Origin of the sequence: Pseudomonas sp. MPB03, from assembly GCF_046605385.1 — a bacterium.
GTDB classification, from domain to species: domain Bacteria; phylum Pseudomonadota; class Gammaproteobacteria; order Pseudomonadales; family Pseudomonadaceae; genus Aquipseudomonas; species Aquipseudomonas zanjanensis.
Genome location: NZ_CP176770.1, coordinates 5,088,528 through 5,145,747, shown reverse-complemented (window position 1 = coordinate 5,145,747; position 57,220 = coordinate 5,088,528). Strand labels below are relative to the sequence as shown.

47 protein-coding genes, 1 pseudogene and 1 riboswitch (2 of these 49 only partly in view) are annotated in these 57,220 nt (G+C 61.1%); of the genes and pseudogenes, 29 read left to right on the top strand and 19 right to left on the bottom strand.

Features of this window, described 5'->3' with window-relative positions:
• Positions 1-843 carry the 5' portion of an AraC family transcriptional regulator gene (locus ACLH0I_RS22210; RefSeq protein WP_250964202.1) on the bottom strand. 156 nt of this gene lie to the left of the window's left edge, so the window shows 843 of its 999 coding nt (coding positions 1-843); its start codon is at positions 841-843; its stop codon lies off the left edge, out of view.
• A 332-nt stretch (positions 844-1,175) separates the two neighbouring features.
• Here ACLH0I_RS22210 and ACLH0I_RS22205 point away from each other — a divergent pair, with 332 nt between their 5' ends.
• Together ACLH0I_RS22205 and ACLH0I_RS22200 are read left to right on the top strand one after the other, a co-directional pair.
• Positions 1,176-2,528: a dicarboxylate/amino acid:cation symporter gene (locus ACLH0I_RS22205; protein ID WP_186728810.1), complete on the top strand. Its 1,353-nt coding sequence runs from the start codon at positions 1,176-1,178 to the stop codon at positions 2,526-2,528.
• A gap of 303 nt (positions 2,529-2,831) precedes the next feature.
• Positions 2,832-4,013: a CaiB/BaiF CoA transferase family protein gene (locus tag ACLH0I_RS22200; RefSeq protein ID WP_411385397.1), complete on the top strand. Its 1,182-nt coding sequence runs from the start codon at positions 2,832-2,834 to the stop codon at positions 4,011-4,013.
• Positions 4,014-4,133: 120 nt separating this feature from the next.
• Here ACLH0I_RS22200 and ACLH0I_RS22195 read toward each other — a convergent pair whose 3' ends face one another.
• Both ACLH0I_RS22195 and ACLH0I_RS22190 read right to left on the bottom strand, forming a co-directional pair.
• Complete coding sequence (locus tag ACLH0I_RS22195; RefSeq protein WP_250964199.1) at positions 4,134-4,628, bottom strand: SprT family zinc-dependent metalloprotease; 495 nt, start codon at positions 4,626-4,628, stop codon at positions 4,134-4,136.
• A gap of 148 nt (positions 4,629-4,776) precedes the next feature.
• Positions 4,777-5,379 (bottom strand): Yip1 family protein, encoded by a 603-nt coding sequence (locus ACLH0I_RS22190; protein WP_039591896.1) that lies wholly within the window; start codon positions 5,377-5,379, stop codon positions 4,777-4,779.
• 395 nt (positions 5,380-5,774) lie between these two features.
• Here ACLH0I_RS22190 and ttcA point away from each other — a divergent pair, with 395 nt between their 5' ends.
• Positions 5,775-6,599: a tRNA 2-thiocytidine(32) synthetase TtcA gene (ttcA, locus tag ACLH0I_RS22185; protein ID WP_003178962.1), complete on the top strand. Its 825-nt coding sequence runs from the start codon at positions 5,775-5,777 to the stop codon at positions 6,597-6,599.
• A gap of 67 nt (positions 6,600-6,666) precedes the next feature.
• On the top strand, positions 6,667-7,341 hold the full coding sequence (locus ACLH0I_RS22180; protein WP_411385396.1) for a DNA-3-methyladenine glycosylase I: 675 nt from the start codon (positions 6,667-6,669) through the stop codon (positions 7,339-7,341).
• A 113-nt stretch (positions 7,342-7,454) separates the two neighbouring features.
• Here ACLH0I_RS22180 and ACLH0I_RS22175 read toward each other — a convergent pair whose 3' ends face one another.
• From ACLH0I_RS22175 to arsC, 3 genes are read right to left on the bottom strand one after another with little or no spacing between them, the layout of a single operon-like run.
• Entirely contained in the window at positions 7,455-7,880 is a 426-nt protein-coding gene (locus ACLH0I_RS22175; protein WP_250964197.1) for a DUF2069 domain-containing protein, read from the bottom strand.
• Entirely contained in the window at positions 7,873-8,478 is a 606-nt protein-coding gene (wrbA, locus tag ACLH0I_RS22170) for an NAD(P)H:quinone oxidoreductase (RefSeq protein ID WP_207965678.1), read from the bottom strand. Before wrbA ends, ACLH0I_RS22175 begins: the two co-directional genes overlap by 8 nt.
• Complete coding sequence (gene arsC, locus ACLH0I_RS22165; RefSeq protein ID WP_411385395.1) at positions 8,475-8,828, bottom strand: arsenate reductase (glutaredoxin); 354 nt, start codon at positions 8,826-8,828, stop codon at positions 8,475-8,477. Before arsC ends, wrbA begins: the two co-directional genes overlap by 4 nt.
• A 114-nt stretch (positions 8,829-8,942) precedes the next feature.
• On the opposite strand from arsC, the gene ACLH0I_RS22160 reads away from it, so the two are divergent.
• Entirely contained in the window at positions 8,943-9,410 is a 468-nt protein-coding gene (locus ACLH0I_RS22160) for a TlpA family protein disulfide reductase (protein ID WP_250964195.1), read from the top strand.
• 212 nt (positions 9,411-9,622) lie between these two features.
• Here the strand turns inward: ACLH0I_RS22160 and ACLH0I_RS22155 are convergent, their stop codons facing one another.
• The 4 genes from ACLH0I_RS22155 to ACLH0I_RS22140 form a co-directional block, all read right to left on the bottom strand.
• On the bottom strand, positions 9,623-10,027 hold the full coding sequence (locus tag ACLH0I_RS22155) for an META domain-containing protein (RefSeq protein WP_186707027.1): 405 nt from the start codon (positions 10,025-10,027) through the stop codon (positions 9,623-9,625).
• A complete protein-coding gene (locus ACLH0I_RS22150) occupies positions 10,027-10,461 on the bottom strand; it encodes a hypothetical protein (protein WP_003204688.1) in 435 nt (144 codons plus the stop codon). Before ACLH0I_RS22150 ends, ACLH0I_RS22155 begins: the two co-directional genes overlap by 1 nt.
• Before the next feature lie 206 nt (positions 10,462-10,667).
• Positions 10,668-11,657: a 2-hydroxyacid dehydrogenase gene (locus ACLH0I_RS22145; RefSeq protein ID WP_411385394.1), complete on the bottom strand. Its 990-nt coding sequence runs from the start codon at positions 11,655-11,657 to the stop codon at positions 10,668-10,670.
• 191 nt (positions 11,658-11,848) lie between these two features.
• Positions 11,849-14,599, bottom strand: a complete 2,751-nt coding sequence (locus ACLH0I_RS22140; protein WP_250964193.1) for a response regulator — start codon at positions 14,597-14,599, stop codon at positions 11,849-11,851.
• A gap of 814 nt (positions 14,600-15,413) precedes the next feature.
• Here ACLH0I_RS22140 and cysM point away from each other — a divergent pair.
• From cysM to ACLH0I_RS22115, 5 genes are all read left to right on the top strand, one after another.
• The gene (gene cysM / locus ACLH0I_RS22135; RefSeq protein ID WP_250964192.1) at positions 15,414-16,316 is read left to right on the top strand and encodes a cysteine synthase CysM; all 903 of its coding nucleotides are present in this window, start codon (positions 15,414-15,416) and stop codon (positions 16,314-16,316) included.
• The gene (gene rlmD / locus ACLH0I_RS22130; RefSeq protein ID WP_411385393.1) at positions 16,316-17,686 is read left to right on the top strand and encodes a 23S rRNA (uracil(1939)-C(5))-methyltransferase RlmD; all 1,371 of its coding nucleotides are present in this window, start codon (positions 16,316-16,318) and stop codon (positions 17,684-17,686) included. Before cysM ends, rlmD begins: the two co-directional genes overlap by 1 nt.
• A gap of 101 nt (positions 17,687-17,787) precedes the next feature.
• Positions 17,788-20,034 carry a GTP diphosphokinase gene (relA, locus tag ACLH0I_RS22125; protein ID WP_014339754.1) on the top strand — a complete coding sequence of 749 codons (2,247 nt, stop codon included), beginning with the start codon at positions 17,788-17,790 and terminating at the stop codon, positions 20,032-20,034.
• A 135-nt stretch (positions 20,035-20,169) separates the two neighbouring features.
• The gene (gene mazG, locus ACLH0I_RS22120) at positions 20,170-21,003 is read left to right on the top strand and encodes a nucleoside triphosphate pyrophosphohydrolase (RefSeq protein ID WP_411385392.1); all 834 of its coding nucleotides are present in this window, start codon (positions 20,170-20,172) and stop codon (positions 21,001-21,003) included.
• A gap of 26 nt (positions 21,004-21,029) precedes the next feature.
• Positions 21,030-21,569: a DUF2058 domain-containing protein gene (locus ACLH0I_RS22115; RefSeq protein ID WP_053124301.1), complete on the top strand. Its 540-nt coding sequence runs from the start codon at positions 21,030-21,032 to the stop codon at positions 21,567-21,569.
• Positions 21,570-21,709: 140 nt separating this feature from the next.
• Here the strand turns inward: ACLH0I_RS22115 and ACLH0I_RS22110 are convergent, their stop codons facing one another.
• The 4 genes from ACLH0I_RS22110 to purM all read right to left on the bottom strand — a co-directional run bounded on the left by ACLH0I_RS22110 (position 21,710) and on the right by purM (position 24,711).
• On the bottom strand, positions 21,710-21,904 hold the full coding sequence (locus ACLH0I_RS22110) for a hypothetical protein (RefSeq protein WP_186707017.1): 195 nt from the start codon (positions 21,902-21,904) through the stop codon (positions 21,710-21,712).
• A gap of 376 nt (positions 21,905-22,280) precedes the next feature.
• Complete coding sequence (locus ACLH0I_RS22105; RefSeq protein WP_186707016.1) at positions 22,281-22,994, bottom strand: DUF3108 domain-containing protein; 714 nt, start codon at positions 22,992-22,994, stop codon at positions 22,281-22,283.
• Between the two features lie 8 nt (positions 22,995-23,002).
• The gene (purN, locus tag ACLH0I_RS22100) at positions 23,003-23,653 is read right to left on the bottom strand and encodes a phosphoribosylglycinamide formyltransferase (RefSeq protein WP_411385391.1); all 651 of its coding nucleotides are present in this window, start codon (positions 23,651-23,653) and stop codon (positions 23,003-23,005) included.
• On the bottom strand, positions 23,653-24,711 hold the full coding sequence (gene purM / locus ACLH0I_RS22095; protein ID WP_186728786.1) for a phosphoribosylformylglycinamidine cyclo-ligase: 1,059 nt from the start codon (positions 24,709-24,711) through the stop codon (positions 23,653-23,655). The genes purN and purM overlap by 1 nt, the downstream gene beginning before the upstream one ends.
• A gap of 365 nt (positions 24,712-25,076) precedes the next feature.
• Here purM and ACLH0I_RS22090 point away from each other — a divergent pair, with 365 nt between their 5' ends.
• From ACLH0I_RS22090 to ACLH0I_RS22070, 5 genes are all read left to right on the top strand, one after another.
• Complete coding sequence (locus ACLH0I_RS22090) at positions 25,077-26,135, top strand: DUF2066 domain-containing protein (RefSeq protein ID WP_411385390.1); 1,059 nt, start codon at positions 25,077-25,079, stop codon at positions 26,133-26,135.
• A 32-nt stretch (positions 26,136-26,167) separates the two neighbouring features.
• Positions 26,168-27,241 (top strand): AI-2E family transporter, encoded by a 1,074-nt coding sequence (locus ACLH0I_RS22085; RefSeq protein ID WP_186707013.1) that lies wholly within the window; start codon positions 26,168-26,170, stop codon positions 27,239-27,241.
• A gap of 170 nt (positions 27,242-27,411) precedes the next feature.
• Positions 27,412-28,116 carry a DnaA regulatory inactivator Hda gene (gene hda, locus ACLH0I_RS22080; protein ID WP_003178999.1) on the top strand — a complete coding sequence of 235 codons (705 nt, stop codon included), beginning with the start codon at positions 27,412-27,414 and terminating at the stop codon, positions 28,114-28,116.
• Between the two features lie 212 nt (positions 28,117-28,328).
• Entirely contained in the window at positions 28,329-28,955 is a 627-nt protein-coding gene (locus tag ACLH0I_RS22075; RefSeq protein ID WP_411385389.1) for a C40 family peptidase, read from the top strand.
• 165 nt (positions 28,956-29,120) lie between these two features.
• The gene (locus ACLH0I_RS22070; protein WP_250964185.1) at positions 29,121-29,654 is read left to right on the top strand and encodes a C40 family peptidase; all 534 of its coding nucleotides are present in this window, start codon (positions 29,121-29,123) and stop codon (positions 29,652-29,654) included.
• Positions 29,655-29,790: 136 nt separating this feature from the next.
• Here ACLH0I_RS22070 and ACLH0I_RS22065 read toward each other — a convergent pair whose 3' ends face one another.
• Positions 29,791-31,107 (bottom strand): PQQ-dependent sugar dehydrogenase, encoded by a 1,317-nt coding sequence (locus tag ACLH0I_RS22065; protein WP_411385388.1) that lies wholly within the window; start codon positions 31,105-31,107, stop codon positions 29,791-29,793.
• Positions 31,108-31,351: 244 nt separating this feature from the next.
• Positions 31,352-31,936 (bottom strand): hypothetical protein, encoded by a 585-nt coding sequence (locus ACLH0I_RS22060; protein ID WP_186707009.1) that lies wholly within the window; start codon positions 31,934-31,936, stop codon positions 31,352-31,354.
• A gap of 159 nt (positions 31,937-32,095) precedes the next feature.
• Positions 32,096-32,306: riboswitch (cobalamin riboswitch) on the top strand.
• Positions 32,307-32,385: 79 nt separating this feature from the next.
• Here ACLH0I_RS22060 and cobO point away from each other — a divergent pair.
• The 13 genes and pseudogenes from cobO to ACLH0I_RS21995 all read left to right on the top strand — a co-directional run bounded on the left by cobO (position 32,386) and on the right by ACLH0I_RS21995 (position 47,990).
• Positions 32,386-33,012 carry a cob(I)yrinic acid a,c-diamide adenosyltransferase gene (gene cobO, locus ACLH0I_RS22055; RefSeq protein ID WP_284739158.1) on the top strand — a complete coding sequence of 209 codons (627 nt, stop codon included), beginning with the start codon at positions 32,386-32,388 and terminating at the stop codon, positions 33,010-33,012.
• A gap of 11 nt (positions 33,013-33,023) precedes the next feature.
• Positions 33,024-34,370, top strand: a pseudogene (locus ACLH0I_RS22050) (cobyrinate a,c-diamide synthase); the annotation flags it as partial.
• Positions 34,371-34,630: 260 nt separating this feature from the next.
• Entirely contained in the window at positions 34,631-35,281 is a 651-nt protein-coding gene (gene bluB, locus ACLH0I_RS22045) for a 5,6-dimethylbenzimidazole synthase (RefSeq protein WP_411385387.1), read from the top strand.
• A complete protein-coding gene (gene cbiB / locus ACLH0I_RS22040) occupies positions 35,278-36,186 on the top strand; it encodes an adenosylcobinamide-phosphate synthase CbiB (RefSeq protein ID WP_411385386.1) in 909 nt (302 codons plus the stop codon). The genes bluB and cbiB overlap by 4 nt, the downstream gene beginning before the upstream one ends.
• A complete protein-coding gene (cobD, locus tag ACLH0I_RS22035; RefSeq protein WP_411385385.1) occupies positions 36,179-37,171 on the top strand; it encodes a threonine-phosphate decarboxylase CobD in 993 nt (330 codons plus the stop codon). The genes cbiB and cobD overlap by 8 nt, the downstream gene beginning before the upstream one ends.
• Positions 37,168-38,619, top strand: a complete 1,452-nt coding sequence (locus tag ACLH0I_RS22030; RefSeq protein ID WP_250964178.1) for a cobyric acid synthase — start codon at positions 37,168-37,170, stop codon at positions 38,617-38,619. Before cobD ends, ACLH0I_RS22030 begins: the two co-directional genes overlap by 4 nt.
• Positions 38,620-38,866: 247 nt before the next feature.
• Entirely contained in the window at positions 38,867-39,388 is a 522-nt protein-coding gene (gene cobU, locus ACLH0I_RS22025; RefSeq protein ID WP_411385384.1) for a bifunctional adenosylcobinamide kinase/adenosylcobinamide-phosphate guanylyltransferase, read from the top strand.
• On the top strand, positions 39,385-40,440 hold the full coding sequence (cobT, locus tag ACLH0I_RS22020; protein WP_411385383.1) for a nicotinate-nucleotide--dimethylbenzimidazole phosphoribosyltransferase: 1,056 nt from the start codon (positions 39,385-39,387) through the stop codon (positions 40,438-40,440). Before cobU ends, cobT begins: the two co-directional genes overlap by 4 nt.
• Complete coding sequence (gene cobC / locus ACLH0I_RS22015) at positions 40,437-41,012, top strand: alpha-ribazole phosphatase family protein (RefSeq protein WP_411385382.1); 576 nt, start codon at positions 40,437-40,439, stop codon at positions 41,010-41,012. Before cobT ends, cobC begins: the two co-directional genes overlap by 4 nt.
• Positions 41,013-41,014: 2 nt before the next feature.
• Complete coding sequence (locus tag ACLH0I_RS22010) at positions 41,015-41,746, top strand: adenosylcobinamide-GDP ribazoletransferase (RefSeq protein ID WP_411385381.1); 732 nt, start codon at positions 41,015-41,017, stop codon at positions 41,744-41,746.
• A gap of 203 nt (positions 41,747-41,949) precedes the next feature.
• A complete protein-coding gene (locus ACLH0I_RS22005; protein ID WP_411385380.1) occupies positions 41,950-43,914 on the top strand; it encodes a hypothetical protein in 1,965 nt (654 codons plus the stop codon).
• Positions 43,915-44,179: 265 nt separating this feature from the next.
• Positions 44,180-46,369 carry an autotransporter outer membrane beta-barrel domain-containing protein gene (locus tag ACLH0I_RS22000; protein ID WP_411385379.1) on the top strand — a complete coding sequence of 730 codons (2,190 nt, stop codon included), beginning with the start codon at positions 44,180-44,182 and terminating at the stop codon, positions 46,367-46,369.
• Positions 46,370-46,508: 139 nt separating this feature from the next.
• The gene (locus ACLH0I_RS21995; RefSeq protein ID WP_411385378.1) at positions 46,509-47,990 is read left to right on the top strand and encodes a hypothetical protein; all 1,482 of its coding nucleotides are present in this window, start codon (positions 46,509-46,511) and stop codon (positions 47,988-47,990) included.
• Between the two features lie 123 nt (positions 47,991-48,113).
• On the opposite strand, the gene ACLH0I_RS21990 is transcribed toward ACLH0I_RS21995, so the two are convergent.
• From ACLH0I_RS21990 to ACLH0I_RS21980, 3 genes are all read right to left on the bottom strand, one after another.
• Positions 48,114-53,021, bottom strand: a complete 4,908-nt coding sequence (locus ACLH0I_RS21990) for an RHS repeat domain-containing protein (protein WP_411385377.1) — start codon at positions 53,019-53,021, stop codon at positions 48,114-48,116.
• A gap of 63 nt (positions 53,022-53,084) precedes the next feature.
• The gene (locus ACLH0I_RS21985; RefSeq protein WP_411385376.1) at positions 53,085-54,080 is read right to left on the bottom strand and encodes a hypothetical protein; all 996 of its coding nucleotides are present in this window, start codon (positions 54,078-54,080) and stop codon (positions 53,085-53,087) included.
• 66 nt (positions 54,081-54,146) lie between these two features.
• Positions 54,147-54,800: a hypothetical protein gene (locus tag ACLH0I_RS21980; protein WP_250965868.1), complete on the bottom strand. Its 654-nt coding sequence runs from the start codon at positions 54,798-54,800 to the stop codon at positions 54,147-54,149.
• Positions 54,801-55,103: 303 nt separating this feature from the next.
• Here ACLH0I_RS21980 and ACLH0I_RS21975 point away from each other — a divergent pair, with 303 nt between their 5' ends.
• Positions 55,104-57,220, top strand: the 5' portion of a protein-coding gene (locus tag ACLH0I_RS21975) for a hypothetical protein (RefSeq protein ID WP_411385375.1). It continues 238 nt past the right edge of the window; 2,117 of the gene's 2,355 nt are visible here — the first part of the coding sequence; it begins with the start codon at positions 55,104-55,106; its stop codon lies off the right edge, out of view.

Genomic DNA, 57,220 nt, shown 5'->3' with positions numbered 1-57,220 from the left:
CAGTTGATCCTTGAGTTCCTGGAAGCTGGTGCCTTCCTCTCGCAGATGCCGGCGCAAAGTCTGCGGGCTGATGTGCAAATGGGCGGCGACGGTGTCCAGGTCGGGCCAGCGCGCCGTGTCGCGGCTGAGCAGGCGGCGCAGCTGGCTGCTGAGGCTGTGGCCATCGTCCGGGCGCGACAGCAGGTCGGCGGGGGAGTGTTCGAGGAAATGCTTGAGGGTGCGTTCGTCCTGCAACAGCGGCATGTCCAGGTAGCGGCTGTGGAACAACAGGCTGCTGCCGGGTGCGTCGAACGCCAATGGGTAGGGGAACAACAAGTCGTACTCAGCCGCGTGGGCGGGCTTGGTGTAGCCGAACGTCACCTGCTCCAGGCCGATCCGCTGGCCGATCAGCCAACTGGCGAGGCGATGCCAGACCACCAGCAGGCTTTCGGTCAGGAAGTGATCCGGGTCCCACAGCGTCGAATCGTCCAGTACCAGCCGCACGCGTTCGCCTTCGGTTTCCAGCGTCAGGCGCGGGGCGTCGGGGAATAACCCATAGAACAACAAGCCGCGCTGCAGGGCCTTGCCCAGGGTCCGACAGTGGATCAACGCGTGACACATCATCGCAAACGTCCCGGGTTTACTCGGTGCCCGGCCGAACCCCAAATATTCGTCCTCCATTGCCAGCCACAGGGCCTGCAACAGGCGGGCGAACTGCTCCGGCGCAATCCGCGCGCGCGGCTCATCCAAGAGTTCGGGGCTGATGCCCAGCTGTTGCAGCAAAGGCAAATAGTCGAAGCCTTGCCGACGCGCACCGCCCAAGGCGGCGCGGGCGAAGTGGCTGGCGATCGTGCGTTGGCGCATGGCAGAAATCCGTCCGTTAAGCGGGCGATGGTAGCAGGGGGCCGAGGTTGGACAAGGCGGATATCCGCCAAATCCCGGAGTGATAAACACCCTGTTGGCGGAAATCCGCCATGTTCTGCCGCCGTGTTTAACCGCTGAGGAATCCACAACGCCTTCTGTAATAACGGTTGTAGGGCATTTCCAGAAAATGGCACGGGCTTTGCGATAGAGCCTGCAGGTCTGCCGCGTGCAGCCGAACAAAACAAATCCCTCCAGTGCAGGAGGGTTCGCAATTGAGGTGCCGTGGACGACAGGTGGAAGTCGTCATGCGGGACTCTTGAGGAAGGTTTGCCATGACGACTCGTCAGCCACTGTACAAATCCCTGTATTTCCAGGTGATCGTAGCCATTGCCATCGGCATTTTGCTCGGCCACTTCTACCCGCAGACCGGTGTTGCCCTCAAGCCATTCGGCGACGGGTTCATCAAACTGATCAAAATGGTCATCGCTCCCATCATCTTCTGTACCGTCGTCAGTGGTATCGGCGGCATGCAGAACATGAAATCGGTGGGCAAGACCGGCGGCTACGCGCTGCTGTACTTTGAAATCGTCTCCACCATTGCCCTGCTGATCGGCCTGGTCGTGGTCAACGTCGTGCAACCAGGCGCCGGCATGCACATCGACGTGTCGACCCTGGACACCAGCAAGATCGCTGGTTTCATCAATGCCAGTAAAGACCAGAGCATCATCGCCTTCATCCTCAACGTGATCCCGAACACCATCGTGGGCGCGTTCGCCAACGGCGACATCCTGCAAGTGCTGATGTTCTCGGTGCTCTTCGGTTTTGCCCTGCATCGCCTGGGTGCCTACGGCAAGCCGGTCCTGGACTTCATCGATCGCTTCGCCCACGTCATGTTCATCATCATCAACATGATCATGAAGCTGGCGCCTATCGGTGCGTTCGGTGCCATGGCCTTCACCATCGGCGCCTACGGTGTCGGTTCGCTGGTGCAACTGGGCCAGCTGATGATCTGCTTCTACATCACCTGCGTGGTGTTCGTGCTGGTAGTACTGGGCGCCATCTGCCGCGCCCACGGCTTCAGCGTCGTCAAGCTGATCCGCTACATCCGTGAAGAACTGCTGATCGTGCTGGGTACTTCCTCCTCGGAATCGGCCCTGCCGCGCATGCTGATCAAGATGGAACGCCTGGGTGCCAAGAAGTCGGTCGTAGGCCTGGTCATCCCGACGGGCTACTCGTTCAACCTCGACGGTACGTCGATCTACCTGACCATGGCTGCGGTGTTCATCGCCCAGGCCACCGACACCCCGATGGACCTGACTCACCAGATCACCCTGCTGCTGGTGCTGTTGCTGTCGTCCAAAGGTGCGGCTGGCGTGACCGGTAGCGGCTTCATCGTACTGGCGGCGACCCTGTCGGCCGTAGGCACCTTGCCGGTGGCTGGCCTGGCACTGATCCTGGGTATCGACCGCTTCATGTCCGAAGCCCGCGCCCTGACCAACCTGGTGGGCAACGCCGTTGCCACTATCGTGGTTGCCAAGTGGGTCAAGGAGCTGGACGAAGACCAGTTGCAGACCGAGCTGGCTTCCGGTGGTCGTGGTATCTCCGACGTCCGTGAAGATGACGAGCAGATCGCGGCGGCGCAGATTGCAGCGGCTGAAACCTCTGCTCCAGGCGCTATGAAGTAATCTTCAGGCTGCAATGAAAAACCCGCTTCGGCGGGTTTTTTATTGGTTCTCGATTTTGAAGCTGGCGCGCTTCTGTGGCCAGAGATTGCTCCCGCTGGGCTGCGCAGCGGCCCCCTGCGAATTACCTGAAGCTACGCGGTGGCAGATACATATTGGGGTTGCTTCGCAACCCAGCGGGAGCAAGCTCCCTCGCCACAATGGTCCCGGACTGAGCGGATTGGTCAGCCCGAACGATGCCCCCGGTGATTGCCCCACCCTCCATCCCTGCCTAGTCTTTCACCATCACCCTCTCGGAGATCGCCCATGCAAGGTCCACTGGCATCGCTCAAGGTTCTGGACTTCTCGACGCTGTTGCCCGGCCCGTTCGCCTCGCTGTTGTTGGCGGACTTGGGGGCCGAGGTGTTGCGCGTCGAGTCGCCGACCCGCCAAGACCTGCTGCGGGTGCTGCCGCCCCATGACCAAGGCGTATCGGCCAGCCATGCCTACCTCAACCGCAACAAGCGCAGCCTGGCCCTGGACCTCAAGCAGCCGGAAGCGTTGGAGGTGGTCACGCAGTTGCTGGGGGACTACGACATCCTGCTGGAACAGTTTCGCCCCGGCGTGATGGAGCGGCTGGGCCTGGGCTACGAGACCTTGAAGGCCATTAATCCGCGGCTGATCTACGTGTCGATCACCGGCTACGGCCAGACCGGCCCCTATAAGGACCGTGCCGGTCACGACATCAACTACCTGGCCCTGGCGGGGCTGGCCAGCCACACCGGCCGTGCCGGCAGCGGGCCGTTGCCGCTGGGGATCCAGGCGGCGGACATCGCCGGTGGTTCATTGCACGGCGTGATCGGGCTGCTAGCGGCAGTCATCGCCCGTCAGCAGACCGGGCAGGGCCAGCACCTGGACGTGAGCATGACCGACTGCGTGTTCAGCCTCAACGCCATGGCCGGCGCCGGTTACCTGGCCTGTGGCGTGGAACCGGGTTGGGAGAACCAGATGCTCAACGGCGGCAGCTTCTATGATTATTACCGCACCCGTGATGGTCGCTGGATGTCGGTGGGCAGCCTGGAGCCGGCCTTTATGCAGGCGTTGTGCGAGGCTTTGGGGCGGCCGGAATTGGCGGCCACGGGGTTGTCGCCCAAGCCTGAACAGCAACACATCCTCAAGCAGGCGTTGCAGGCCGAGTTCGAGAAACGCGATTTCGCCGAGCTGTGCAGTTTGTTTGCCGGGATCGATGCGTGTGTCGAGCCGGTGTTGAGCCTGGAAGAAGCCGTGCGGCATCCGCAGCTACAGGCTCGGGAACTGGTGACACAGGTGCCCCGTGGGGAGGGTTCAAGTCAGGCGCAGATGGCCTGTCCATTGAAGTTTTCCCAAGGGCTGCCCGAGCCTCGGCATATAGGGGCGAGGCTGGGGGCGCATACGGATCAGGTGTTGGGGGCGTTGGGGTTCAGTGTTGAGCGGATCGAAGCGTTGCGTAAGCGAGGGGTGGTTTTGTAGCGTCTATCAGGCCGCCATCGCGAGCAAGCTCGCTCCCACATTGGATCTTCGGCGTTCACAAAACCCCTGTGGGAGCGAGCTTGCTCGCGAAGGGGCCAGTCCAAGCACTACAAAAAATCGCTATTCGACTCGAGTCTCCCCACTGAACACCAAGGTACCGCGACAGCTGCGGCACAAATACCGCCGCCCCTGGCGCACCAGGCTGTGGCGCTGGGCCGTGAACGGAAAGTCGCTGCCGTCGCAAGGGCATTTATAGATATAGCGGGTCACGCTGCGGCGTTTGATTTCGTAGGTGTGGCAACGGTTGGGCGGCAGCTCGTACACCCCGCGCATGATCAGCTGCCATTCCTCGCCATGGGCTTGGATACGGTCGCCAAACAGTTGGTGGGCGATCAGGTGCGCGACTTCGTGGGCGACGGTCTGCTTGAGGAAGTCCTCGGCATTTTCCCGGTACAACTGAGGATTGAAGCGCAGCAGATTTTCATGCAGGTGCGCGACACCGGCCTTCTGGCCGCGCAATTTGAAGCTGACCACCGGGCGTTTGAAAGGACGTTTGAAAAAGGCTTCGGCTTGTTGGTAACACTCTTCGACGCGGGTATTGAGTTGCTCGAGCATGCTTTACGGGTCTCCAGAAGCCCGAGTATGCCGCAAGCGCCGGCCGTTGCGAATCGTCCAGGTGCCCAATGGTCGTTTCGCACACAGGAAGGCCGCCTTGCGGCGGCCTGTGTCGGCAGATCCTGCTTTTTTATGGGAGGGCGCTACGTCAGTTGGTATAGACCGGGCCGACGCCCAGCCCCCAGACGATCACTGTGAACGCCATGATGGCCACCAGCACCACCAGGCCGACGGCGAGCACCGAGCTGGAAAACAGAAAACCTTCGTCCTGGGGAATGTTCATGAACGTCGGCAAGCCGACGTACAACAGGTAGACCGTGTAGCAGATTGCTGCCGTGCCAACGATCATCCCCAGCCACATGTGCGGGTAGAGCGCCGCGAGGCCGCCGATGAACAAAGGGGTCGCGGTGTAGGTGGCGAACGCAACGCAACGGGCCAGGCTCGGATTGGCGTCATAGGTGCGCGCCATCCAGTGGATGAAGGCCCCCATGACCGCCACGCCGCCCAACATGGCCAGGTACGACATGATGGTCATCCACAGCGCGCTTTCCTGCGTGAGCATGACCGGTGGACGATTGCCGATGACCCATCCCACCTGCGTGGTGCCAATGAACGCCGAAACCGCGGGAATGGCCGCCAGGATCAGCGTGTGGGTGAGGTACATGTGGCTGATGCTTTCCTCCTGATCGCCACGGATTTCTTTCCATTCTTGATCAGGGTGGGTAAAGAGCCCCACGACATGATGGATCATAGTCAGTCACTCCTTTGTTATTGCCATCGCCCCCCAACGGAGCGCCTACGGGCCAAGTGGCCGGGTAAGTGAAGGTCTGTAAGTGTGTGCGACCTTATGCCGCAGTATAGAAAGGAGTTACCCCGAGGGGGATGGGGGGCTTAGAGCAAATCGCGCTGTAGCGGGACCGGTTAATCGCGGCTTGATCTGTATGCACAATTTCGCTGGCGAACAGATTCCCCTGTGGCGAGGGAGCTTGCTCCCGCTGGGTTGCGAAGCGACCCTCTGGGGCCGTCCTGTTGACGTCTGCTTCGCAGCCGAGCGGGAGCAAGCTCCCTCGCCACAAGGGCCGTGCCACAGCGGGGATTTTTTGCGTAAAATGCCGGCCTTTCGTCACACCTCACGGATTTCGCGTCATGGGCACTCTTACGGTCAACCAGAACAAACTGCAAAAGCGCCTGCGCCGCCTGGCCGGTGAGGCGGTCGCCGATTTCAACATGATCGAGGACGGCGACAAGGTCATGGTCTGCCTGTCCGGCGGCAAGGACAGCTACACCTTGCTCGACGTGCTGATGCATTTGCAGAAGGTGGCGCCGATCAAGTTCGACATCGTCGCGGTGAACATGGATCAGAAGCAGCCCGGGTTCCCCGAGCACGTGTTGCCGGCCTACCTTGAGTCGCTGGGCGTGGAATACCACATCGTCGAGAAAGACACCTATTCGGTGGTCAAGGAACTGATCCCCGAAGGCAAGACCACCTGTTCGCTGTGCTCACGCCTGCGCCGCGGCACGCTCTACACCTTCGCCGACGAGATTGGTGCGACCAAGATGGCGCTGGGGCACCACCGCGACGACATTGTCGAGACTTTCTTCCTGAACATGTTCTACAACGGTTCGCTCAAGGCCATGCCGCCCAAGCTGCGTGCCGATGACGGGCGCAACGTGGTCATTCGCCCGCTGGCCTATTGCAACGAGAAAGACATCCAGGCCTATTCGGATTTCAAGCAGTTCCCGATCATCCCCTGCAACCTGTGCGGCTCCCAGGAAAACCTGCAACGCCAGGTGGTCAAGGAAATGCTCCAGGAATGGGAACGCAAGACCCCGGGCCGCACCGAGAGCATTTTCCGCGGCTTGCAGAACGTCATTCCGTCGCAACTGGCGGACCGCAACCTGTTCGATTTCACCAACCTGCGCATCGACGAAAACGCCACGCCGCGGTTCGTCAATGTGGTGAACCTCTGACGGTCGCAGCGACGTCTATTCACGGCGCTTGCGAGCGCCGTTTTCATTTTTTAACCCAGGAGAGGGCATGCGCGATTACAAGTGGCTGCACGAGTACTGTCTGAACCGCTTCGGTTCGGCGGCTGAACTGGAAGCCCACCTGCCTGTTCCCAAGACCCCGGCGCAACTGCGCAAGATCAGCGACGACCGCTACCTCTCGACCATGGCGCTGCGAGTGTTCCGCGCCGGGCTCAAGCACAGCCTGGTGGACGCCAAGTGGCCGGCCTTCGAAGAAGTGTTCTTCAAGTTCGACCCGGAAAAAGTCGTGCTGATGAGCGCCGAACACCTGGAGCGGCTGATGCAGGACGCGCGGATCATCCGCCACCTGGGCAAGCTCAAGAGCGTACCGCGCAACGCGCAGTTGATCTTGGACGTGGCCCATGAAAAGGGCAGCTTCGGCGCGCTGGTCGCCGACTGGCCGGTGACCGATATCGTTGGCCTGTGGACCTACCTGAAGAAGCACGGCCATCAATTGGGCGGCCTGTCGGCGCCGCGCTTCTTGCGGATGATGGGCAAGGACACCTTCGTGCCCAGTTATGACGTGGTGGCGGCGCTCAACGCCCAGGACATCATCGAAAAAGTCCCCACCAGCCTGCGGGACCTGGCGACGGTGCAGAATGCCTTCAACCAGTGGCATGAAGAAAGCGGTGGGCGGCCGATGTCGCAGATATCGATGATGCTGGCTTACACAGTGAATCATTGAGACCGCGTCGCGCCAATCGTCGGATCGCCGCCCGGAGCAAGCTCGCTCCCACAGGGGATTTTCAGCGTTCAAAAATCCAGTGTGGGAGCGAGCTTGCTTGCGATGGCGGCCTATCAGGCAACGGAGGGTTCGCCTTCGCCAGCCAACCGCCGATTCAACTGAAACCGCCAGCGCACATACAGCAAGGCCGAGCAGAACACGGCCACGCTCGCCGCCATTTCCAGCACGCCGAACAGCTGCCGGTTCGGGTCATAGGCCGCCAATGCGCCCTTGATGAAATACAGGTTCACCACGAAGCACATCCACGAATGTCCACGGGCACTGCCGCTGAGCATGCCGGGTGCAAGTATCAGCAGCGGCACCAGTTCGATCAGCAGAATCACCCAGGGCCGGGCGCCGTGCAGGTCGGCGATCAGCAGGTAATACGCGCTGAGCAACCCCACCAGGCCGAAGAAGCACAGCAGGCTGAGGACGCGGGCCAGGCGTACGCGCGGTTCCAGCCATTGGATCGCAGGCAATATCTTCGGCTTCTTAGCCACGGCCGTTCTCCAGCAACAGGGCGGTTTTCGCCAGGCGCGAACCCAAGGCGCGGCAGAGGGCGACTTCATGCTCGTTCAAGCCACTTTTCCCGTCGGCCCCGGCGTGATGGCTCGGGCCGTAGGGCGTACCACCGCCCTGGGTGTCGATCAGGGCCGACTCGCTGTAGGGCAGGCCGGTGATCAGCATGCCGTGGTGCAGCAGTGGCAACATCATCGACAGCAGGGTGGTTTCCTGGCCGCCATGCAGGCTTGCCGTGGAGGTGAAAACCCCGGCCGGCTTGCCCACCAGCGCGCCGGTCAGCCACAGGTTGCTGGTGCCGTCGAGAAAGTACTTGAGCGGCGCGGCCATGTTGCCGAACCGGGTCGGGCTGCCCAGGGCCAGGCCGGCGCAGTTCTTCAGGTCATCGAGGCTGGCGTAGAGCGGGCCTTGCTCCGGAATGTCCGGGGACACCGCTTCGCACTCGGTGGAAATCGCCGGCACCGTACGCAGCCTGGCCTCCAGCCCGGCCTGCTCGACACCACGGGCGATCTGCCGGGCCATTTCGTTGGTGGAGCCGCTGCGGCTGTAATACAACACCAGGATATACGGCGTGGTCACGGCAGGATCTCCAGGATCTTTTCCGGCGGACGGCCGATCACGGCCTTATCACCGGCTTCCAGGATCGGCCGTTCCATGAGTTTCGGGTGGGCGGCGATGGCGGCGATCAACTGGTCCTGGCTCAGGCTTTCGTCGGCCAGGTTCAAGTCTTTGTATTCGTCCTCGCCGGTGCGCAGCAACTGCCGGGCGCTGATGCCGAGCTTGGCCAGCAGGCGTTCCAGTTGCGCGGCGTCGAGCGGAGTTTCCAGGTAGCGGACCACGGTCGGGTTCAGGCCGCGGGCCTGCAACAGTTCCAGCGCACCGCGGGATTTCGAGCAGCGCGGGTTGTGATAAAGCGTCAGATCGGTCATGAGCGGGTCGCATCTTGCGTAAGGTGGCGGCTATTCTACTGTGCCGCGAAGTCCCTAGCACCTTAGAGAGGCGAAGGGTCGCAGCAGCGTTCACATTCAGACAAGGATTGGCAGATGACAAGGCGATTGACGGCGGCACTGACATTCATGGGCATCCTGTTGCTCGCCGGTTGCGGAAACGACTACGGGGTGGACCAGAACGGCCAGGCTATCGCCTCCCAGCGGCTGGACAAACAATGGCTGGTGCTCAACTACTGGGCGGAGTGGTGCGCGCCGTGCCGCACCGAGATCCCTGAGTTCAATGCCCTCGCCGAACAGCTCAAGGGGCGCAACATCGGTGTGTTCGGGGTCAACTTCGACCAGGTGCAGGGCGAAGAACTCAAGAGTGCCAGCGACAAGATGGGGATTCGCTTCACGGTGCTGGCGCGAGACCCGGCCGAGATCTTCGACCTGCCTCGCAGCGAAGGGTTGCCGGTGACCTACATCATCGACAACCAGGGCAAGGTGCGCGAACAGTTGCTGGGAGAGCAGACGGCGGCGGGGGTGATGGCCAAGCTTGAGGCGTTGCAGGCACTCAAGTGATCCCCAACTGACATAGGGCGTTTGGTTATATAGGTTCTTTGTGACAGGGAGCTTTTGTGGCGAGGGAGCTTGCTCCCGCTGGGCCGCGAAGCGGCCCCAGATGTACCTGTCACGTTGATGTGTCAGACAGAATGGAGGGGGCCGCTGCGCAGCCCAGCGGGAGCAAGCTCCCTCGCCACAGGGTCAACCATGTCCCTGCGCAGGCTCAGGCCTCAGCCTTCCTCCAGCCACCACCGCAACGGCTTGCCCTGGGCCGGCCAGAAGCGCATTTGCTCGATGGGCGAGACGTCCCAGCGTTCGACCTTTTCCAAGGCCTGCAAGAAGCGCGTCTCCTGCTCCATCACCGCCGGGGCGCAGAGTTTGCGGGTGCTGCCGATCTTGCCGAAGCTCAAGCGGTGGCCTTCCAGGGTGTAGGGCGCGAACCAGTGGTTGCAGCCGCCGTTGCCGTAGGCGCGGCCGTCATCCCCAAGGGTGATGGTCAGGTGGCTGTAGTCCATCAATGGCCGCTCGCCGATCCACTCCAGGATGTAGCTGCGGTTAGGCTGCAACTGCACAGGTTCAGCGGCACACCCCATCAGGCTCATGCCGATCGACGCGGAGAGGGCCAAACGTTTCATCAGGCGGCTTCCTGGCATTTCGGGCACAGGTGTTTTTCACCCACGGTGGTCCAGCCCAGCTCGGCGATTCGTGCGGTGGCGGCCGGCTTCTCGGCCTTGACGCCAAGCTTGGCATCGACGGCGAATTCGAAGCTCAATTCTTTGGCGCAGCTATCGCAGTTGACCTGCCAGGTATGGATCGCCAGTTCGCCGAACACCGGGCCGGTGGTCATGGCGGTCCATTGGCCCATGGGCTTGAGCAGGTGCCGCACGGTGTCCACGGTCAGTCGCATGGACAAGTCCTTGCTGCCCTTGAGCGTGACGAGCAACACATCGTTGGCCTGGATCGAACCGCCATTGCCGGTGACCTGGTAGCGGCCCGGCGCCAGGGCGCGGACTTCGGTCAAGGTATGCTGCGGGTTCATCAGGGTGTAGCGGAAATCGTGTTCGGCCATGGGTCCTCCAAATAGGCGCGACATGCTAGCACGGGGCATGGGTTGGGATGGTCTCGATGGCGGCATCGGGAGATCGGGCCGACGAAACTCCATCCCCTGTGGGAGCGAGCTCGCTCGCGATAGCGGTGGGCCAGTCAACATGAATACTGACTGATCCGCCGCCATCGCGAGCAAGCTCGCTCCCACAGGGGGTGTGTTGGCTCGGGTTAGCTGTCTACCAGGTTTTGTGGCGTGCCAGCCGCCCAGGCGGCGATGTTGTCCAGGGTGGTCATGGCAATGGCGGCCAACGCCTCGTGGGTCAGGAACGCCTGGTGTGCGGTGACGATCACGTTGGGAAAAGTCAGCAGCCGTGCCAGCACGTCATCCTGCAAAGGCAGGTCTGAGCGGTCCTTGAAAAACAACTGGGCCTCCTCCTCGTACACATCCAGGCCCAGGTAGCCCAACTGGCCGCTTTTCAAGGCCGCGATCAGGGCCGGTGTGTCCACCAGGCCGCCGCGCCCGGTGTTGATCAGCATGGCGCCGCGTTGCATCGCGGCCAGCGTTCGGGCGTTGATCAGGTGTCGGCTCTGTTCGTTCAGTGGGCAGTGCAGGCTGATGATCTGTGCTTGCGCCAGCAATTCGTCCAAGGGCAAATAGCGGGCGCCCAAGGCTTCGACCTGCGGGTTGGGGTAGGGGTCGTAGGCCAGCAACTGGCAGCCGAAACCGGCCATGATCCGTGCGAACGTAGCGCCAATCTGCCCAGTGCCGATCACCCCGACGGTCTTGCCCACCAGGTCGAAGCCGGTCAGCCCATGGAGACTGAAATTGCCGTCCCGGGTGCGGTTGTAGGCGCGGTGCAGGCAACGATTGAGGGCCATGATCAACGCCACGGCATGTTCGGCCACGGCGTGAGGCGAATAGGCCGGGACCCGGACGATGCTCAAGCCCAGGCGCTTGGCGGCGAGCAGGTCGACGTGGTTGTAGCCGGCCGAGCGCAGGGCGATCAGTCGCGTGCCGCCTGCGGCCAGCCGCTCCAGCACCGGGGCGCTGAGGTCATCGTTGATGAAGGCGCACACCACGTCATGCCGTTCGGCCAGGGCCACGGTGTCCAGGTTCAGGCGGGCGGGCTGGAACTGCAACTGAAGGCCGGCGGGTGTCGGGGCCTGGGTGAAACTGTCGCGGTCGTAGGTCTGGCTGCTGAAAAAAATCACGCGCATGGCGGCCTCCTGGCAGAAAAAACAAGCCCGTAGGAGCTGTCGAGTGCAACGAGGCTGCGATCTTTGCGCTGACCATTGAATTGCAAGTGAAAGATCAAAAGATCGCAGCCTCGCTTCGCTCGGCAGCTCCTACAGTCCGGGGTAGGAGCATGGATTTTCAGCGATTCCGGTTCCAAGGATATTGCCCTGGATCAGGCACTGATACGCGCCTCGCTGGCCAGGCGATTGATGGCCCGCTCCAACTCTTCCAAGGCGACGGCGGCCTTGGGGTCCTGTTGCTTGAGCAGGGTTTCGCTGCGCTGGCAGGCCGCACGCAATTGCGGCACGCCGCAGTAGCGGGTGGCGCCGTGCAGGCGGTGGACCCGTTCGATCAAGGCGTTGTGATCGTTGGCCTCGCTGGCCTGGCGGATGGCTTCGCGGTCGGCTTCCAGGGACGCCAGCAGCATCGCCAGCATGTCCGCCGCCAGGTCGGCCTTGCCGGCGGCCAGGCGCAAGCCTTCTTCATGATCGAGCACCAGCAGCTCGCTGGCACCCTGGGCATCGTTGCTGCGCTCCGGCGACTGGTTGCGCAGGGCCAGGCCGGTCCACTTGAGCACCACCTGGGCCAGTTGCCGTTCGCTGATGGGTTTGGTCAGGTAGTCGTCCATACCGCTTTGCAGCAGGGCGCGCTTTTCGTTGGCCATGGCATGGGCGGTGAGGGCGACGATCGGCAGCGGCGTGCAGTGCCGCTCGCTTTCCCACTGGCGGATCGCCTCGGTGCTCTGGCGACCGTCCATGCCAGGCATCTGCACGTCCATCAACACTAGGTCGAAAGTTTCCTTCTGCACGGCCTTGACCGCCGCGTAGCCGCTTTCCACCGCCAGCACCTTGGCGCCCATGTCTTCGAGCAGGGTCTGCACCAGCAACAGGTTGGCCGGGTTGTCGTCCACGCACAGCACTTTCGGGGCGCGGCTGGAAACCGGCTCGCTGGGTTCGCTGCGGGTCGGGCGCGGGTTGACCAGGTCGGACAGCGAACGACGCAACTTGCGGGTGCAGGCCGGCTTGGCCTGCAACTGACTGTGAGGGTTGGGCACCGAGAGGTGGTACAGGGTCTGTTCGGTGGTGGGGCACAGCACGAGCACTTTGCAGCCCAGGTGCTCAAGGTCCCAGATGTGCTGGTTGAGGCGCTCCGGCGGCATGTCGTTGCTGGTGATGCCCAGCACGGCCAGATCGATCGCCTGGTCGGTCTGGTGGGCGACGGTGATGCCGTTGGTCAGGCTCTCCAGGGTGTTGAACGGCGTCACTTGCAGGCCGCAGTCTTCGAGCTGGTGCTGCAGGGCCTGGCGGGCCAGTTCATGATTCTCCAACACCGCCACGCGCCGGCCCAGCAATGGCGGGCCCGGCAGGTCCTCGGCATCGTCACGGGTCTTGGGCAGGCGCAGGCTGATCCAGAACTCCGAACCTTCGCCCGGTGTGCTGTCAACGCCGATCTCGCCACCCATTTGTTCCACCAGGCGCTTGGAAATCACCAGCCCCAGCCCGGTGCCACCCGGTTGCCGCGACAGTGAGTTGTCTGCCTGGCTGAACGCTTGGAACAGTGCCCGCACGTCCTGGCTGGACAGGCCGATGCCGGTGTCCTGGATGCTGATGCGCAACTGCACGCTGTCTTCGTGCTCGTCCTCGAGCATGGCCCGGGCGACGATGGTGCCCTCGCGGGTGAACTTGATGGCGTTGCTCACCAGGTTGGTGAGGATCTGCTTGAGGCGCAGCGGATCGCCCACCAACGACAGTGGCGTGTCCCGGTAGACCAGGCTCACCAGTTCCAACTGCTTGGCGTGAGCTGCGGGGGCGAGGATGGTCAGGGTGTCCTGCAGCAGGTCCCGCAGGTTGAACGGAATGTTGTCGAGCACCAGCTTGCCGGCCTCAATCTTCGAGAAGTCGAGGATCTCGTTAATGATCCCCAGCAGGCTGTCGGCGGATTTCTCGATGGTGCCCAGGTAGTCGAGCTGGCGCGGGGTCAGTTCGCTTTTCTGCAACAGGTGGGTAAAACCAAGGATGCCGTTGAGCGGTGTGCGGATTTCATGGCTCATGTTCGCCAGGAACTCGGATTTGATCCGGCTCGCTTCCAGCGCTTCCTTACGGGCCAGGTCCAGCTCGATGTTTTGGATCTCGATGGTTTCCAGGTTCTGGCGCACGTCTTCGGTGGCCTGGTCGATGCTGTGCTGCAATTCTTCCTGGGCGTTCTGCAAGGTGCTGGCCATGCGGTTGATGCCCGAGGCCAACTCATCCAGCTCCTGGCTGCCCAGTGGTGGCAGGCGCGTTTCCAGGTGGCCGTCCTTGAGTTGCGCCACGGCTTGCTTGATCTGGCTCAGCGGACGGTTGATCGTGCGGCCCATGCGCAAGGCCAGCAGCGCGGTCAGGCACAGGCCGGCGCCGATCAGCAACAGGCTGGCGAACAGGCTGCGATAACCGCGCAGCAACATGCCGCTGTGGGACAACTCCAGCTCGACCCAGCCCAGCAGGCGGTCGGCCTCTTCGGGGATCAGCTCGCCCGCCAGGTTGCGGTGCTTGCCGAATACCGGCAGCAGGTAGCGCGTGGCGTCATTGCCGGTGCGTTGCAGCAACTGCGCACCGTTGCCCTCCGGCGCCCGGTTGAGCATGGTCGGGCCGGCATGGGCCAGCGGCGCGCGGTCAGGGGCGAGGAAGGTCACGGCGCGCACGTCCGCCTGCTCGAGGGACTGGGTGGCGACGCGCTCCAGCAGATCGATGTCCTGGCGGCTCATGGCCGGAGCGACCAGCGGGGCCAACTGTTCGGCGATCATCTCGCCCCGTTGCAGCAACTGGGCATGCAGGTCCGCTTGCTGCATCCAAGTGAAATAGCCGCCCAGGACCAGCGCCATCAGGCTGGTCGGCAACAGGGTCAGCAACAGCACACGGCCTTTGATTCCCAGTTTCTTGAGCACACTTGTCTCCTGCATCCAGCGGTCTGATTGAACTGTGCGCGCATCCGGCGCGCACCACCTGCGCAGTGTAGCGATTTGCGGGCGGGTGATCTTTGGAAAATTCGTGTCCGCTGTGCATCGCCAGGCTCAACCCTGGAAACCCGTTTGATTCTGTTCTACCTCCCGACGCCTGTCTCCTGCCCGCTCACCCTCCCCAGTCACCAGCCACACTTCACTGACACTCAGCAACCGTGCCAATGGCTCCACCCGCTGTCGAGGTATACCCCGCGTGCTCCAGTTCGTCAGGCATTGCGGGCTGATACCGAGCACCTTGGCAAACCCTGAGGGAGAGATGCCGTACTCTTCCAATAGGTTGCGCAAGCGTTGCCCGCAAGCGCGCCGGGTGCTGGGTTGTGGATCCTTTTGTTTCGCGTCGACCATCGTTATTGCTCACATCTACTAATACGTTTAGCGGTACAACTTAGAGAACACGGAGCAAAGCCAGATACTCCTGACTGCTTGGTCATCAATACAAAAGGAAAGAGCCCACAAACAGGCAGGAGGAGTGCTTACAGACGATGCTTACAACAGAATGCATCGGCGATTTGAGCGCTAGGGTCTGTAGGAAAAGGACTGCGTGGTGTACCGAATCGACGCCACGAGCCTGAGCATTCCGCGCGCGCGAGGATCCGGTGGCGAGTGATCAAGCTCCCCCGCAAAGCAGCACACGCCTCGCTTATTCCCATAAGCCATAACCCCCTTACTTTGCGTGATATGGCCTTGCCGGGTTTGCCGGTATGATAGGCGCCCCCGCAGCCCGGATTGCGAATACGCCATGACTTTGCAGTACCCCACCATCGCCGATTGCGTCGGCAACACTCCGCTGGTCCGCTTGCAGCGCTTGCCCGGCGAGACCACCAATACGCTTTTGCTCAAGCTCGAAGGGAACAACCCGGCGGGCTCGGTCAAGGACCGGCCGGCGTTGTCGATGATCACCCGTGGTGAATTGCGCGGGCAGATCCGGCCTGGCGATACGCTGATCGAGGCGACTTCCGGCAATACCGGGATTGCCTTGGCGATGGCGGCGGCGATCAAGGGTTACAAGATGATCCTGATCATGCCCGATAACTCCAGCGCCGAGCGCAAGGCGGCGATGACGGCCTATGGCGCCGAGTTGATCCTGGTGACTCAGGAGGAGGGCATGGAAGGCGCCCGGGACCTGGCCGAGCGCATGCAGGCCGAGGGGCGTGGCAAGGTGTTGGATCAGTTCGCCAACGGCGACAATCCCGAGGCCCACTACACCACCACTGGCCCTGAGATCTGGCGCCAGACCGACGGCACGATCACCCATTTCGTCAGCTCGATGGGCACCACCGGCACCATCATGGGCACCTCGCGCTACCTGAAAGAACAGAATCCGAACGTGCAGATCATCGGCCTGCAGCCGATGGAAGGCTCGGCCATACCGGGCATTCGTCGCTGGCCCGAAGAGTATCTGCCGAAGATCTACCAGGCCGACCGCGTGGACCGCATCATCGACATGGCCCAGAGCGAAGCCGAGGACGTGACCCGTCGCCTGGCGCGTGAAGAAGGCATCTTCTGCGGCGTGTCTTCGGGCGGTGCCGTGGCGGGGATGCTGCGCCTGTCCAAGGAAGTGGAGCATGCGGTGATCGTCGCGATTATCTGTGACCGTGGCGACCGTTACCTGTCGACCGGCATTTTCGACGCGCCTAACTGATGGCCAAGCAAGAGAGAGGCCTGCGCTTCCAGCCCAGCGGCGGAAGCCGGGCCCCGCAAGTGCCCACCGGTAAAAAGCAGCGCTTGACCATTGAACGCCTGGCCAACGATGGCCGGGGCATTGCGTTTGTCGACGGGCGGACCTGGTTCGTCATCGGTGCCCTGGCCGGTGAAGAGGTCGAGGCGCGGGTGCTCGGTGCCCATGGCAAAGTGGTCGAGGCGCGCACCGAGCGTGTGTTCCTGCCCAGTGAACTGCGCCGACCAGCGCCGTGTGTCCATGCCGGTCGTTGCGGCGGATGCAGCGTCCAGCATTTGCCCCATGACGAACAACTCGCCCTGAAACAGCGCATGCTCGCCGAGCAGTTGTCGCGCGTGGCTGGGGTTGAGCCGCAAGAATGGGCCGCGCCGTTGAGCGGGCCTGAATTCGGTTACCGACGTCGCGCCCGGGTGGCGGTGCGTTGGGACCAGAAAGCGAAAAAGCTCGAAGTGGGTTTCCGCGCCGTCGCAAGCCAGGACATTGTCGCCATCGGTGATTGCCCGGTGCTGGTACAGCCCTTGCAGCCGATCATGAGCCGCCTGCCGGAGATGCTGCGACGCTTGAGCAAACCCCAGGCGCTGGGGCATGTGGAATTGTTCGCCGGTTCGTCCCTCGCGGTATTGCTGCGCCATATGGCGCCGCTGTCGGAGGCCGACCTGACGATCCTCAAGGATTTCTGCGCGTTTCATGAGGCCCAGTTGTGGCTGCACGGTGAAGGTGAGCCGCAACCGGTCGAACCCGGACAGGCGCTGGGGTTTCGCCTGGATGCCTGGGACCTTGAGCTGGCGTACCGGCCCGGGGATTTCATCCAGGTGAACGCCGGCGTCAACGAGGCGATGATCGCCCAAGCGTTGCAATGGTTGGCGCCCCGCCCCGAAGAGCGGGTGCTGGATCTGTTTTGCGGCTTGGGCAACTTTGCCTTGCCGCTGGCCAAGAACGTGCGCCAGGTGGTGGCTGTCGAAGGCGTGCAAACCATGGTGGACCGCGCGGCGGCCAATGCCGTCAGCAACAATTTGAATAACACTGCCTTTTTTCAGGCCGATTTATCCCAGCCTCTGGCGGATGCCGAATGGATCGGCGAAGGCTTTTCTGCGGTACTCTTGGACCCACCCCGTGACGGTGCTTTCGAGGTGGTGCGCAAGCTGTCGTCCCTGGGGGCCAAACGGTTGGTTTATGTATCGTGCAACCCGGCAACTTTGGCCCGGGATACGGTCGAACTGATCAAGCAGGGCTACCGGTTAAAACGTGCCGGGATTCTCGATATGTTTCCTCAAACGGCGCATGTCGAGGCCATGGCGTTATTTGAAGCGAGCCAGGATGGCTTGTCCGACTGACCCGTTCGTGCCAACCCGCCACAGCCCTGGGCGGAAACACGGACAGCGAAGGTCAGCGAAGTTGACGCATTGAATCTGCGTCGTAGGGAAGGTAAGTAAAGATGGTACAGGTGAGAGCACACCAGCCGATCAACACCGACGGCAGTATCAATCTCGAGGCTTGGCTCGATCATGCGGTCAGCGTCGACATGGCACTGGATCGCGAAGCCTTGAAGGCCGCCTGCGAGTTTGCGCGCGAGGCGGAACAGCAACACAACGCGGCGAAGAACCTCTGGTCCGAAGGCACCTCGAGTTTCCAGACGGGCCTGGAGATCGCCGAAATTCTCGCTGACCTCAAGCTCGACCAGGACTCCCTGGTAGCGGCGGTGCTGTACCGCGGCGTGCGCGAAGGGCAGATCCAGCTACCGGTGGTCAGCCAGCGCTTCGGCACCGTGGTGGCCAAGTTGATCGACGGCGTGCTGCGCATGGCGGCCATCAGTGCCAGCCTCAGCCCGCGCCAGTCCATGGTGCTGGGCACCCAGGGCCAGGTGGAAAACCTGCGCAAGATGCTGGTGGCGATGGTCGACGACGTGCGCGTCGCGCTGATCAAGCTGGCCGAACGCACCTGTGCGATCCGCGCGGTGAAGTCCGCCGATGACGAAAAGCGCAATCGCGTCGCCCGGGAGGTGTTCGACATCTATGCGCCCCTGGCCCACCGTCTCGGCATCGGTCACATCAAGTGGGAGCTGGAGGACCTGTCCTTCCGCTACCTGGAACCCGATCAATACAAACAGATCGCCAAGCTGTTGCATGAGCGGCGGCTGGATCGCGAGCGCTTCATCACCGACGTGATGACCCAGTTGCGCGAAGAATTGCAGGCCACCGGCGTCGAAGCCGACATCAGTGGCCGGGCCAAGCACATTTACTCGATCTGGCGAAAAATGCAGCGCAAGGGCCTGGAATTCAGCCAGATCTATGACGTTCGCGCCGTTCGCGTACTGGTCCCGGAAATGCGCGACTGCTACACCGCGCTGGGGATCGTCCACACCTTGTGGCGGCACATTCCGAAGGAGTTCGACGACTACATCGCCAACCCCAAGGAAAACGGCTATCGCTCGCTGCACACCGCGGTGATCGGTCCCGAGGGCAAGGTCCTGGAAGTGCAGATCCGCACCCACGCCATGCACGAGGAAGCCGAGCTGGGCGTCTGCGCCCACTGGAAATACAAGGGCACCGACGTCAAGTCCGGGTCCAACCACTACGAAGAGAAAATCTCCTGGCTGCGCCAGGTGCTCGAATGGCATGAGGAACTGGGCGACATCGGTGGCCTGGCTGAACAGCTGCGCGTCGACATCGAGCCGGACCGGGTCTACATCTTCACCCCCGACGGCCACGCCATCGACCTGCCCAAGGGCGCGACACCGCTGGACTTCGCCTACCGCGTCCACACCGAGATCGGCCACAACTGCCGTGGCGCCAAGATCAACGGGCGGATCGTGCCGCTCAACTACAGTCTGCAGACCGGTGAACAGGTCGAGATCATCACCAGCAAGCACGGTACGCCGAGCCGCGACTGGCTGAACCCGAACCTGGGGTACATCACTACATCCCGGGCGCGGGCGAAAATCGTCCACTGGTTCAAATTGCAGGCCCGCGACCAGAACGTCGCCGCCGGCAAGACCCTGCTCGAGCGTGAACTCGGTCGCCTGGGCCTGCCGCAGGTGGATTTCGACAAGCTGGCCGAAAAAGCCAACATGAAGACCGCCGAGGACATGTTTGCCGCGCTGGGTGCTGGCGATCTGCGCCTGGCGCAGTTGGTCAACCTGGCCCAGCAACTGGTGGAGCCGGAGCGGGGCAACGAGCAATTGGAGCTGATCCCGCGCAAGGCCACCGGCTACAAGCCGGGCAAGCGCGGCGATATCCAGATCCAGGGCGTGGGCAACCTGATGACCCAGATGGCCGGTTGCTGCCAGCCATTGCCGGGGGATGCGATTGTCGGCTACATCACCCAGGGGCGCGGCGTGAGCATTCACCGCCAGGACTGCGCTTCGGTGCTGCAACTGGCCGGTCGCGAGCCGGAGCGAATCATCCAGGTCAGCTGGGGCCCGGTGCCGGTGCTCACCTACCCGGTGGACATCGTCATCCGCGCCTACGACCGATCCGGTCTGCTGCGTGACGTGTCCCAGGTGTTGCTGAACGAGCGGATCAACGTGCTGGCGGTGAACACGCGTTCGAACAAGGAAGACAACACCGCGCTGATGTCCCTGACCATCGAGATTCCGGGGCTGGATGCGCTGGGACGGTTGCTGGGGCGGATCTCCCAGTTGCCGAACATCATCGAGACCCGGCGTAACCGGACGCCGGGCTAAAGGTCAGGCACAGTCCAACAATGTGGGAGCAAGCTTGCTCGCGATTGCGGTTTATCAGGCGCATCAAGGTGATCTGACACACTGCAATCGCGAGCAAGCTCGCTCCCACAGGGTTTTTTGTCATGGGATGAATTGATGTACAGCCTCGAAGACCTGCTCCATCTGATGAATCGCCTGCGGGACCCGCAGTACGGCTGCCCGTGGGACATCAAGCAAACCTACGCCACCATCGTCCCCCATACCCTGGAAGAAGCCTACGAAGTGGCCGACGCGATCGAGCGCGGCGATTTCGATCACTTGCAGGGGGAGTTGGGCGACCTGTTGTTCCAGGTGGTGTACTACAGCCAGTTGGCCCGGGAAGAAAACCGCTTCGAATTCGCCGGCGTGGTCGACAGCATCACCCGCAAGTTGATTCGCCGTCATCCCCATGTGTTTCCTACCGGTGACCTGTATGCGCCCGTGGACATCCCGCGCCTGAACGAAGACCAGGTCAAGCAGCGCTGGGAGGAAATCAAGGCAGAGGAACGGGCTGAGAAGGCCACGGCGCCCGAGCAATTGTCGCTGCTCGACGATGTACCGTCGGCGTTGCCGGCGCTGTCCCGTTCGGCGAAGTTGCAAAAGCGTGCCGGCCAGGTCGGTTTCGATTGGCCGGGGCCCTTGCCGGTGCTCGACAAAGTCCGGGAGGAACTGGATGAAGTGCTCGAAGCCATGGCTGACAACGATCCGGTGGCCATCAGCGACGAGATCGGCGATCTGCTGTTCAGCGTGGTGAACCTGGCGCGCCACCTCAAGGTCGACCCGGAAACCGCGCTGCGCGACGCCAACGGGAAATTCGAGCGACGCTTCCGATTTATCGAACAGGCATTGCGCGACACCCATCGCCCAATGGAAGATTGCACCCTCGAAGAGTTGGACGCCTTGTGGGGCGAAGCCAAACGTCAGGAAAAGAATTTGCCCAGCTGTGGCTGAGGCCGTTGCCTAAGTGAGTAAGCACCATGAGCCTTTCCCTTCGCGACCAGTTGCTCAAAGCAGGGCTGGTCAACCAAAAGCAGGCCAAGCAGGTCGGCAAAGAGAAACAGAAGCAGCAACGCCTGGCCCATAAAGGCCAGATCGAACTGGATGATTCCCAGCAGCGCGCAGCGCAGGAAGCCATGGCCGAAAAGGTCAAGCGCGACCAGGAACTCAACCGGCAGCAGCAGGAAAAGGTCGAGCAGAAGGCCCGGGCCGCGCAGATCAAGCAATTGATCGAAGTCTCGCGCCTGCCGAAGCTGACTACCGAGGACTACTACAACTTCGTCGACGACAAGAAGGTCAAGCGCATCTCGGTCAATACGTTGATGCGCAACAAGTTGAGCAGTGGCTCCCTGGCGATCGTCCACCACGCCGGTGGCTACGAAGTGATCCCGCGCGAGGCCGCCCTGAAAATCCAGGAGCGCGACCCCAAGCGCATTGTCCAGCTCAACACCCAGACCGAAGAAGTGGATGCCGATGATCCGTACGCGGCGTATCAGATTCCTGATGATTTGATGTGGTAAGCAGGGCGCAATGCCGTTGAGTTGAAGCACAAAACCTGTGGGCGCGAGCTTGCTCGCGATGGCGGTCTATCAGTGACAGAGATGTTGGCTGATGCCCCGCTATCGCGAGCAAGCTCGCTCCCACAGGTGTTTTGTGTGGTTCAGGATTGCGCGGTCTCCCGCGAACGCTGCCGCTCCTCGCGCTCCAGCTCAGCCCTGTAGCTATGGGCGTCCGTCTCGGAATGGAACATCCCTACCAGCAAATCCTGTTGATGCACGTCCCAGATCCGGATACCGGCGGCAATGCCTTCGTGGGACATGTGGGCGTCGTCGCGTTCAGTTACTTTCACAGTCATCTTGCAAGCTCCAATCTCTGTTATCTGCAGCAAGGCGTGTGCAGGACTTTGTTATAGGTTTGGATAGCGTGCTAAGTAAATGCCCCGGTTCGTTAAGAAGATTTCATGGGAAGTGCAACAATCCTGCAGGCCTGGCGGTGCGCGGCATTCGGTCGCAGGTGGCGTTCATGAAGAAGGTTTCATGTTGCCAGGCGTGAGCGCAAATAAAACCTGTGGGAGCGAGCTTGCTCGCGATAGCAGTGTGTCAGTTGATAGTGGAGTTGGCTGATCCGGCGCTATCGCGAGCAAGCTCGCTCCCACAGGGTCATTGGGTGGTCATGAAGTCTTGGCAAATAAAAAGCCCCGCATCGGCGGGGCTTGTTGTTATTGTCGTCGATCAGCTGCCCTTCACAGCCTTGCCGTTGACCGTACCGTCCTGGAGCATGATGTTGTACTCCTTGCCGTCGGTCTCGACCTGTTGCAGGCGCACCAGCAGGTAGTCCCAGTCCTTGGCGAACCAGAGCACGGTGATGCGCTTGCTTTGTGTCGGGTCGCGCACGCGCTCGACCTTGATCGCATCGATCTGGCCGGCCTTGGTGTCGACCTTCTCCGAGCCCAGGACGCGGAAGTCATAGGTATCGATCTCGCCATCGTCCACGACCTGGTAGCTCATGCTTTTCTTGCCGGCGGCCACGTCATGCTGCAGGGCCAACTGGTAAGTGGATTTGTCGACCATGCCACGGTTGAGCGGCAGCTTGACTGCGTCACCGCGATCGGTGCCGGTGACCATCTTGGTGTTCCAGTCGAAGTCCAGGTCGGCCTTCTTGGCCTTGCCCAGGCCACCGCGTTCGAAGTGGTAGGACTGTGGCAGCAGGGTGTCCTTGTCCAGGGTCAGGGTACTTTCTTCGGTCAGGCTGGCGATCATCATCGAAGCCTTGAAGCTCAGCTTCCAGGTGCCGTTGGCTTCCTTGGTCAGGCTGCGCTCGGCAGTGCCGCTCATGGGCAGCTGCTTCCAGTCGGCGGTGTAGCTGGCGGAGAACGGTTGAAGGTCTGCGGCCTGTGCCAGGGGCAAGGCAAGCAGAGCGCAAGCGAAGAGCAGGGCGCGACGCATAAAATCTCCTAGTATCGAATCAAATGGCCGCTGGCGGCGAGCAACTGGCCGTCCAGTGAGGCACCGCGATCGTCGAGGGTCAGCCTTCCTTCGGCAAACCAACGCACGGCCATCGGGTAGATCTGGTGCTCGCGGGCGTGAACCCGTTGCGCCAGGCTTTGCGGCGTGTCGTGCAACTCTACCGGTATTACTGCCTGTACGACCAGTGGTCCGCCATCGAGTTCCTCGGTGACGAAGTGCACAGAGCAGCCGTGCTCAGTGTCTCCGGCCTCCAGTGCGCGCTGGTGAGTGTGTAACCCTTTGTATTTGGGCAGCAGCGACGGGTGGATATTGAACAGGCGGCCCTGGTAGTGACGCACGAAGCCAGCGCTGAGGATGCGCATGAAACCAGCGAGTACGACCAGTTGCGGATTGAAGGTGTCGATCTGTTCGATCAGCGCGGCGTCGAAGGCTTCGCGGCCCTCGAACGCCTTGTGATCCAGGACGCGGGTGTCGATGCCTGCGTCCTTGGCACGTTGCAGGCCGTAGGCATCGGCGCGGTTGGAAATCACCGCGCGGATCCGGACCGGGCTTTCGCCGACCCGCGTGCTGTCGATCAAGGCCTGCAAGTTACTGCCGGTGCCGGACAGCAGCACCACCACGTCACAGGTTGCGGACATCAGTGCGCCTTAAGGTTTTGCAGCTCGACTTGTGCAGCGCCTTCCGCCGCGGTGGCGATCTGGCCGATGACCCAAGGCTGCTCGCCGGCTTCACGCAGGACGTTCAGGGCGGTCTCGACGTGCTCCTGAGCCACGCAGATGACCATGCCCACGCCGCAGTTCAGCACGCGGTGCATTTCGGTTTCATCGACGTTGCCTTTCTCTTGCAGCCAGTCGAACACGGCCGGGCGGGTCCAGCTCGCCACGTCGACCACGGCCTGGGCGCCTTTTGGCAGCACGCGCGGGATGTTGTCCAGCAGGCCACCGCCGGTGATGTGGGCCATGGCCTTGACGGCGCCGGTGTCTTTGATCAGCTTGAGCAGCGGCTTGACGTAGATACGGGTCGGGGCCATCAGCAGGTCGGCCAGCGGCTTGCCGTCGAGCTGGGTGTTTTCAATGTCGGCACCCGAGACTTCGATGATCTTGCGGATCAGCGAGTAGCCGTTGGAGTGCGGGCCGGAGGACGGCAGGGCGAGCAAGGCATCGCCGGCGGCGACTTTCGAGCCGTCGATGATCTCGGCTTTCTCCACGACGCCGACGCAGAAGCCGGCCAGGTCGTAGTCTTCGCCTTCGTACATGCCGGGCATTTCAGCGGTTTCGCCGCCGACCAGGGAGCAGCCGGACAGTTCGCAGCCGGCGCCGATGCCGGTCACGACCTGGGCGGCGGTGTCGACGTTCAGTTTGCCGGTGGCGTAGTAGTCAAGGAAGAACAGCGGCTCGGCGCCGCAGACCACCAGGTCGTTCACGCACATGGCCACCAGGTCGATGCCGATGCTGTCGTGCTTGTTCAGGTTCAGAGCCAGGCGCAGCTTGGTGCCGACGCCATCGGTGCCGGAGACCAGGACCGGTTGCTTGTAGCCGGCCGGGATCTCGCAGAGGGCGCCGAAACCGCCCAGGCCGCCCATGACTTCCGGACGCGCAGTGCGCTTGGCGACGCTCTTGATGCGTTCGACCAATGCTTCACCGGCGTCGATGTCTACACCGGCGTCCTTGTAGCTCAGGGAGGGTTGCTTGCTCATGATCCAGGCCTTTAGGGGGGATTTCTGGGTAACGACCGACGCCGGGGCCATTGAATAACCGTTGTACGAATTATTCCGGGAGCCCAGCCATTGCCGGTCTGCGAAGGCGCGCGATTTTATCAGGCTTGAGGGGCAGCGGCCATCCTCGCGCCGACGGGCAGGGACATAATCCACGGAAAAAAACCGATATTTCTTATATTGGTACTGCGCAACGCCTCTGTATAAGGTGTAGCGGTAACCGGTTATGGTGACGATCGTGCGAAACTTCCACCGGGCGTGTGAATGTTTTGCCGGGTGCTGTGGTCACAGCCATGCTCAATCTTCTTCACACGGCCTGTTCCAGCCGTTATGTCCGGGAATCTTCCATGCGTTTGTTCAAATTCTTGTCCGTGGGCTGCTTGTCGCTGATCAGCCTGGCGAGCCATGCCGAAACCGTCAATGGCCTTTATCAAGTGCTCGAACCGGTCGCCAGCCAGACGCCGGAGGAGCGCAACCAGGCGACGCTGCGCGCCCTGGATACGTTGGTGCTGCGCCTGACCGGCGACGCCAAGGCGGCCCAGAATCCCGGGTTGGCGGCCATCCGCCAGGACCCGCAACAGATCATTCTTCAATATGGCTACGACGCCGGCCCGCCGGAAAGCCTCAAGGTGGACTTCGACCCGGCGAGCACCGACCGGGCACTGCGCTCGGCAGGCTTGTCGCTGTGGAGCGCGAACCGACCGTCGATCCTCGGTTGGTGGCTGAACGACTCGGCCGAAGGCTCCAGCCTGGTGGGCGATGGCCAGGCCAGCGCCACGCCGCTGCGGCGTGCTGCGCAGCATCGGGGCCTGGCACTGCACCTGCCGCTGGCGGATTTGAGCGAGCAGATTGTTGCCACCGCGCCGAACCTGGAAGGCAGCGACCCGGCACCTTTGCGTGATGCTTCGGAGCGCTACGCGACGGACGCCTTGCTGGCGGTCCATGCCAAGGAGGAGGGCGGACAGTGGCAAGGCACCTGGCGCCTGTGGCTGGGAGACCAGCGCGAACAGGGTACCGCCCAGGGCGCAAATCCTGCGGCCCTGGCCGATGCGGTCATGCTCGCGGTGAGCCAGCGCCTGGCGCCGCGTTTCGTCGCCAAGCCGGGCGTGGCCACCGAGCAACTGCTGGAAGTGCAGGGCATGAACCTGGAGCGTTATGCGGCGCTGGGGCGTTTGCTCGAACCGTTCGGTGGGCAGTTGCAGCGGGTCGAAGGGGATCGGATCGTCTATAAGGTCAACGGCAGCGCCGAGCAACTGAAGGCGCAATTGGCCCTGGCAAAATTGCAGGAAATTCCAGCAGGCGAGGCTGTAGCGCCGGTGCCTGAAGCGCCGCCCGCAGCCGATGGCTCGGTTCCGGTTGCAACACCTGCGCCTGCACCGGCCGCCAACTTGCGGTTCCGCTGGTAGGTTGTCTTTCTTTATATAGCTAGGAGTGGTTCATGGGCGATACGCGGCGTTGGTTCTGGTTGGGTGGGGTCGCCCTGCTGTTCGCGTTTATCTATCTGCTGCACCCGATCCTCACGCCGTTCCTGGTTGCGTTGCTGTTGGCCTACCTGTTCGACCCGGTGGTGGATCGCCTGGAAAAACTCGGCCTGTCGCGGACATGGGGCGTGGTGACGGTCTTTGCATTGTTCACCTTGATCGTGGTCGCTTTGTTGCTGGTGCTGATCCCGATGCTCGCCAAGCAACTGCTGCGCTTGTACGAATTGGCGCCGCAGATGCTCGACTGGTTGCAGCACAGCGCGGTGCCGTGGGTGCAATCGAAACTGGGGTTGGCCGACGGCTTCTGGAAGTTCGACAAGGTCAAGGCCGCTATCAGCGAGCACATGGGCCAGACCACCGACATTGTCGGCGTGGTGTTGAGCCAGGCCACGGCTTCGAGCCTGGCGCTGATCGGCTGGCTGGCGAACCTGGTGCTGATTCCCGTAGTGGCCTTCTATCTGCTGCGGGACTGGGACTTGATGATGGCGAAGATTCGCAGCCTGCTGCCGCGTCATCGCGAAGAACGCATCATGACCCTGACCGGCGAATGCCATGAAGTGCTGGGGGCGTTCGTGCGCGGGCAACTGCTGGTGATGGTGGCCCTGGGTTTCATCTATGCGGCAGGGCTGATGCTGGTCGGACTGGAACTGGGACTGTTGATTGGCTTGATCGCCGGACTGGCGGCCATCGTCCCGTACATGGGCTTTGTGATCGGTATTGGCGCGGCATTGGTCGCCGGGTTGTTCCAGTTCGGCGGCGACTTGTACCCGATGGTTGGCATCGTGGCGGTGTTCATGGTCGGGCAGGCCTTGGAGGGCATGGTACTGACGCCGCTGTTGGTGGGCGACCGCATTGGCCTGCATCCGGTGGCGGTGATCTTTGCGATCCTGGCGGGGGGCGAGTTGTTCGGCTTCACCGGGGTCCTGCTGGCGCTACCGGTGGCGGCGGTGATCATGGTGCTGGTGCGGCATATGCATGATCTGTACAAGGATTCAGATATCTACAGTGGCGTCGAAGACCCCGACCTATAGGGCAAATCACGGGGCGGAGCGTCAGGGAAACTGACGCTCCGCGCCCTTGTCGCTGCAAACCTTTGATTTTGCTCGTGGTCCGGCGCATTGTGCGGTCCGCGTCACGGGTATAAACTTTGCGCACTTTACACAGAGGCCACTAACGGTTCCCGAGGAACTGTTCAGTCAGCATGAAACCGATTCAGCTGCCCCTAGGTGTGCGTCTGCGTGATGACGCCACCTTTATCAATTACTACCCAGGCGCCAATGCCGCTGCACTCGGCTATGTCGAGCGGCTTTGCGAAGCCGACGCCGGCTGGACCGAAAGCCTGATCTATCTATGGGGCAAGGACGGGGTAGGGCGCACGCACCTGTTGCAGGCCGCGTGCCTGCGGTTCGAGCAACTGGGCGAACCGGCGGTGTACCTGCCATTGGCCGAGTTGCTTGATCGCGGCGTTGAAATCCTCGACAACCTTGAACAGTACGAACTGGTGTGCCTGGACGATCTCCAGGCCGTGGCCGGCAAGGCTGACTGGGAAGAGGCGCTGTTCCATCTGTTCAATCGACTGCGCGACAGCGGTCGACGCTTGCTGATCGCCGCCTCGACCTCGCCTCGGGAGCTGCCGGTGAAGCTGGCGGACCTCAAGTCACGTCTGACCCTGGCGCTGATTTTCCAGATGCGCCCGCTGTCCGACGAAGACAAACTCCGTGCCCTGCAGCTGCGCGCTTCCCGTCGCGGCCTGCACCTGACCGACGAAGTCGGGCATTTCATCCTCACCCGCGGCACCCGTAGCATGAGCGCATTGTTCGAGCTGCTCGAACGCCTCGACCAGGCTTCGCTCCAGGCCCAGCGCAAGCTGACTATTCCTTTTTTGAAAGAAACCCTGGGCTGGTAGAATCGGTCCGAATGGTGGCTCTTGGCCTGCTTTGGGCATGGCGAAACCCGCGGTCCTGCTGGGCGGCAGGCCACATGACGTTCAAAATGGGCTTAAGCGCTTAGATGTAAACGTAAAACCGAGAAGTCACATTTGCATCGATTGAATTTGCAAATGAGGTTGATAGAAGGCATAGTCTCGCCATCTTTACTACTTCAGCCACGGTCGTGCCCATGCTAAATCGCTTCGCACCCCTCGTGCCTCTCGCACTCGTTACCCTGTTGTTCGGTTGCGCTGCCCACACTCCGGTGTCCCAGCAAGCGCCCCAGCCACAGGTCCAGAACTCTGTTACTGCCCAGTCTTCCTCCGTTGCGTTCCAGGAAGAAATGGCGTCCGACAAAGAACTCGCAGCCTTCGCCGGCAGCAAGCCTTACCAGCTTCCAGTACTGGCTGACAGTATCCTGGAACGCGGCATGTCGTTGATCGGTACCCGCTACCGTTTTGGCGGTACCTCTGAAGCCGGCTTCGATTGCAGCGGTTTCATCGGTTACCTGTTCCGGGAGGAGGCCGGCATGAACCTGCCGCGTTCCACTCGCGAAATGATCAACGTGAACGCCCCCCTGGTAGCACGCAACCAGCTGGAGCCCGGTGACCTGCTGTTCTTCAGCACCAACGGTCGTCGTGGTCGCGTCAGCCATGCCGGTATCTACCTGGGCGACAACCAGTTCATCCATTCCAGCAGCCGCCGCAGCGGTGGCGTGCGGATCGACAGCCTGGGCGACAGCTACTGGAACAAGACCTTCATAGAAGCCAAGCGAGCCCTCGCCATGGCACCGACTGTGGTCACTGCTCGCAAGTAAGCACACAGTTTGTAAGGCAAACTTAAAGTCTTACTTGAAGTTTGCCATATAGCCGCTAGAATCCTTGATCATTGATTGATGGCAATCCGCCTGCGTACTCCGCAGGCGGATTTGTTTTCATGCCCACGGCAGAAAAGCCGCATCCAGATCAGGATTGTTCTGCATATGTCGACGTCGGCCCGCCTCGCGCTCATTTTCCTCGCCGCACTGCTCAGTGCATGTGCCAGCCGTACCCCGCCGCCAGCACCCGTGCGGGCACCGGTGGTTTTTGCTCCCGCGCAAACCTTTTCCCCAGCGGCTGAAGATGTATTGTTTCGGGCCCTGGGCCTGGTGGGCACGCCTTATCGTTGGGGCGGCAACACGCCGGATTCGGGCTTCGATTGCAGTGGCTTGATCGGTTATGTATACCGCGACGCCGCCGGCATTGCCTTGCCACGGTCCACGCGGGAAATGATCAGCATGCGGGCGCCAGAAGTGGGTAAGGACGCGTTGCAGAGCGGTGACCTGGTGTTCTTCGCCACCAATGGCGGTTCCCAGGTCAGCCACGCCGGGATCTATGTCGGCGAAGGGCGTTTTGTCCACGCGCCGGCGACGGGTGGCACGGTCAAGCTCGACAGCCTGTCCAAGGCTTATTGGCAGAGGGCCTATCTGGGCGCCAAGCGTGTGCTGCAACCGGAGCACCTGGCGCGCAATCCCTGACGATTGAGTTTTTGCGCCGCAGGAGCGCTCTTGTGGTGAGGGAGCTTGCTCCCGCTGGGTTGCGCAGCAGCCCCAAGCTTTTAGCGGTTGCTACGCAACCGAGCGGGAGCAAGCTCCCTCGCCACGGGGATCGGTTTCAGCCCTGTTTTTTCGACACCCGCCAAATCTTGTTCCCCACATCATCAGCCACCAACAACCCCCCCTGCTTGTCGATCACCACGCCCACTGGCCGGCCTTGGGCTTTTTCGTCGGCGTCCAAGAAACCAGTCAGCACATCCACCGGTTGTCCCACCGGTTTGCCGTCGTTGAACGGTACGAAAATCACTTTATAGCCACTGTGGGGCTTACGGTTCCAGGAACCGTGCTGGCCGATGAAAGCCCCTTCGGTAAACGGGGCGGGCAGGGTGCTGCCCTCGGCGAAGGTCAGGCCCAATGAGGCCGTGTGCGGTCCGACGGCGTAGTCCGGGGCGATGGCCTTCGCCACCAGGGCAGGGTTCTGCGGTTCGACCCGGGCATCGACGTTTTGCCCGTAATAGCTATAAGGCCAGCCATAAAAGGCGCCGTCCTTGACCGAGGTGATGTAGTCCGGCACCAGATCGCTGCCGATCTCGTCCCGCTCGTTCACCGCCGTCCAGAGCGCACCACTGCGCGGTTCCCAAGCCAGGCCGTTGGGGTTGCGCAGGCCTGAGGCGAAAATCCGGTGCTTGCCGCTGGCACGGTCCACTTCCCAAATGGCGGCGCGACCTTCCTCGGCCTCCATGCCATTTTCCCCGACGTTGCTGTTTGAGCCAGTGGTGACGTACAGCTTGCTGCCGTCGCGGCTGGCAATCACATTTTTAGTCCAATGGTGGTTGAGGGTGCCGCCGGGTAGATCGACGACCTTGGTTGGCTGTGCATTGATTTGCGTGTCACCCTCTTTGTAGGGGAAGCGAATCAACCGGTCGGTATCGGCCACATACAGGTCATTGCCCACCAGGGTCATGCCGAACGGTGAGTTGAGGTTTTCCAGGAACACCGTACGGGTTTCGGCGATGCCGTCGTGGTTGGCGTCGCGTAACAGCGTGATGCGATTGGGGCTGGGCACCCCGGCACCGGCGCGGCCCATGACTTTTTTCATCACCCACCCACGGATGCCCTTGGAATCGTCCGGCTTGGGCGGGGCATTGGTTTCGGCCACCAGCACATCGCCATTGGGCAACACATAGAGCCAGCGCGGATGGTCCAGCCCTTCCGCGAAGGCGCCGACTTGCAGGCCTTGGGCCGGGGTTGGCTTGGCGCCTTGCGGCCAGCCGATGGCTTCGGCGATGTTGACGGTGGGGATCAGGGTCTTGTTCGGTTCGGGCAGTTTCGGCGCAGGGCCAGTGCCGTCGGAGACTTGCAAAGTGGACGATTCGCCACAAGCGACAAGCCCGGCGGCAAGGGCGACGATCAGAAGGTGAGGTGGCTTGAGCATGCTGGCGTCCCTATGAATGCATGTGGTTATTCATAGAGGAGCGTAGACGCGCGATGGTTCAACTGTGGGTAGGCCATCCCGCCAGCCAGGTCCCTGTGATTTTGTGATTGCTGAAAATCCACTGTGGGAGCGAGCTTGCTCGCGATGGCGGTGCATCAGCCTGTGTTGATGTTGACTGGCACACCGCTATCGCGAGCAAGCTCGCTCCCACATGAGGTCACCTCGCGGTTTCTTGCTGAACGAATCAACCATGGGCCTGCTTGAACAGCACCGCGATACCAGGATGGTACTGCCCGGCTTCGTTGCGCAATTTGCGATAGGCGTAAGGGAAGTACCAGGCCACGGCGCAGGTATTTTCTTTCTGCAGGTCGTCGATCATGTCCTGCAGCTCTTCGGGCGTGGCGCTTTGCTGGGCTTTTTGCGGCGAGACGAACAGGCAGCCCAGCTTCAGGTCGCTGGCGTAGCTGATGCGCTTGGCATCGCTGGTGGCTTCGAGCAGCGGTTGGGTCAGGTTCAGGTTGTTGACCTTGGGCCAGCGTTGGGTGGCCTGGATGAAGGCGCGTTCCTCCGTGCTGGCGATGAACAGGTCGGCGCTGACGTTACGTTCGCCTTCTTCGTTCTGCTTGCGGGTCGGGGCGTTCTGCAGCGTGACCATTTCGGCCATCCAGGCAGCGGCCGACAGCAAGCCAAGGTTGGCCCGTTCATCGAACCAGTAGGGCGTGTCGTTATCGCCGCGCACGGCGTTGTAGCGGTCGATACAATCAAACCAGCGTTCCAGCAGCGGGCGCAGGAATTCCAGCTTTGGATTGCTGATGAGCATGCCTTGCATGTTTTTGCCCTCTTGTTCTTGTGATATCGGGTCGTGATGCCTATTTGATATCACTTGCCGTAGCGTGGCACAAGATTGACGTCACTTTATTGATCGTGGCCAATGTTCCGTGCACGAGCCATGGCGGCTTTAATTGACGCTCCACCCCCAACCCTCTAACCTTCGCCGCTTGTTTCAGGTGCTCTGTGACCGCGTTCGACAGAGTGAAACAGGGAAGCCGGTGAGTGCACACGAACCCGGCGCTGCCCCCGCAACGGTAAATGAGTCAACGCTGCGTACAGGCCACTGTGTCGGATGACATGGGAAGGCGCGCAGCCAGGCACCACGCCGCTCATGAGCCCGGAGACCGGCCTGATCCATCCAACGGCATCACGGTGGGCGATGCCAGGCTTGTTGCCGTCTTTTTTGTGCCCGCCCGCCGTTATCCAATCCCCTGCGGAGGCTTCCCCATGACCGACTCCCTCATCACCGATACGTCTGATCGCGACGAACGCCACCTGGCGCGCATGCTGCGCAAGAAAGCCGTGATCGACGAGCGCATCGCCAACTCGCCGAACGAATGCGGCTTGCTGCTGGTGCTGACCGGTAACGGCAAGGGCAAGAGCAGTTCTGCGTTTGGCATGCTGGCCAGGGCCATGGGCCACGGCATGCAGTGCGGCGTGGTGCAATTCATCAAGGGCCGCAACAGCACCGGTGAAGAGCTGTTTTTCCGTCGCTTCCCGGAGCAGGTGCGCTTTCACGTCATGGGCGAAGGTTTCACCTGGGAAACCCAGGACCGCCAGCGCGACATCGCCGCCGCTGAAGCCGCCTGGGCCGTATCCCGCCAATTACTCAATGACCCGTCCATTGGCCTGGTAGTGCTCGACGAGTTGAACATTGCCCTCAAGCACGGCTACCTCGACCTCGACCAGGTGCTGAGCGATCTACAGGCTCGTCCGCCGATGCAGCATGTGGTCGTGACCGGTCGCGGCGCCAAGCCCGAGATGATCGAGCTGGCCGACACCGTGACCGAAATGGGCATGATCAAGCACGCGTTCCAGGCGGGCATCAAGGCGCAAAAAGGCGTCGAACTGTGAGCGATGCGGCCATGACCCGCCACTGTCCGGCGGTGCTGATCGCAGCGCCAGCCTCGGGCCAAGGCAAGACCACCGTCACCGCAGCGCTCGCCCGGTTGCATCGTAACCAGGGCCGCAAGGTGCGCGTGTTCAAATGCGGCCCGGACTTTCTCGACCCGATGATCCTGGAGCGGGCCAGCGGCGCGCCGGTCTATCAATTGGACATGTGGATGGTGGGCGAGCAGGAAAGTCGCCGGTTGCTATGGGAAGCCGCTGCTGAAGCGGACCTGATCCTCATCGAAGGGGTGATGGGGCTGTTTGACGGCACCCCGTCCAGCGCCGACCTGGCGCGGCATTTTGGCGTGCCGGTGCTGGCGGTGATCGACGGCACGGCCATGGCCCAGACCTTCGGTGCCCTGGCCTTGGGCCTGGCCCGTTATCAACCGGACCTGCCATTCGCCGGGGTCTTGGCCAACCGGGTCGGCACCTTGCGCCACGCGCAATTGCTCGAAGGCAGCCTGACCGAAGGCCTGCGTTGGTACGGCGCGCTGTCCCGGGAAACCGGCATCGAATTGCCCAGCCGTCATCTCGGCTTGGTCCAGGCCAGCGAGTTGAACGACTTGGACGCGCGCCTCGACGCGGCCGCCGATGCCCTGGCCGGCAGTTGCGAAGTGACACTGCCGCCCGCCGTAGCGTTCGCCGCGCCCGAGGTGGTCGCCGTTGAGCCGTGGCTCGATGGGGTGCGCATCGCCGTGGCCCGTGACGAAGCGTTCGCCTTCACCTATGGCGCCAGCCTTGATCTGCTGCGGGCCATGGGCGCGCAGTTGCGCTTCTTTTCGCCGATCCATGACGGCGAACTGCCCGAGGCGGACAGCCTTTATTTGCCCGGCGGTTATCCGGAGCTGCACCACGTTGCGCTGGCCCGGAATGCGCCGATGCTGGCCGCGATCCGTGCGCACCATGCCGCCAATAAGCCGCTGCTCGCCGAATGCGGCGGTATGTTGTATCTGCTCGATTCACTGACCCACGTCGACGGCGTGCGCGCCGAACTCCTGGGGTTGCTGTCCGGCGATGCGCAGATGCAAAAGCGCTTGGCGGCCCTGGCGTTGCAATCGGTGGATTTGCCGGAAGGCAACCTGCGTGGGCATACCTACCATCACTCCCTGACCAGCACCGAGCTCGAGCCGATTGCCCGTGGCCACAGCCCGAATGGTGGGCGAGGGGCGGAGGCGGTGTTCCGACAGGGGCGGATGACGGCTTCCTATGTGCATTTTTATTTTCCGTCCAATCCGCGGGCGATTGCGGCGTTGTTTGCGCCTGACCTTGAGGCCGCTATCGCGAGCAAGCTCGCTCCCACAGGGGACCCAGTGAGCTCAAGTGCATCGCTAGCCCAAGGGGACCAAGTGATCTCAAGTGCACCGCTAGCCCAAGGGGACCCAGTGAGCTCAAGTGCATCGCTAGCCCAAGGGGACCCAGTGATCTCAAGTGCATCGCTAGCCCAAGGGGACCCAGTGATCTCAAGTGCATCGCTAGCCCAAGGGGACCCAGTGATCTCAAGTGCACCGCTAGCCCAAGGGGACCCAGTGATCTCAAGTGCAACGCTAGCCAATGTGGGAGCGAGCTTGCTCGCGAAGAGGCCATGACTGACAACGCCTTTACCCAGGCCGAACGCGACGCCGTCTACCGCGCCATCGCCGAGCGCCGCGACATGCGCCATTTCAGCGGTGGCACGGTGGAGCCGGCCTTGCTGCGCCGTCTGCTGGAAGCCGCGCACCAGGCCCCCAGCGTCGGCCTGATGCAGCCATGGCGATTCATCCGCATCAGCGATCGCGCCTTGCGTGGGCAGATCCGCCAACGGGTGGAAGAAGAACGCATCCGTACCGCCGAGGCCCTCGGCGAGCGCAGCGACGAGTTCATGAAGCTCAAGGTCGAAGGCATCGACGACTGCGCCGAAGTGCTGGTGGCGGCCTTGATGGAGGATCGCGAGCGGCACATCTTCGGTCGCCGGACCTTGCCGGAAATGGACCTGGCCTCGCTGTCCTGCGCGATCCAGAACCTGTGGCTGGCCTCCCGTGCCGAAGGGTTGGGGATGGGCTGGGTGTCGTTGTTCGAGCCCCAGGCCCTGGCCGACCTGCTGGGGTTGCCCGCCGGGGCCAAGCCGCTGGCGATTCTTTGCCTGGGCCCGGTCGAGGGTTTCTACCCGGCGCCGATGCTCGCCCTGGAAGGGTGGGCGCAACCCCGTCCGCTCCATGAACTGCTGTATGAAAACCGTTGGGGAACGCGCCCATGAGTGTGGCCTTGCTCAGTGCCGCCGCGGTGGCGCTGGATGCGCTGCTGGGCGAGCCCCGGCGCTGGCACCCGCTGGTGGCGTTCGGCGGTTTTGCCGATCGCATCGAACAACGCTTCAACGCCGGCGGACGCGGCTGGCGCAGCCACGGCGTGACGGCGTGGGTCATCGCGGTGGTGCCGTTGACCCTGCTCGCCACGGCCTTGTCGTGGGCGCCGATGGTGGGCTGGTTGGTGGAAATCCTGGCGTTGTACTGTGCCCTCGGCCTGCGCAGCCTCGGTGAACATGTCGAGCCGGTGGCGCGGGCGCTGCGCAGCGGTGATCTGGACGAGGCACGCAAGCGTGTCGGTTACCTGGTCAGTCGCGAGACGGCTGAACTGGATGAAACCGCCGTGGCCCGCGCCGCCACCGAATCGGTGCTGGAAAACGGCAGCGACGCGGTGTTCGCCGCGTTGTTCTGGTTCGCCGTGGCCGGCGCGCCGGGTGTGGTTTTGTACCGCCTGAGCAATACCCTCGACGCCATGTGGGGCTATCGCAACGAACGCTTCGAGCGCTTCGGCTGGGCGGCGGCCAAGATCGACGATGGGCTCAACTACATTCCGGCGCGCCTGGTGGCATTGACCTACGCGCTGCTTGGTAAAACTCGCCTGGCGCTCAGATGCTGGCGCACCCAGGGCCCGACCTGGGACAGCCCCAACGCCGGGCCGGTGATGGCCGCCGGGGCTGGAGCGCTGGGGGTCGAGTTGGGCGGGGCGGCGGTTTACCACGGTGAGCTGCACCAACGTCCGCCTTTGGGCGAAGGCGTGCCGGCGAGTGCCGATTCCATTGATCGCGGCTGGCAATTGGTCCAGCGCGGGGTATGGTTGTGGTTGCTGATTCTCTGCCTGGGAGCTGAGTTCTATGCTTGAGCACGGCGGGCGCTTGCGCAACGTAGCCCGGCAATACGGCATTGCCGAGGCCGATTGGCTCGACTTGTCCAGCGGCCTCGCGCCTTGGCCGTTCGATGTCCCGGCGATTCCCTTGCGGGCCTGGGCGCGCCTGCCGGAAACCGATGACGGCTTGGAACAGGCCGCCTGCGATTACTACGGTGCGTTGGACGTGCTGCCGGTGGCCGGTTCGCAGATGGCCATCCAGCTGTTGCCGCGCCTGCGCCGCAGCGGCAAGGTCGGCGTCCTGTCGCCCTGTTACGCCGAGCACGCCGAAGCCTGGCGCCGTAGCGGCTATATCGTGCGCGAGGTGCTGGAGGCGGAAGTGGATTTCTTCCTCGACAGCCTCGACGTGCTGGTGGTGGTCAATCCGAACAACCCCACGGGCCTGAGCCTGGCCCCGGAGCGCTTGCTGGACTGGCATGCCCGCCTGGCCCAGCGCGGTGGCTGGCTGGTAGTAGATGAAGCGTTCATGGACGTCACCCCGGCGCTGAGCCTGGCGGCGCATACCCAGTTGGTCGGGTTGATCGTGCTGCGTTCGTTCGGCAAGTTCTTTGGCCTGGCCGGGGTGCGCCTGGGGTTTGTCTTGGCTGAGCGGCGCTTGCTCAAGTTGCTCGCCGAACAAGTCGGGCCGTGGGTCGTCAGCGGGCCGACCCGGGTGCTGGGCCAGGCGTGCTTGCTGGACACCGACGCCCATGCGCGCCAGCGTCAACGCTGCGAAGCCACCAGCCAACGCCTGGCGCTGTTGCTCGAACGTCACGGCTTCAAGCCTCAGGGCGGTTGCGGATTGTTCCAATGGCTGGTCACCGAACAGGCCCAAGGGCTCCACGATTTCATGGCCCAGCGCGGCATTCTCCTGCGTCTGTTTGTGAATACCAGTAGCCTGCGCTTTGGGCTGCCGGCCGATGACAGCGAATTCCTGCGCCTCGAACAGGCTTTCGAGGCCTACGCCAAGGACAACCGATGACCACAGTGATGGTGCAGGGCACCACGTCCGATGCCGGAAAAAGTACCTTGGTCACGGCTTTGTGCCGCTGGGTCAGGCGCCAGGGTGTCGGTGTGGTGCCGTTCAAGCCACAGAACATGGCCCTCAACAGTGCCGTGACCGCCGACGGCGGCGAAATCGGCCGGGCCCAGGCGGTGCAGGCCCAAGCTGCCGGTCTCGAACCGCACACCGACATGAACCCGGTGCTGCTCAAGCCCAACAGCGATACTGGCGCCCAGGTCATCATTCATGGCCGCGCCGTCACGACCATGAACGCCGTGGCTTATCACGACTACAAAGCCATCGCAATGCAAGCGGTGCTGGCCTCTCATGCGCGCTTGAGCACGGCCTATCCGGTGGTGATGGTGGAAGGCGCCGGCTCGCCGGCGGAGATCAACCTGCGCGCTGGTGACATTGCCAACATGGGCTTTGCCGAGGCGGTGGATTGCCCGGTGCTGCTGATCGCCGATATCAATCGTGGCGGGGTGTTCGCTCATCTGGTGGGCACGCTGGAGCTGCTTTCCCCCAGCGAGCAGGCACGGGTCAAGGGTTTCATCATCAACCGTTTTCGCGGCGACATCGCCTTGCTGCAACCGGGCCTGGACTGGTTGGAAGCGCGCACTGGCAAGCCGGTGATCGGCGTGTTGCCCTACGTGATGGATCTGCACCTGGAAGCCGAGGACGGCCTCGACCGGCGCCAGATCGACAAGGCCGAGCAGGTGCTGAAAGTGGTGGTGCCGGTCTTGCCGCGCATCAGTAACCACACCGATTTCGATCCGCTGCGCTTGCACCCGCAGGTTGACTTGCAATTCATCGGCCCCGGCCAGCCGATCCCGCCGGCTGACCTGATCATCCTGCCCGGTTCGAAAAGCGTGCGCAGCGACCTGGCCTACCTGCGTACCAACGGTTGGGCGACGGCGATCCATCGTCACCTGCGCTACGGCGGCAAGCTGCTGGGCATCTGCGGCGGTTTGCAGATGCTCGGCCAGCAGGTCCACGACCCGCTGGGGCTGGAAGGCGCGGCCGGGTCCAGTGCCGGGTTGGGCCTGTTGGATTTTGAAACGACCCTGGAACACGAGAAGCAGTTGCGCAATGTGCGCGGGCGGCTGGCGTTGGAAGCGGCTGAGGTCAGCGGCTACGAAATCCACGCGGGCGTGACCAGCGGCCCGGCCTTGGAAAATCCGGCGGTGCATCTGGAGGACGGCCGTTGTGACGGTGCCCAGAGCCTCGACGGACAGGTGTTCGGCACCTACCTGCATGGGGTGTTCGAGTCGCCGGCGGCCAGTTGCGCGTTGTTGCGTTGGGCGGGGTTGCAGGATGTGCAGGCGGTGGACTACCACGGGTTGCGCGAGCGAGACATTGAGCGGCTGGCGGATCTGGTGGAGCGGTATCTGGATACCGGGATGTTGCGTGAACTCTGTGGGATCTAGGGGGGTGTACTTGCCTCATCGCGAGCAAGCTCGCTCCCACATTGGATCTCTGATAACCACAGCATTCATGTACACCCTGGATCAACTGTGGGAGCGAGCCTGCTCGCGAAGAGGCCGGCCGCAACACCGCCAATAAAAGATACCCAATGTTCCAGCATCGGATCTGCGGGTATACATAAGTCCCCTGTGGGAGCGAGCTTGCTCGCGATGGCGCCAGTCGCCACACCGCCAATAAAAGGAATAACCCATGCTGCAACTGATTCTCGGCGGCGCCCGCTCCGGCAAGAGTCGTCTGGCTGAAAAACTCGCCACAGACTCCCAATTGCCCGTGACCTACATCGCCACCAGCCAACCCCTGGACGGCGAGATGAACGAGCGTATCGCCCAGCACCGCACCCGACGTCCGGCCGAATGGGCGCTGGTGGAGCAACCGTTGGCGCTGGCGCGGGTACTGCAGGAAAACGCCACCAGCGATCGATGTTTGCTGGTGGATTGCCTGACCTTGTGGCTGACCAACCTGCTGATGCTCAACGATCCCGACCGGCTGGTCGCCGAGCGTGAAGCGCTGCTGGACAGCCTGCCCGCGTTGCCCGGGGAGATCATTTTTGTCAGCAACGAAACCGGCCTGGGCGTGGTGCCGCTGGGCGAGCTGACGCGCCGTTACGTCGATGAAGCCGGTTGGCTGCATCAAGCCTTGGCCGAACGTTGTCAGCGCGTCGTGCTGACCGTCGCCGGCCTGCCCCTGACTCTCAAAGGTACTGCGTTATGAATCATCGCTGGTGGCTGGACCCGTGCAAGCCCGTCGATACCCAAGCGCTGGAATTGGCCACGGCCCGTCAGCAACAGTTGACCAAACCGGCCGGATCCCTGGGGCGGCTGGAATCGGTGGCGGTGCAGTTGGCGGGCCTGCAAGGGCAGGTCAAACCGAACCTCGACCGGTTGTGGATTGCGATTTTCGCCGGCGACCACGGCGTGGTAGCCGAAGGCGTATCGGCCTATCCCCAAGAAGTCACCGGGCAAATGTTGTTCAACTTCGTCAGCGGCGGCGCGGCCATCAGCGTCCTGGCGCGGCAACTGGGCGCGTCCCTGGAAGTGGTCGACCTGGGCACCGTCACGTCATCGCTGGACCTGCCCGGTGTGCGGCACCTGAACCTCGGGCCGGGCACGGCGAATTTCTCCCAGGGCCCGGCCATGACGGTGAGCCAGGGCGAGCAAGCCTTGCACGCCGGCCGCGACAGTGTGTTGCGTGCCGTCGCGGCCGGGGCGCAATTGTTCATCGGCGGCGAAATGGGCATCGGCAACACCACCGCCGCCAGCGCCCTGGCCTGCGCCTTGCTCGACTGCCCGGTGGCGCACTTGGTGGGGCCAGGCACGGGCTTGGACGCCGCAGGTGTCAGCCGCAAGGCCCAGGTGATCGAACGGGCCCTGGCGTTGCACGCTGCCCAAGGCAACGACCCGTTGCAGACCCTGTTCAACCTCGGCGGCTTTGAAATCGCCGCGTTGGTTGGTGCGTACCTGGCCTGCGCCCAGCAAGGGGTGGCCGTGCTGGTGGACGGCTTCATCTGCAGCGTCGCGGCCCTGGTGGCGGTGCGCCTCAATCCGGCGTGCCGGTCATGGTTGCTGTTCGGCCATCGCGGCGCCGAACCGGGCCATCGCCACGTGCTGGAAACCCTCGGCGCCGAACCGCTGCTCGACTTGGGCTTGCGCCTGGGCGAGGGCAGTGGCGCGGCGTTGGCGGTACCGCTGTTGCGCCTGGCCTGTGACCTCCACGGGCAGATGGCGACGTTTGCCGAAGCGGCTGTGGCGGATCGCCCGGCATGACCTTGCGCCTGGACCTGCTGCGTCACGGCGAAACCGAATTGGGCGGCGGCTTGCGTGGCAGCCTCGACGACGCCTTGACGGCCAGGGGCTGGGAACAGATGCACGCGGCGGTCGAGCTAGGCGGGCCCTGGGATCGCCTGGTGAGTTCGCCCTTGCAGCGCTGCGCCCGTTTCGCCGAACAACTCGGCGCCCGGCTCAACGTGCCGGTGCACGTGGACAAAGACCTGCAAGAGCTGCATTTCGGCGCCTGGGAAGGGCGTAGCGCGGCGGCGTTGATGGACACCGATGCCGAGGCGCTGGGCCGGTTTTGGGCCGACCCTTATGCCTTCACGCCGCCTGAAGGCGAGCCGGTGCTGGCGTTTTCCAGTCGCGTCCTGGCGGCGATCGAACGCCTGCACGCGACCTACGCCGGCCAACGGGTCTTGCTGGTCAGCCACGGCGGCGTGATGCGCCTGCTGCTGGCCCAGGCCCGAGGCCTGCCTCGGGAGCAGTTGCTCAACGTCGAAGTGGCCCATGGCGCGCTGTTTTCCCTGACCGTGGCGGCAGGTTCAGTGCTCGAAGAGGTGGTTTGAACATGTTGCCGTTCTGGATCGCCCTGCAATTTCTCAGCAGCCTGCCGGTGCGCCTGCCGGGCATGCCCGAGCCCGAACAACTGGGCCGTTCGCTGCTGTTCTATCCCGTGGTGGGGCTGTTGTTCGGTGGCCTGCTGTGGCTACTCGATGCGCTGCTGCTGGGTACACCGTCGCTGCTCCATGCCGCACTGTTACTGACAGCGTGGGTGTTGCTCAGCGGCGGCCTGCACCTCGACGGCCTGGCCGACAGCGCCGACGCCTGGCTCGGTGGTTTCGGTGATCGCGAACGCACGCTGTTGATCATGAAAGATCCGCGCAGCGGTCCCATTGCGGTGGTCACCCTGGTGTTGGTGCTACTGCTCAAGTTTGCCGCGCTGGTGGCGTTGATCGAACAGGGGCAGACGTTGGCCTTGATCATCGTGCCAGTGCTGGGGCGTGCGGCGTTGCTGGGCCTGTTCCTCACCACACCTTACGTGCGGGCTGGCGGCCTGGGTCAGGCGCTGGCCGATCATTTGCCTCGACGCGCGGGAGGGTGGGTGTTGGTGACGTGTGCGTTGGGCTGTGTGCTGGTGGCGGGGTGGGCTGCCGCTAGTGCGTTGGCGGTCGCCTTCGCGGTGTTCGTCGGCTTGCGGCGGATGATGCTGCGCAGGCTCGGGGGCTGCACCGGGGATACGGCTGGGGCGTTGGTGGAGGTGCTTGAGGTGGTGGTGTTGGTGGGGGCGGGGTTCTGGTGAGGAACAAAACCCTGGCGCCCCTGTGTAGATAACCACCTGTCAACTCTGACAGTTTCGCCCTATCCAAAAAAAGCGCTTACTTCTCGCCAGCGCAGAACGACGGGAAGCGTCTGGGTAGTACCCGCTAATAATCGGTCTGCTTTCTCAAGCTGAAGCATCATGGGCGTCCATGGCTTCACGTTAAGAAGACGGAGAGCGACAACATGGCAGGTTCATATGACAAAGAGCAGTCTACCTCGAATGCAAGCGGATCCGGCGGAGCGGGCCCGCGTGACGTCCAGGCGCCGGTTGTACACCCGGCTCCGCTACCAGGGTTGCCGGTGGGGCTTATTAGCAGGTCAAACCTTGATACGGGTCTGACCACAACAATCACCACCTGGGACGGTGATGACCCGGAAGGTGAGGAGGAGCAAATTCGACTGCAGTGGACCCGGGCGCAGAGTGATGAATGGACGACGTTGGAAGAACTTACTTTTACAAGTGTCGATCCATGGGAGCCGTTGGTTTTTAACATTCCCCCCGATTTCTTGTTGGATCCGGAGCATGAAGGACCTATCGACCTCCGATACCAGCATATGAACCACCTTGGTACCCCAGACGAATCGCCGCGAACGCTCATCCACATCGACAAGACTCCGCCCAATTCTGGCTCCATTCCGGGGAAAATGATATTCGATGTCGAACCGCCGATCACCGATGCAACGTTTGGTACGGATGATTATCTGGAAGCGACAATTCCGCCGTGGACGGGCGACAGAACCGATGTGCGAGTCGCGTACGGCTGGATAAAGGGTGTGCTGCCTGAGGATCCAGCGGATATTGATCTGATCGGTCCGGTGCCCATCGATCTGACTGGCAACAGAGTCGTGCGCATTCCCAAGGAAAAGTTCGTGAACGCTGGAGATGGCCTATGCTGCGGCGGTTACGTCTTGCTCGACAAGGCCGGCAATATGAGCTACCTGTCTGAATATGAGCTTATGTCGGTTGCGCTCGGCCCCTTGCCTCCTAAACCCTTGAACGCACCCACGGTGGCGGATGCGACGGGTGGGGAGCTGTTGCGTTCGGATGTTATCGGCGGGCAGGTGCTCGTCAATGTCCCCCGTGTCCCCAATGGCAAGTCAACCGATAGAGTTGTCGTTAAATGGGGCACCAAGGACGTCACGCCGGGAACGCCTCTAGGCGGCAACCCAACGGGCGGGGTCAACATCCCCGTACCTTGGGCGATTCTCTGGGCCGAATATGGCAGCACCACGACGGGTGGGAAGGATACGCCAGTTTCCTACACGGTGCTGCGGGGTGCAGAACCTTTTGGCTCAAATGAAGCCACCGTTCGATGCAACTTTTCCGGCACCGGGCCAATCAACCCAGACCCGGATCCCGGCAACGACCTGCTGGAAGCGGTCACGGTTGTGGGCAAGTCGGGTGTCGACAATGAACTGGAGGCCGGCGACGAAAACGAGCCTGTCAAGGCCAAGATCGAACTGGTCGCGCCCTTGACCGATGGCGACACGTATCAAGTCATGTGGAATGGCAACACCATTGGCGATCCCTATGTGATTGACGTCGCTGATGACACGGCGGGGGATATCATCGAGATTGACCTCGATTGGGACACCATCCGTTACGAAGGCCCTAGCGATGCCATGCCGGTCTGGTACGTGTTGACCAACGTGGCCCATGAAAACCCGCAAGAGCCTAAAGAACGCACCGCGGTCAAGATCGATTTCCTGGTGCAAGCCTTGCCCCCAGCCGAACCGCTACACACCGTCAACAACAACCTGACCTGTCTGTCATTGCGTTATGAGGGGGACAAATATGGCTTCCAGTACAGGGTCCCGCCGAGCCGTTTTTTGCAGGTAGGCGACGATGTCGAGGTGGTGTGGAAGGCCTATACGAACTACAGCAACCCGGTGGAGGTACCCAGCGCCGGCAAAACTGTGACGTTCCAGAATGTCACGCAAGAGCAAGTCACCAACGGAATTACGTGGCTCATCGAACCCTACGCGGATCATATCCTGCCCACCTGGTCGAGATCTTTCCCGTTAGGCAAAGGCGAAGTGAGCTACAGGATAATCGGAAAAGGTTATCGGCCTACACCCAGCGATAACCGGGTGGGACTATCCCAGGGCGAGACCAGCTGCAACGTGCCGCCGCCTAAGAATTCGTGAGCGGGGGGCACTCAGGGATGCCAGACGGAAAATGGAAGTGCCAAATACGGGTCATGTAGGCTGCAATGCATAGGGAAACTGTGGTGAGGGAGCACGCTCCCTCGCCATTTGCAGCTGCTTGACGGATCGGCGTGAGACCGGCCGGCGAGCGTACCTTTTGGCTTGTTCATCGTTTGTGCCGGTGGGTTTCGGAATAATCCTACATATCCCGGTGTCGGCGTTCTGTAGTCTGCGCGCCTTTCTACATCCGATCACAGGTGGCTGTATGTCCTTGCCTAAATCCTTTTCGCTGCACCCGTTGTTCCGAGCGTTGACGCTGCTGTCCATATCACCTTTATTGCTAGTCGCTGAGGTGGCGTACGCAAGGGTTCTCAACCCTGGGGAGGTAGTAAACATCGACAGTGCCACCGCGCCCGATGAATATGTGTTGAATGGCGAATCGACATTAAATGCCGATGGTGCCCAGACCCGGGATATCACCGTTAACCATTCAACCTTGAATCTCACGGGTACCAATGTCCAGGCAACGGGCAACCATGGCGTTCTGTTGAACGCCGGTCGGGCGAACATTGGCAACAGTCACATTACGAGCGACCGGATAGGGCTGGTGGTCAGTCGTGACGCTGCGGGTAACCAAGGTTCTACCGCGACTGTGAGCGACAGCACCATTATCGGGGCAACCACTGGCGTTTCGGTCACGGCTTTAAGTGACGTGACGTTGCTGCGAACCACCGTCATGGGCACCGGCGCCAATGCTAAAGGCCTGCGCTTGTTTGGCGGTGCCGCCACCGCCATCGACAGTACGATTATCGGTGCCAAGGATGGGATCGAAATCGGTACTGATCCAGGCATGGTTACTCCCTCGACTCTGAACCTGGACGGCACTCATGTCGAAGGCCTCGACGGCTCGGCAATCGTGGTCGGGGGAGCAAGCATCGCCAGTATCTCCGTGGCCAACGGCTCCACGTTGTCGGCCAGCAATGGCATCCTGATGGACGTGCGCAATGGTGCCGAGGGCAATTTGAATGTCAGCGGCAGCGCACTGGTTGGCGATATCGTCGCGGACGGCAGCAGCACCGCCAATGTGTTGCTCGAAAACGCCGCGACCCTGACCGGGAATCTGCGAAATGTGCGGGACCTGGGTATCAGCAGTAACGCTCGTTGGGTGATGGTCGGTGACGGCGAGGTCGAGAACCTGGTCATGAATGGCGGCTCTGTCCAGTTTGGTAATCCGGGCGAGTTCTTCAAATTGAACGTAGGCACGTTGTCGGGCGATGGCGGTACGTTCTACATGCACACCGATTTCAAGACCGGACAGGTCGATACCCTGACGGTAACCGGCACGGCCACCGGCAACCACACCATTGCCATTGACGCCAGTGGTTCAGAACCCGTAGGTGCCGGCTCCACCGCGGTGGTGAAGATTGGCGGCGGCGATGCGACGTTTGCTTTGGCCGGTGGGGAAGTCGACCTGGGGGCTTATTCATACGATTTGATCAAACAAGGCAATGACGCCTGGTACCTCAATACCCTCACGCGCACGATCAGCCCGGGCACCCGTTCGGTGATCGCGCTGTTCAACGCTGCCCCTACCGTCTGGTATGGCGAACTCAGCACCTTGCGCAGCCGCATGGGTGAAGTGCGCATGAACCCTGGCCAGAGCGGTGGCTGGATTCGCGCCTACGGCAACAAGTTCAATGTCAGCGCAAATTCCGGTGTCGCTTACCAGCAAGTGCAGCAAGGTTTGTCGTTTGGTGCGGATGCGCCGTTGCCAGTGGGCGACGGCCAATGGTTGGTCGGTGTGTTGGGTGGCTTCAGCAAGTCGGACCTTGACCTGAGCCGTGGCACCAGCGCAACGATCAACAGTTACTATTTGGGTGCCTATACCACATGGCTGGATGAGCAGAGCGGCTATTACTTCGACGGCGTGCTCAAGTTCAACCGCTTCCAGAATGAGTCCGATGTGCAGTTGAGCGATGGCAAGAAAACCAAGGGGAATTACGACAGTCATGGCGTCGGTGGCTCCCTGGAATTCGGCCGGCACATCAAGTTGGCGGACGACTATTTCGTTGAGCCGTTCACTCAGTTGTCGGGTGTGGTCATCGAGGGCAAAGACTACAAGCTGGACAATGGTCTCTCTGCCGAAGGCAGTCAGTCCCACTCTCTGCTGGCCAAGGCCGGTGCGACCGTCGGACGGGATTTCACCTGGGGTGACAAAGTTGTGCAGCCCTACATTCGTGCTGCTTTCGTGCACGAATTTGCCAACAACAATGACGTGCAGGTCAACAACAATCGATTCAACAACGACCTTTCGGGTTCCCGGGGTGAGTTGGGTACCGGTGTCGCGATGACCCTGACCGACAAGGTCTCGATTCATGCCGATTTCGATTACAGCAATGGTAATAAGATCGAACAACCGTGGGGTGCCAATGTGGGCGTGCGCTATCTCTGGTAGGTAGTGGTGACTGAGGCGCCCAGGCATGCCGGGATTTGATCGCCGGGTGCTACGCCACTGGCGGCATTTGCGTGTTCATTAGCGTTCCGCCCCCCAGCCTTGCTGGGGGGTTAATGTTCAGCGACGGAGAACATGAACAATGTCATCGACCAAGTCCACCAAGCTCCCGCCCACTATGACTGCGCCCTGGACCGAGCCCGAACCGTTGGCGGATGTTCCTGGCGGCGAGCCGAATCTACTGCACCGTTCGGCCTGGAGCGATCCGGCCAACCCGCTGAAGGTCATGCTTGAGCCCTGGTACGATGAGGATCCGCCGGGCGGTCCCTACACCGAGCGGGTCGATGTTTTCCTGGGTGACAACGAGAGCAATATCATTGGGTTCCAAGAATGGAGCCTGCCCATGGATCCGGATGATTACTACGTACCGATCAGTGCCGACCGGTTGCCTTCCGGGACGCATGCGCTCAGTTTCATCATGACCAACTTTCTGGGTACGCCGGCGCGATCACATCCATTTACTGTCACTGTCGATAAAGCCCCTCCCGTACTGGCCACCACCAGCGAACTGGAATTCCCACGCGAAGTCCTCCCCCCTAACAAACTCACTGCTCACTACCTTGAGCAAAACAATGATGAATTAAAGGCAAATCTCCCGGGATACACCGACCCCCGACCCTGGGATCGGATCACCTGGTACTGGGGACGTTCGCCGGGCAATCAGGATCAGGGTGGTGTCATCGAGCTGGATGACCAGAACTATGCCAATCCCATCGTCGTTACGATCTCGGCTGATTTGATACAGGACCGGGGTGATGGCTTACGGTATGTGTGGTATCAGGTAGAGGATCGGGCGGGTAATCCGAGCCGGACTTCGGCGTCGGTTGAGCTGGATGTTGCCGCCACGCCGATCCCCCGTGTTTTGCCTTGGCCTTCCGTTGAGAGGGCCACGGGAACCGGGGAGCAGCAAACCTTGGATCCTGTGCTATTTGAGTCCGGAGCGGTGGTGGTCATACCCGCTGATGCGGTCATTTATCCTGGGGAGAAGGTCTGGGTACAGTGGGGGGAGCCTGGCTCCGTGGGGGCCTGTCGGACAGATCAGGAAATATCGGCAGGTTCGCGTCGTTATGCAGTCCCCATGTGCTCGATTGCTGCGAATATCGGTAAGCGCTTGCCGTTGTCTTATAGCGTCACTGTCAGCGAGGACGAGGTATTACCCTCTCAAACGCGGACGCTGAATGTACTGGACGTAGACAGTACCCACTTTCCAACCGTCCAATGCCAAGAGGCTTTCGGTGGGCAATTGAGCTTTAGAGATGTTCCGTCCAATGGAGCGCAATTGAGGCTGGATCCATGGAAATTGGCGACGACGGACCAGAGAATCTGGATCAGCATGGCGGGGAATATCTCGTCGGGGCCGATTGAGCATTTTGCGATCAACGGGAGCAAGGTGACTCAGGCGCAAGTCGACCATGGGGTGCGGAGCGTGATCGTACCGAAAACTTTTCTGGAGAGGCTGACACGCAATAGGCCGTTAACGGGAAAGGTCTACGTCAGTTTCGATGGCGGGGAAAAGCCGATCTTTCCCAATTTTCCGCCGTTGAATTTGACACTGGTTGACTGAGCGTCGGGGTTCGAGGGCTAGGCTATAAATGAAAAACTCCCGCAGGGTGAGCTGCGGGAGTTTTAGGGTTATTTGAAATTGTTATCTGATTGTTCTCGTCATGCTATGCGAATCTCTCAATTGTCACTGGGGAAACGTAGGAGAACGAGGGGGAGTTATAGAGCCTGTGGGGGTTTTGGGATCAATACGCGGGATGTTCCATAAACTAATCAGTTCGGGAAGAGATTTTCTACCGTCAGCACTATTACTACGGATATTGTTCCCTCTCGACCCAGCCGCACCACTGGTACTGGTACTAGTACTGGTCCTACTTAGTCTAGCTGTGCCAGTCGCACCACTGGCACTGGTGCTACCTCGCCCAGTTATGCCAGTCGCAGCACTGATACTATTTTTATTTAGCCCAGCCGTACTGCCTCTTTTGGTCACGCTTATTAAAACAGGCTCAAAACCTGCACTCGCCTCAGCCGCAGCCTTAGCAGCCACAGCCGCCCTCGCCATAGCAATCCCAACCCCTGCCAGCAATCCGCCAACTGTGCCCACGGCGGTGCCAACAGCAGATAAGGTTTCGTTTTCCGTGACTGTGCCATAAACCTGCAGTCCCAAGCCCGCCGCCTGAAGACCTATCCCGGCCCATCCGGCTACGAATGCTGTTACACCGATGGTAGCCGGTGCGCTCCAGGGCATCGCCACGACAGAGACAACCAGGAACAATGCCGCCAGGCCTACGCCGATCCATTGAGCGATACCAGTACCAGGCTTTTTCGGTTGTGGGATCGGATCTTGATACCCAGGATAAGGATCTCGATAAGGCGTAACACCCTGGGAGCGATGGCCGCTGGGGTCTCGCCAGGCAATCGGGTTACCCAGGCAATAGCCGTAAGGGTTCAAGCCCCCGGCCCCGAATGGGCTGAATGAATCGGGGCTGTGGAAACGCATCAGCCCTGGGTCGTAGGCGCGGTAGCCGCGGCCCAGCAAATACCAACCGATCAAGGCTTCGCGCACTTCCCCGGCAAAGGCCAGCAACCCCTTCAGGCCGTTATCTTCACGGCGCTCGCCGTAAGCGCTGTAAGCGGTTTCATGCAACCCGTCAACACGATTTTCACCCAAGACGTTGTGGGCGGTGTCGGTCAGCAGCAGTAGGGTTTGATCGGTGCTATGGGCTGTTTGTTGAGCCAAGGGGCGATCACCCTCATATAAAAACTGGGTCAGCACATCGTTTTGCAAGGTGTAGCTGAGTTGAAACCCCTCGTAGAAACGCAAGGTCTCCGGTTCGCCGTCATGGCGTACCCCAACCAGTTGGTCATGGGCGTCATAGCGGTAATTGATCAACGAGGCTGCGTCGTCGGCGCTGCGCACTTCCAGCAGGCGACCCAAGGGGTCATAGCGCAGCCGCCGACCTTGGCCATCATTGAGTTGATGGCCGTCGGCATCATAATCAAAGGCTTGTGACGATGGATAAGCGGGGTGGCTGTGGCTGACCTCCCTGAGCTGGCATTTGTCATCTTCGTCATAGGTGAAGCGCGCGCTGTCGGTGCTACCGTCGGCAAAATAGGTGGTTCGACGTTCGATGTTGTCCAGGGCGTCAAAGCGAAACACCTGCTCGGTCATGGCATTGCCGTACTGATCGGTCGGCAGCGCTTCGCCGACGCAGCGGTGTCGAGTCAGGCGGTTACGTGTGTCGTATTCAAACGCTTCTTCCAGCAGCACCAGGCCGGCTTTTTCCAGGCGACGGCTGCGTAATTGATCATCGTCCTGCCAAACCAGGGACAAAACCCGGTCTGCCTCGCCGTCCACTTTCAGGGTGCGCTGGATTTCGCGGCCGTGTTCATCGTACGCCAGCTCGGTGACCAGGCGCTGGTCGCTGGCCCGGTTGATCGTGGTGCTGCGTTCGAGCAGGCCGTCGAAATTGTAAGTGAATTCGGCTTCGAGGCCGTCGGCTCCACCCTGGCTGACATGCCGCAGTCTGCCTGCTGTGTCGTATTGGTACTGGGTGGGGGCGGCGCCGTCATCTTCACGACGCAGTTGCCTACCCTGCAACGAGGTGGCGTGAAAGGTTTTCTTATCCACGCCGTTGCTGCGCCAGCGCTCCGAGGCCAGGGCGCCTTCGAGCGTGTACTCATAGTCACGTTGACCCTGGTCGTTGATCGCCTGGGTGATGGCGGCGCTCAACGGGTCATATTCATAGGTGGACTCGGGGCCCTCGGCCAGTCTGATAACCGACGGCTGTTGGCTCAGGGCCAGATTGTAGCCGTAGGTCAGCGTCTGGTTGCCGGGCGTGATCCGTTGATGAATCTGTACGTGCCCGCCTTCGTAGCGGTAGCGTTCAGTGCGCGGACCCACCGTGCGCTCGGTCAGGCGTTCAAGATCGTCAAATTGTTGTGTGCCGGCAACCAGGGAAGGGTGCGCGCTATTGGCGGGTGTGACCTGCAGGCGCGTGGGCAACTCACTGATGCTGTGCTCGGCGAAGGTACGTTCGACACTGTCGCCGTTCGGTAGCACGGTGCGCAGTACGCGGCCCCAGGCGTCGTATACGTATTCGGTGGTCCGTTGTAGAGACTCCAATGCTTCGCGCTGCGGATTTCTCAGCGTTTCGATCTCGCGAATGCACTGTCCATAGCCGTCGTAGACGTAGTCGCGGCTGCCCGCCGTGTTGTCTTGGGCGTCCAGGCGCCGGACCTTGTCGGGGCTGTCGAACAGGTTGTAGTGGGTCTCGCTTCTTTGTACGTGCACGTCGGGTCGTTCGGCATGTTCCTGCCACGTGCAAATGACCAGCCGGTTGTTGTCGAATCGGCGCTCGCTGACCTGGGCGACGCCGTCGGGGCCGGTGGTTCTGCAGACTTCGCCCCAATCGTCATAGGCCAGTTGGCTGGTCAAGGGCAGGGGCGTGTCGTCGAGCCAGTCGTAGACTGTTTCGCTGATCTGGCGTCCGAGAGCGTCGTGCACGGCGGTATAGGTTTGGCGCCAGACCAGGCTGCCGCTGGGGCCTTGCCGTTGACGTTGTTCTTCGACCACCCGGTTGCCGCCATCGAACAATGTCCGAGTCTTGACGCCCTTGACGTTGGTGAGCACCTGTTCGGCTTGCTGGCCGTCCGTTGACGCCAAGCTGTAGCTGAATTGTCGGCCAGCCTCGACGGGAGTATCCAATGCCACGCGTTCTTCCAATAACCGGCCAAGGACGTCGTACCGATAGGACGACTTGACGCCATCGAAATCCTCTCTCCAGACGATTTCGCCATTGAATCGGGAGGCCCGTGTGGTGGTGACCTGGTGGCTGCCATTGTATCCGGTCAGGGTTTCTATCGTTTGGTGCAGAGTCCTGGCGCCAAGTTCTCCGTCGGCCTGGCTGTATCGCCAACTGACGGTGGCGGTTTTGCCCTTGCCTTCATTGTCGTAGAGCGTTTCTTCCTGGCGATCCGGGCGGCCGTGCAGCAAAGGCTTGTCGGTCATATCGAGATAGAAGCGACGGGTACTTTGCAGCGTTGTTTCAGCAGTGGCCTCGACTTGGCTTAGCGCTTCGTGGCTTACCACCAGGAAGTCTTCCGCCAGGCTATTGTCCAGCGGCGACAGTTCCATATAGCGATACCGGGTGCGCAAGACCGGCGCCTGACCCTCGTGCCCTTCGGCCGGGTGCACCGTTTGGCAACGCAGATTGCGCACGAAACCGTGCGGGTCGGCGGGGCAATGCACGTCACCGTCGTCATCGACGTAGCCGTCGACCGGGTAGTATTCGTAGTCCGTGGTCATACCGTTGGGCTGGCGCTCTTGCAGCAGGTTGCCGAAATTGTCATAGGTGGTGGCCAATGTTTCGCTGCGGACCTGGGTGACATCGCTGGTGAGTTCCCAGCGCTTTTCCACGGTTTTAGGCAGCTGGAAATAGGCCGGCTGCTGTTCGAAGGGGCCGTCGACGGTGTGGAAGGTGGTGCGCACCCGCTGGACGCAATCGCCCTGGGTCGTACTTTCCTCGGTGAGCAGGTGAAAGCTGTTGAAGGTGCGCTGCACCGTGCGCGCCACCACGCCGGCCATTTTATGCTTGGCGGTGGAACCGTAGGAGTAGGTGCGCGAGGCCTTGTACAGTTGATCCAGGCCGTTGCTTTCCCACTGGATGTTCGCGCCGTTACCGATGAAATTTTCCAAGGTGTATTCGTAGCTCACCTCCATCTCCGGCTGCTGGAAGCCGGGAAAGAGCTGATGGCGGGTGACCCTCGGCAGGTTCGGCCGTCCGGTGTTGCCCGGATAGGCATGGCCCGCGTCGAGATATTCGATGACTTCGCGCCCGCCCACCGGGGTCTTGACTTCCCTGATGCAGCCAATGCCGCGCACGTCCTGATAATCGAAGCGCCAACTGGCGCGCTCATCCGTGGGCAGGACTATCTCGATGACCTGGTGCCTGGCGTTGAGCTTGAGTTCGAAGCGCGCCAACGGTGTGCCACCCGGTCCGGCATCCGGATACAGAAGCATCTCGACCAGCGCGCGGTCATCGAAGCGGTTGATCTGCAGCAGGCGCCCGAGGGCATCGCTGATCGATGCCAGGCGTTGGCCACCATTGAACCCCACGTAGGCCAGGTCGACCTTGTGCCCGGACGGGGCATGGATCTGCTCGGGCAAGGCCACTCGTTGCTCACCGCTGCCGCCCACCTTCAAGGTTTCGACCAGCCCGGCCTTGTGCACGACCCGATAGAGCTCGTTGCCCTCGTTGAAGAAATGGAAACTGTCGAGTTTCTTTTCCTTGATCTCCGGCGTGGCACCGCTGCCGGTGACCTTGAAGGTTTCGCCAGTGGACAAGGCCAGGATGCTGTCATGGGGGGTGAACTGGGACAGGTTGAAGTTCCAGCCGACGCCGAAGCCCGAATCCAGGGTATTGAGCGGGTTGAACACCAGCTTCAGCGGTACGGCGGGGCCGCAAAGGTCGTTGGACTTGAGTTCCGGCAAGTCGATGGCGAGGGTGTATTGACCGGTGCGTGGATCAACACTGGCCGACAGGAAACTCATGAAGTTGAAGGCATTGGAGTGTGCCACATTGGACGTTGTCATGGCGCCTTACCCAGGTCGAGAAAAAGAAGGCCGACTGGCTGCCCGGCAGTCGGCCGCCGAAATTCATTTCAGGATGGCGCAGCGATACTTGGTGGGGCCGAATTCGTTGTCTTTGTGCCACCTGCCAACGAGAAACTGACCGGCGGGGCAGTTGTACACCGAGTTGGCCTCACCGATCTCATCGCTCCAGGCTTGAAGCGTGACCGTCAGGTCCCTGCCGCCCTGGGAGGCCGTTGCGCACTCATAACGGGTCTGGCCATTTCCGCCGCCGTCGTGGGTGCGTCCGGTCATGATTTTGTTCATAGGGCAGACGAAGTAAATACCATCGGACTCTTTCAACTGAGGAGACCATACTCTGTCCCCTACGCTGACGTTCGTCCCGGACTGAACTGCTGTGGCACATTCATAACGAGTTAGGCCGTTTAAAAATCCTGTGTGTCGGCGGCCGGTCAGGATCATGGGAAAGGTGCAGGTGTAATAGGACGACTGTTCAGGAATAGCGTCGGACCATGTACGACCCGAGTCTGTCGCGGCCGGTGGCCAAGTGGTACCGAATGCTTCGGAGGCCACCAACTCGATGCAGGACAGTTTGTCGCGAACTTCGCCATTCACTTTTTCATATTTGCTTTCCAGCAGAAGGCCGGGAGCAATGATGCTATTAGAGGGGTACGTAAATAGATAAGTGATTTCATTAACGCCGACAGTTGTTGATTTTCGGGTGGTTTTAAGTTTGAGCCAGAAATTCTGGCCTGCGTTGGTGTTGTCGGAGCACCAGGGGTCATCCGTCAAGAAAACTCTAAGCGCCGAAGGTAATTGGACAAGCTCGATGGAACGCGTTTCGAATCCCTTGCATTTTGTGACGAAGGTCGACAGTTCGTAGCGATAAGTCAAACCGCTGCCTTGCGCAGGCACATCCAGGGAACAAGTGTCTTTGTCTTTATTATAGAGAATGATCTGCGCGGCGTTTTCGGGAGAGTTCGAAGTGGCCATCACTGTACTCACTGCAACCAGGCTGGAAAATAAAGCAATGACATGACGGGAAAGCGAAATAAGATTCATGTTTTAGGCTCGATTGACAGGTGAAAGAAAGGGCCCGGTTGCAAGCTGTCAAGCACTATGTACTTATTAATAGAGTGTCGCGCATTGATAAATGGTCCACCCGTTTTCATCGCCTCGGTGACCCCGTCCGGTCATGACCTGACCTGTGGGGCAGGTGTAATCACTGCCCGATTCCTTAATATCGCCTGTCCATACACGATTGGCAGGTTCTAGTTCGTCATCGTCAAAGGCGCCGCCTTTGGCGATTCCGCACATATACCATGTCGGGCCGTTTTCATCATGGTAGTGGCCACGACCGGTCATGATTGTAGGGTGGGGGCACTCATATCTATGGTTTGCGGACTCAACCTCAATCTTTCCAGTAAAACTATCCCCTGCCGGTGGCGTCACTTCTACTGGCTTTCCATTTTGTACAAGGCTGGCGCACAAATGTTTGGTGGAGCCGTTTTCGTCGCCTGCGTGCTGGCGTCCAATCATGACGGTATTGGTCGGACACTGGATGAAACCCAATCCGTTGCTCCCTATCGAGAGTGGATATGTCCGGCTCTCTGTTTTTCCTTCCGACCAGGAACCAGGGATTACGGTGACCAGCGCTTTAGTTTCGGCAGGTGTTTTATCAGTGTTCATACAGCCACTGCTAAGTAATAGTGTTGTGACCCCTAAGGCAAGATGAAAGCGGCTATTGATTAGTGATGGCATGGGTACGGGTAAGCTCTTCATGATACTTGCTCCCAACGAGTATTGTGAGGCGGTTAAACAAGTAAGGTTGAGAGAACAGTAGACACGAATGCTCACTTTGGCTACCTAGCAGAACTGCTAGGTTGTTGCGTGCAGAAAAAATAAATACCCAGCCTAGCTGGTTTTAGCGATCACCGGAACCTATCTGTTCTGTTACTGGTCATGCGTGCGTGGTGAGGGTACAACAACCTCAATTGTACTTGGCTGGGAATGAGCCAACGGACGTTAGCTTGTTTCAGCCAATCGGCCCATGGTCGCTTTGACGTAATATGGCGAGGATGCGTTATGTCTAGAGAATCTGTAGCCGACTTCGTGGCTTGGCTGGAACAGAGGCCCAGGACCCTGGGCTGGGACGCTATCGTGGCGTACGACCAGAGTAAAGCCAATACGCTGTTGCGTCAGGAATATATCCAACGATTTGACAGTGGCCGCTATTTTGACCCGTTGACGTTTAACGTTCAGTATTCACCCACGCATTGGGACTATTTATATGACTATATTCTGGATGCGCCGCGATTGTCGTTCGAAACTTCCGACATATCGAATTCTAAAGCGACCCTGACCATGCGGATTGTCGGAGGAAAGCAGGTCACCGTTAAACAAGCCGTGGGCGAACGAGTTACATCCGTGACTCGTATCGGATTGGCGGACGCTCTGAACGGTCCTTTATTGCACATGCTCGTTCCGTTGGAAAGAACGCCAGGTACCGAGGACAGCCTTGGCCGCGTCACACTGGACCTCTCGAAGGGCGGGGGAGTATATGGGGAATTCTACCTCACGGTCGGCGACGGCATGGAGCAAGACTGGGTCGCAGCCGAAAAATTCCGGCAGCTATTCGAGGCCTTGGACGACGATCAGAAAGTTTTCGAATTGAATAGTTTGGCGCGCGACCCCTCGGAACTGCTTCGACCTGAGAAATTCTACATTCGCACCCATCCGGCACCGGGAGGGAACGTGCGTGGCGCGCCCAACTTCGGCGAGGGCGAGGTGTTGGTGTTCATTCAGATGAGAGGAGGTGCGTCGGACGACGAAGTCGGTTTTCCGCCTTCTAACGCGGGGATGCACTATCTGATCCCTCAGGATGGGGGCAGCGAGCCGCTGTCGGCGACGATCCTGTTGGGCAACCGTTTTTTGCTCAAGAACGTCGTTGCCGACGGATTCAAACGCATCAATGCCGCACCTGTCCAAGTGGCTTCGGAAGGTGTGGTGGGTGAACATATTCGTTCCTTGACCCCACAGAATGGAGCCCGAACGGCGCAAGTACCTGTGCAAACCGATGTTCCCAGCATCAGGAGCCTGGCCTTGCCTTCCGGAATTACCTTGCCGTTCAAGGCCGGAACAGGGGGGGAGCTCTTCGCAAGAATAAACAAGGACATCCTGATATTACGTTGGGAAGGGCAACGCGCGACCGATGCGCGTGTAGAGCTCAGCAATAGTCAGGTAGTTTCCTCGGCTGTGACGATGAAGTGGCACCGGCAGCAGAGTTTCAGATTTTCGACGTCGGCAAATGGTCAACTGTCATTGGCTCCCGTGCAGGCGGGGGACAATGTGGCACAGTATAAAGTATCCCCCAACGGTTTAATTGGAACACCGGCCGAACCGCACCTGGGTCCGATTATTGAACGTCTCGAGTCGCTACTTCGGCAGCAGTTGGACGATAGCTTCCAGCTCTTCACCAGTTCGATTTCCCAAATAGATGCTTTTCGACTCGATGGGTTGTTGTTCCGTACGCAGAATTCGATACAGCCGAGTTCAGGATACTTTGTCGGCGATCTGGCATTGCTCGGTAAAGTTGCCCCGAGCCTCACCAACTTTCTCATTGCTCCGATCGAACCGGTCGTCGGGCCTGGAGGACGGATTACATTTTCCACCCAGCCTGCGGTGACCGGGCTGACCTGGAGTGTCAAGAGTTTGCCGGGCGAATCCGGCGACTCAGGTGAGATCAACCGCGACACCGGTGTTTACGTGGCGCCCGGCGGCACCGACATCACCGGTTACCAGAAGCGGGTACTAGTGACGGCTCGGGCAGCCAATGGCAATTCCAGCAAGGCGTTGGTGAGCATCGTCAAGAGCGACATCAACATCGATCCGTTGGTATTCGTGGTGACGGCAAGGTCCGAGGGGGAGCAAGTCTCGGGCTACAAGATGTCTGCGGCTGCGTTGGATGGCACCGAACTTGTCTGGAAACTGGCCAGCGGGTCGACTGCCAGCATCGAAAATGAACCTGAACCGATCATCGGGCTTCCCAACCAGAAACGATTTATACCACCTGTTCGTCAGGGGGATGCAGCCGTTACGCTCGAATACATTGAAGTGTCACGTATTTCTGGCGGCCGGGCACAGCAGGCTGTGGCGGTAGTCATACAACATGCCTCTAGTCATTTCTTCAGAACGGTATTCGA

What these genes read in the sequence shown, in the direction of transcription:
- ACLH0I_RS22205 (WP_186728810.1), top strand. Translation starts at nt 1,176, where the DNA reads ATGACGACTCGTCAGCCACTGTACAAATCCCTGTATTTCCAGGTGATC.
- ACLH0I_RS22200 (WP_411385397.1), top strand. Translation starts at nt 2,832, where the DNA reads ATGCAAGGTCCACTGGCATCGCTCAAGGTTCTGGACTTCTCGACGCTG.
- ACLH0I_RS22195 (WP_250964199.1), bottom strand. Translation starts at nt 4,628, where the DNA reads ATGCTCGAGCAACTCAATACCCGCGTCGAAGAGTGTTACCAACAAGCC.
- ACLH0I_RS22190 (WP_039591896.1), bottom strand. Translation starts at nt 5,379, where the DNA reads ATGATCCATCATGTCGTGGGGCTCTTTACCCACCCTGATCAAGAATGG.
- ttcA (WP_003178962.1), top strand. Translation starts at nt 5,775, where the DNA reads ATGGGCACTCTTACGGTCAACCAGAACAAACTGCAAAAGCGCCTGCGC.
- ACLH0I_RS22180 (WP_411385396.1), top strand. Translation starts at nt 6,667, where the DNA reads ATGCGCGATTACAAGTGGCTGCACGAGTACTGTCTGAACCGCTTCGGT.
- arsC (WP_411385395.1), bottom strand. Translation starts at nt 8,828, where the DNA reads ATGACCGATCTGACGCTTTATCACAACCCGCGCTGCTCGAAATCCCGC.
- ACLH0I_RS22160 (WP_250964195.1), top strand. Translation starts at nt 8,943, where the DNA reads ATGACAAGGCGATTGACGGCGGCACTGACATTCATGGGCATCCTGTTG.
- ACLH0I_RS22155 (WP_186707027.1), bottom strand. Translation starts at nt 10,027, where the DNA reads ATGAAACGTTTGGCCCTCTCCGCGTCGATCGGCATGAGCCTGATGGGG.
- ACLH0I_RS22150 (WP_003204688.1), bottom strand. Translation starts at nt 10,461, where the DNA reads ATGGCCGAACACGATTTCCGCTACACCCTGATGAACCCGCAGCATACC.
- ACLH0I_RS22145 (WP_411385394.1), bottom strand. Translation starts at nt 11,657, where the DNA reads ATGCGCGTGATTTTTTTCAGCAGCCAGACCTACGACCGCGACAGTTTC.
- cysM (WP_250964192.1), top strand. Translation starts at nt 15,414, where the DNA reads ATGACTTTGCAGTACCCCACCATCGCCGATTGCGTCGGCAACACTCCG.
- rlmD (WP_411385393.1), top strand. Translation starts at nt 16,316, where the DNA reads ATGGCCAAGCAAGAGAGAGGCCTGCGCTTCCAGCCCAGCGGCGGAAGC.
- relA (WP_014339754.1), top strand. Translation starts at nt 17,788, where the DNA reads ATGGTACAGGTGAGAGCACACCAGCCGATCAACACCGACGGCAGTATC.
- mazG (WP_411385392.1), top strand. Translation starts at nt 20,170, where the DNA reads ATGTACAGCCTCGAAGACCTGCTCCATCTGATGAATCGCCTGCGGGAC.
- ACLH0I_RS22115 (WP_053124301.1), top strand. Translation starts at nt 21,030, where the DNA reads ATGAGCCTTTCCCTTCGCGACCAGTTGCTCAAAGCAGGGCTGGTCAAC.
- ACLH0I_RS22110 (WP_186707017.1), bottom strand. Translation starts at nt 21,904, where the DNA reads ATGACTGTGAAAGTAACTGAACGCGACGACGCCCACATGTCCCACGAA.
- ACLH0I_RS22105 (WP_186707016.1), bottom strand. Translation starts at nt 22,994, where the DNA reads ATGCGTCGCGCCCTGCTCTTCGCTTGCGCTCTGCTTGCCTTGCCCCTG.
- purN (WP_411385391.1), bottom strand. Translation starts at nt 23,653, where the DNA reads ATGTCCGCAACCTGTGACGTGGTGGTGCTGCTGTCCGGCACCGGCAGT.
- purM (WP_186728786.1), bottom strand. Translation starts at nt 24,711, where the DNA reads ATGAGCAAGCAACCCTCCCTGAGCTACAAGGACGCCGGTGTAGACATC.
- ACLH0I_RS22090 (WP_411385390.1), top strand. Translation starts at nt 25,077, where the DNA reads ATGCGTTTGTTCAAATTCTTGTCCGTGGGCTGCTTGTCGCTGATCAGC.
- ACLH0I_RS22085 (WP_186707013.1), top strand. Translation starts at nt 26,168, where the DNA reads ATGGGCGATACGCGGCGTTGGTTCTGGTTGGGTGGGGTCGCCCTGCTG.
- hda (WP_003178999.1), top strand. Translation starts at nt 27,412, where the DNA reads ATGAAACCGATTCAGCTGCCCCTAGGTGTGCGTCTGCGTGATGACGCC.
- ACLH0I_RS22075 (WP_411385389.1), top strand. Translation starts at nt 28,329, where the DNA reads ATGCTAAATCGCTTCGCACCCCTCGTGCCTCTCGCACTCGTTACCCTG.
- ACLH0I_RS22070 (WP_250964185.1), top strand. Translation starts at nt 29,121, where the DNA reads ATGTCGACGTCGGCCCGCCTCGCGCTCATTTTCCTCGCCGCACTGCTC.
- ACLH0I_RS22065 (WP_411385388.1), bottom strand. Translation starts at nt 31,107, where the DNA reads ATGCTCAAGCCACCTCACCTTCTGATCGTCGCCCTTGCCGCCGGGCTT.
- ACLH0I_RS22060 (WP_186707009.1), bottom strand. Translation starts at nt 31,936, where the DNA reads ATGCAAGGCATGCTCATCAGCAATCCAAAGCTGGAATTCCTGCGCCCG.
- cobO (WP_284739158.1), top strand. Translation starts at nt 32,386, where the DNA reads ATGACCGACTCCCTCATCACCGATACGTCTGATCGCGACGAACGCCAC.
- bluB (WP_411385387.1), top strand. Translation starts at nt 34,631, where the DNA reads ATGACTGACAACGCCTTTACCCAGGCCGAACGCGACGCCGTCTACCGC.
- cbiB (WP_411385386.1), top strand. Translation starts at nt 35,278, where the DNA reads ATGAGTGTGGCCTTGCTCAGTGCCGCCGCGGTGGCGCTGGATGCGCTG.
- cobD (WP_411385385.1), top strand. Translation starts at nt 36,179, where the DNA reads ATGCTTGAGCACGGCGGGCGCTTGCGCAACGTAGCCCGGCAATACGGC.
- ACLH0I_RS22030 (WP_250964178.1), top strand. Translation starts at nt 37,168, where the DNA reads ATGACCACAGTGATGGTGCAGGGCACCACGTCCGATGCCGGAAAAAGT.
- cobU (WP_411385384.1), top strand. Translation starts at nt 38,867, where the DNA reads ATGCTGCAACTGATTCTCGGCGGCGCCCGCTCCGGCAAGAGTCGTCTG.
- cobT (WP_411385383.1), top strand. Translation starts at nt 39,385, where the DNA reads ATGAATCATCGCTGGTGGCTGGACCCGTGCAAGCCCGTCGATACCCAA.
- cobC (WP_411385382.1), top strand. Translation starts at nt 40,437, where the DNA reads ATGACCTTGCGCCTGGACCTGCTGCGTCACGGCGAAACCGAATTGGGC.
- ACLH0I_RS22010 (WP_411385381.1), top strand. Translation starts at nt 41,015, where the DNA reads ATGTTGCCGTTCTGGATCGCCCTGCAATTTCTCAGCAGCCTGCCGGTG.
- ACLH0I_RS22005 (WP_411385380.1), top strand. Translation starts at nt 41,950, where the DNA reads ATGGCAGGTTCATATGACAAAGAGCAGTCTACCTCGAATGCAAGCGGA.
- ACLH0I_RS22000 (WP_411385379.1), top strand. Translation starts at nt 44,180, where the DNA reads ATGTCCTTGCCTAAATCCTTTTCGCTGCACCCGTTGTTCCGAGCGTTG.
- ACLH0I_RS21995 (WP_411385378.1), top strand. Translation starts at nt 46,509, where the DNA reads ATGTCATCGACCAAGTCCACCAAGCTCCCGCCCACTATGACTGCGCCC.
- ACLH0I_RS21990 (WP_411385377.1), bottom strand. Translation starts at nt 53,021, where the DNA reads ATGACAACGTCCAATGTGGCACACTCCAATGCCTTCAACTTCATGAGT.
- ACLH0I_RS21985 (WP_411385376.1), bottom strand. Translation starts at nt 54,080, where the DNA reads ATGAATCTTATTTCGCTTTCCCGTCATGTCATTGCTTTATTTTCCAGC.
- ACLH0I_RS21980 (WP_250965868.1), bottom strand. Translation starts at nt 54,800, where the DNA reads ATGAAGAGCTTACCCGTACCCATGCCATCACTAATCAATAGCCGCTTT.